Raw genomic sequence first — 57,671 nt, 5'->3', positions numbered from 1 at the left:
AGGACTGAACATCTATAACCATATTAAAAAGAAAATCTAACGGAATAAAAAATAACGGAATAAAAGAAGGAGGCCGGGAACCTTATGGATTCCCGGCAAAAGTATGAAAAAGAAAAAGTTTTATTTGCAATTACTCTTTGCTCTGTACAGGTAATAATATAACCGGAAAATGTGAGAAATATGTGGTGAGAATTTGAAAAAAATGTGAAATGGATGGAAATTTAAAATGAACAGGCAGGAAAAGAGAAAATATAGCAGGAACAATAATTCTTAAAAAAATGGGAGAAAGCATTAGACTATGAATATACAAATATTCGGAACAAAGAAAAACTTTGACAGCAAGAAAGCAGAACGCTATTTCAAAGAACGGGGAATTAAATATCAGTTTATAGATATGAAAGAAAAAGGCTTAAGTAAAGGAGAATTCCAATCTGTCTGCCAGGCAATTGGCGGTTATGATAAACTGATAGATACTGACTGCAAGGATAAAGACCTGCTGGCATTGATCACTTATATCGCAGAGGAAGACAAGGCAGAGAAAATTCTCGAAAACCAGAGCATCATCAAAGTCCCTGTGGTAAGAAACGGAAAACAGGCGACAGTAGGATATCAGCCGGAGATCTGGAAGAGCTGGAAGTGATAGTTATAGCCTTTTACAAGCTTTCAGATTTTACAATATTATATCGAAGAAAATAGCTGTTTGACATATTTATATGTGTTATAATATAAAATTATTATAGAAGTTACTTTATATTATATTGTCGTGCGACAGATATAATGAACTGATTTATAAAAATGGAAATATTGAGGTGATGGAAATGCCATTAACAAAGATTGCAGCAGAGAATTTTACAGTATTTGAAGATATAAAGATTCCTTTTTGTGAAGGATTAAATGTATTAGTTGGTGAAAATGGTGTGGGAAAGACTCATATTATGAAATTAGCCTATGCAGCATGTCAGGCTTCTAAACATGATGTGTCTTTTTCGCAGAAAACAACAATGTTATTTCGTCCTGATCAGTCTGGAATTGGACGTCTGGTAAACAGAGGAAAGAGTGGAAGCAATAAAGCCATGGTTTCTGTGGAATCTGATACTGCCAAAATAGGAATGACATTTTCAACCAAGACACGAAAATGGGATGCAGAGATTAATTCAGAAGAGAAATGGGAAAAGCAGATGTCTGATCTCACAAGCGTATTTATTCCGGCAAAAGAGATTTTATCAAATGCCTGGAATCTGGATGCTGCAGTAAAAATGGGAAATGTGGAATTTGATGATACGTATCTGGATATTATTGCGGCTGCCAAAATTGATATTTCCAGAGGAGTGGATTCAACTGTAAGGAAAAAATATCTGGATATTTTACAGAAAATCAGTAATGGGAAAGTAACATTGCATGAGGATCGTTTTTATTTAAAACCTGGTACACAGGCAAAGTTAGAATTTAATTTGGTAGCAGAAGGATTACGTAAAATTGCTCTTTTATGGCAGTTGATAAAAAACGGGACACTGGAGAAGGGATCCGTTTTGTTTTGGGACGAGCCAGAAGCAAATATCAATCCGAAATATATTCCGGTGCTGGCTGAATTGTTGATCATGCTGGAGACAGAAGGTGTACAGATTTTTGTTTCTACACATGACTATTTTTTATCTAAATATATTGAAGTAAAGCGGAGACAGGACAGTAAACTGCAGTACATTTCCTTATATAAAAATGAAAACAACAAAGTATTATGTGAGATAGCACCGGAATTTGAATTGTTGGAACATAATGCAATTATGGATACATTCCGTCAGTTGTATCGAGAAGAAATCGGGGTGGCATTAAAGTGAGCGTTATACCAGAATCAGGAATGAATTTTGGAAAATATGATGAAAAAGATTTATTTCATATTGAGACATCTGAAATTTATAAAAAACTTGGAGATGGAATCCCAACAGTGGAGTTTATCCTGAAATATAATGGAAATAATATAGTGTTTCTGGAAGCAAAGAAAAGTTGTCCAAATGTGGCGAATAGATATGAATCGAAGGAAAAAGAACTGAAATTCGAAGAATATTATGGTTCAATAACTGAGAAGTTTATATCATCTTTGCAGATATATCTGGCGGCAATTATGAACAGATATCAGGATACGTCAGAGATAGGAGACAATCTTCGATCGGTAAGCAATATGAAAGATGTAAAATTAAAATTTATTCTGGTTGTAAAAAACGCAGAAGATATTACGTGGCTAGCCGGGCCATTGGCAGAATTAAGAGCCAGATTGCTTAAGGTCAGAAAAATATGGGGTGTTGAGGTGGTTGTTTTAAATGAAGAACTTGCTGGAGAATATAATCTAACGTGTTAGAGTGTTTTTCTGGTTGCATGAAATAAGAACTATATGCTAGGAGATGATAAAATGGCAAAGATCAGAATCATAAAGAAAAATAATGACTGCAGCATGGAATACGAAGTAGGTGATATTTGTGAGGTCACAGGTACCTGGTATGGCGGCGTCCACATCAATGGCCGTTCCGGAATCCCGGTTTCCCTTGATAAAGAAGAATATATGGAACTCAACACAGAACCGGAAGAACCTGACAGTGCGGAAAATGAAAACACTTTGGAAACACCGGAACACGATATTCATGCAGGCGACATTGTACAGCATTTCAAAAGAGAATGGGTATCCCCGGATACTTCCGAATATCTCTATAAAGTCCTTGCAGTAGCCCATCACACAGAAAACGGTGAAAAACTGATGATCTACCAGGCTCTCTACGCACCTTTCAAAATCTGCGCCAGACCCTATGATATGTTTATGAGTGAAGTGGACAGAGACAAATATCCGGATATTAAACAGAAGTACAGATTTGAAAAATATACTGAAAAATAGATGATTGATATTTTATGGAATTGCTATAGTAAAACAGGCACTTTTGCCTGTACAAAAACACTTTGTCGTTGTATAGTAATAACAAATAATAACAGCATACGTTTCCAGAGATTTTATAGCATTATCTGAAAAAATGTGCAGAAAGAACGAAAGGGAAGGAAATATGCAGAAGGTATTAGTAGTTGTAGACATGCAGAATGACTTCATCGACGGAGCTCTTGGAACAAAAGAGGCAGTTGCCATTGTACCTGGTGTAAAAGAGAAAATCGAAAATTTTGATGGAGTTGTTCTTTTTACCAGAGACACCCATGAGACTTACTATCTTGACACCCAGGAAGGACAGAAGCTTCCTGTACCGCACTGTATCCGTGACACTGAAGGCTGGCAGATCAGAAGCGAATTAGATGCACTCAGAAAAACAGAACCCATTGATAAAGAAACCTTTGGTTCCACAGATCTTGCAGGAGAACTGGTGGCAATGAATGAGGATAATGAAATCAAAAGTATCACATTTGTAGGTTTATGCACAGACATCTGTGTTATTTCCAATGCACTTCTGGCAAAAGCATCTCTCCCGGAAGTTCCGATCATCGTAGACGCTAAATGTTGCGCAGGCGTAACACCGGAAAGCCATGAGAATGCACTGAAAGCAATGGAAGCATGTCAGATCCAGATTGACAGATAAACTGCGGAGCAGTTATTCAGTTATGAGCAAGTAGCAAAGCAGATATTTTATCCGCTTGACAATTCAGATATGAGGAGTGACAAAATAATGAAAACAATTACACGAGATGAGGCATTCGCATTATTAAAGAAATACAACAAGGATCCCTTCCATATTCAGCATGCCCTGACTGTAGAAGCAGTAATGAAATGGTATGCCAGTGAACTTGGCTATGGCGAAGATGCAGAATACTGGGGAATTGTAGGACTCCTCCATGACATTGACTTTGAGTTATATCCGGAAGAACACTGCCTGAAAGCTCCGGAAATGCTCCGCAAAGCAGGCGTAGGCGAAGACGTGATCCATTCAGTTGTATCCCACGGCTACGGCATCACAGTAGGATGTGGCGCAACCATTGATGTAGCACCGGAACACGAAATGGAAAAAGTACTCTTTGCGGCGGACGAACTTACAGGACTTATCTGGGCAGCAGCACTTATGAGACCATCCAAAAGCACAAAAGACATGGAACTCAAATCCCTCAAGAAGAAATATAAAAGCAAAGGCTTCGCAGCAGGATGCTCCAGAGAAGTCATCGAGCGAGGAGCCGAACAACTCGGCTGGGAACTGCAGAAGCTGCTCACTATGACACTGCAGGCAATGGCAGACTGCGAGGATGAGATTAAGTCGGAGATGGATGCGGAAGAGTAATGGAATGTCTGATTTATTGACTTATTACCAGAAATGAATGATGGAATCAGAGAACCAGACTGTATGTAGGGGAAGAAACCTATGTGCAGTCTGGCTTTCTTTTTTACTTATATGGAAGTTGATGAAAGAGAAAAGATATCAAAAAAGAAATATGCAACAGTTTTTGCGTATTATAGATAAGTGAATATAACAAAAAATGTCTGACGAAAATTGTTGCTGTTTATGTCAAAAAAATGTATAATATGTCACAAAGAAGTTAGATTTATCAGAAAAATTAAGGCATAAGAAACAAAACAGGTATTTTGCAGATAAAACAGGAGTGAAATCAGTGCTGGATGGCATTTGGTGAGTGAATATATGGCAGATATAGATAAAACATTAAAATATTACAACGAAAATGCGCAGTCTTTTGCCTCTGGGACTGTTTCGGTAAAGTTTACAAAAGTGCAAGATAAATTTCTGGAGAAACTTAACCCAGATGCGTATATTCTTGACTTTGGCTGCGGTGCAGGTAGAGATACAAAGTACTTTCTGAGTCGTGGATATCAGGTAGATGCAGTTGATGGTTCAGAACAATTGTGTCGGATTGCAAGTGAATATACGGAAATTAAAGTCAGGCAGATGTTGTTTCAGGAATTGGATGAAAAAGAAAAATATGATGGCATATGGGCTTGTGCATCTATTCTCCATTTGCCGAAAAAACAACTGCGTGAAGTTTTGAAAAATATGTATGCAGCATTGAAATCGAAAGGATGGATTTATACCTCTTTTAAATACGGAGAATTTGAAGGTGAACGAAACGGAAGATATTTTACCGATTTTACGACATATACATTTAAAGATTTCATACATGACATGCATGGCCTTAAAATAGAAGAACATTGGATCACAGGAGATGTCCGACCGGGAAGAGGTGAGGAAAAATGGCTGAATTTACTTCTGCAGAAAAAGTAAACATCGGGTATGAAAACGAATATTCCACAGATGCAATGACCGGCGGACCGGATAAAAGAAGACAGCTATATTATCAGCTGATACAGAGCATGAAAAAAGCAGAAAGCGTTGATATCATTGTCTCTTTTCTTATGGAATCCGGAGTGAGAATGTTGCTGAAAGAACTGGAACATACTTTAAAACGTGGAGCCAAAATCCGAATCCTGACAGGAAACTACCTTGGAATTACACAGCCATCAGCACTATATCTGATCAAAAGAAAACTTGGTGACAGAGTTGATCTTAGATTTTATTGTGAAAAAGGACGGTCTTTTCATCCCAAGTCTTACATTTTCCATTATACAGATTACAGTGAACTTTACATCGGCTCTTCCAATATTTCCAGGAGTGCGCTGACCTCAGGAATAGAATGGAATTATCGGTTCAGCAGTCAGAAGGACCCGGAAAACTACAAAGAGTTCTTTCGTACATTTGAAGATTTATTTGTGAATCATTCCATTATCATTGATGATAAAGAATTAAAACGTTACTCCCAGAACTGGCATCGTCCGGCGGTGGCAAAAGACCTTGACAGATATGACTTTACGGAGTCGGAAACAAATGATACGAAAATAAAACCTTTATATGAACCAAGAGGAGCACAGATCGAGGCATTGTGCGCATTGGAAGATACAAGAGCAGAAGGAGCACAGAAAGCACTCATTCAGGCTGCAACGGGCATCGGGAAAACATTTCTGGCTGCTTTTGATTCAAAAAAATATGAGAAAGTGTTGTTTGTTGCACATAGGGAAGAGATTCTGAAACAGGCAGCAGTTTCTTTTCAGAATGTAAGGAATTCCAAAGACTATGGATTTTTTATGGGAGCTGAGAAGTGCACAGATAAACCGCTTATATTTGCCTCGGTAGCAAGCCTTGGAAAACCGGAATATTTAAATGAAAAATATTTCGCTCCAGATTACTTCAATTACGTGGTGATTGATGAATTTCATCATGCAGTCAATGACCAATATCGAAGAATTGTAGAATATTTCAGACCGCAGTTTCTCCTTGGACTGACGGCAACGCCTGAGAGAATGGACGGCAAAAATATATATGAAATCTGCGATTATAATGTGCCGTATGAGATTTCACTGAAAGATGGAATCAATAAGGGAATGCTGGTTCCGTTTCATTACTATGGAATTTATGATGAGACTGACTACACAAAGCTACATATAGTTAAGGGAAAATATGCAGAAGAAGAACTGAACAGAACTTATATCGGGAATGCTTACAGGCATGAGTTGATTTACAAATATTACTGCAAATATGGCTCTAGTCAGGCATTAGGATTCTGCTGTTCCAGAAAACATGCAGAAGAAATGGCAAAAGAATTCGGTAAAAGAGGAATTCCGTCGGCAGCAGTTTATAGTAATGCAGATGGAGAGTTTTCCATGGACAGAGCAGAAGCGATTGAGAAACTGAAAAATGGAGAAATCAAAGTTATCTTTTCAGTGGATATGTTCAACGAAGGTGTAGATATTCCATCAGTCGATATGGTAATGTTCCTGCGTCCGACAGAATCTCCGGTTGTCTTTCTGCAGCAGCTTGGAAGGGGATTGCGCAGAAGTAAGGGAAAAGAATATCTCAATGTTCTGGACTTTATCGGCAATTATGAAAAAGCGGGAAGAGTCAGGTATTTGCTGATAGGGAAAAATAAAACAGGAAAAGAAACATATTATCCGGCAGATAAGGCAGATTATCCAGATGAATGCTTCGTTGATTTTGATATGAGATTGATTGATCTGTTTGCAGAAATGGACAAGAAACAACTGACAATCAAAGAACAAATCAGAAACGAGTATTTCCGGATCAAAGAATTGCTTGGCAAACAACCAACCAGAATGGATTTGTTTACTTATATGGATGATGATGTGTATCAGATGGCGGTCACACATTCGAATGAGAATCCGTTTAAAAAGTATTTGAATTATCTGGAAGAATTGGATGAACTCACAGATGAGCAGAAAAAATTCAGCCAGGGAATGGGAAAAGATTTTATAAATCTGCTGGAAAACACCAACATGAGCAAGGTGTATAAAATGCCGGTACTGATGGCTTTTTATAACCATGGGAATGTGAGAATGGAAGTGTCAGAGGTGGAACTTCTGGCAAGCTGGAAAAAATTCTTCTCTACAGGAACAAACTGGAAGGATTTGGAGAAAGAGATTACATATGAGGAATATCGCAAGATTTCGGATAAGAACCATATCCAAAAGATAATGAAAATGCCGGTACGCTTTCTGTTAAAATCTGGGGAAGAATTCTTTGTGAAAAAGGATGGCGCGGCGTTGGCATTGAGGGATGAAATGGAAGAAATTGTGAAGGAGCCGGTGCTGGCGGAACAAATGAAGGATGTTATTGAGTATAGGGCGATGGACTATTATCGGAGACGGTATAAAGAGCAGATAAAAGCACTTTTATAGTGATGGAGAAGATGCGTATGGAATCAGAAAATTATGTGTATAAAAAAGAAATAGACTGGTCTACATTGATGGAAGGCTTTACATTGCCGTTAGATAATCAGGTGATTTTTCTCCGAAATATGGAGAATTTTTTACAGCGTGGACAATCTAAAATCATTCATTTTTTTATGAATGGAAAAACGTATGATGCGAAAATCGTTAATATGAATAACTCAGTAGAAAAGAGAAAGAAGGATGCCTATCAGATCAGATATCCAAGAAATGGTGAGCTGTCACAGGCACTTCAGCAATACTTTTTCAAAAGCATGAGTTACATAAAGATGATTCGTGAAAACAGAGATCCAAAAGACAGAAGTTATATAAAAATGCCAGATGGACTAAAGGAATATCTTGCTATTTATACCACAGAATATGAAGATACTTTTCTTCTGGAGCCAATAGCACAGGATGATTTTCAGGTTATGAAAAAGGCAATTCAAGGAATGCGAGAGCGGACTGTGGAGAATGAAATAGAATATGAGATGGAAGATAAAAGCAGTGGAATAGAAAAGAAGTTACAGATTGTTAAGATTCGTAAACTGAACAGAAAAATTGGAGAAAATTTGAAGCTGTTGTACGGATACCGATGCCAGATATGCGGGCAGGTGATTGGAGAAAAATATGGTTCACATATCGCAGAGGCACATCACATTGATTATTTTGTTAATAGTTTGAATAATGATGCGAATAACCAGATGATTGTATGCCCGAATCATCATAGTGTTATACATGATGCGAATCCGGTGTTTGATCGGAGGAGGATGGTGTATAGGTTTGATAATGGGGTGGAAGAAAGGATTAGCTTAAATAAGCATTTATTTATATATGTGAAATAGTACATACAAATATAGAAAAATTGTTGCGGTCTAATATGGAGATTGTTATAATGGAAGACAGAGCGTAGAAAAACGTGGATGGATATTCACATATAGAACATGAAGAGGTAACATTAATCCGTATGGGAAAAAGAGGTGATATACAAAATTGATAAAGGTGGAAAATGTATTTACAGTGACGATATTGATATGTTGTGAGAACTTGATATAAACATGACTAATGATTCTGAATTATAAATATTTGTATTATCAGAATCTGGATTACTTGGAATGGAAAAGAATTAGAGTGAAATAGATAATTCCAACAAAGGTTTTATAAACAAAAGATAAAATGAAGGAGAGTTATGATGGAAATAATTGCACAGGCAGTCAGAGTGATTGATTATGAAAACAACAGTGTTCAAAGAAGAAATGTGAATATGATGCCAAAGTTTAAAGATTATATTGAACAATTGATTGTTCATGTGAGCAACAATGTTTCCATCAGGGAATATCATACACAGTCAACAAGAACCGAAGTTATTGCGGGAATTCTTGAGATTGCAGGAAATCTGGAAACTCCAGATGCGATTGAAGAAAAGATAGATTCAATTGCAGAAAGACTTGTCAGAAATGAACGGGAAGCTCAGGCTCGGATTGGGCATATGAACATCAGTGTACAGAAGGGAAGTTTGATTTTTGCATTGTTTGAGGATAATGGAAACAGAAAGTGTATTCTTGCTAAAATTGAGCATACAGGTTTCTTTGATGAAAGGGACTACAGTGAAAGATTTGGATTCTCAAAAGATACAAAGAAAATCTGGAAAACATGCATGTTTGATTTGAATAATCTGAATGCAGATCAGTTTCAGGCAAAAATATATTCGAATACGGTTGCAAAATATTGGTGGTTCGATTTCCTAGAGTTGGTGGAATGTCAGAATGACAGGGTAAATACGTACAAAACATATGATTCTGTTGAAAAGTGTTTAAACAGAAAATTGAAGAAAACAGCGCCTTATGATAATAGAGTTATCCAAAATGCCATGTACGCATATATGAACAATGCAAATCGGGAGATGTTCGATTATGATAATATGATTGAAAAAATATTTACGGGTTATATGCCTAATGATATGACAGGCGAGCAAAAACGAGAATTACATGAAAGACTAAATAGACTTCCAGAAGAAAAAGGATTTGACAGACAATTTCAGGCAATACCAGACGCCATAAAGAAAAAAGCAATAAGAACTTATAAAATAAATACAGGAATTATGTTAAAAATCTCAGATATAGGAAATGAAAATGATATCAGTGCATATGAAGATGCGTATGGAAAAAAATATCTTAAAATAAGGTTAAGCGATGACCGCACTTTTCAGACATTTGCACGCAATAATGAAGACAATAGAGAGGAGTAGTTTCTTATGTTGGAAAGAATCCGAAATCAAATTACAGAGCTGAGAAAGGAAGAAGAACGGAGATATACATATGAGGCAGAGTTCAGTTTCAGCAAAGAACTTCCGGTACAATATTCAGAATGGATGAATACGATTTGGGATATTTCTAATAGAGACAAAATAAAAATTTATCTAGTTTCAGAGGGGGGAGAATCCTTTGATTTAAAAGAAAATGTAGAGGAAGAGTATGCAGAATTTCTTAAAGGTCTTGAAAGTGATGAAACAGTTGAGGTTAGCCTTACAATAGACAAAAAAATAGTAAATGGATATTTATCTGTATACTGCTTTGAAAAATTTGCTGAAGATATTAGTTCATTACCAATAGACAAAGTTTTAACAGCATTTTCGAATTTTATGAAAAAAGCTGGTCGGAGTATAACCTTTGAATTATTTGACAGTAGAGATATGTTTTATACAAAAACAATGTTCTTTCTGACGGCAGGAAGCAGACCACTGGATTTGGACTTTGATAGAACAAACAGATTACTGGAATGCAGAGAAAATGCATATTTTTATAATCAGGACAATTATGAATTACTTCCAGATGATTTTAAAATAGAAATTGGATACGAAGGAAACCCGCTCAAAGACTTATTCCTGAAAATGGAAACAATTTTGTCTGCTTGTTTACTGGCTTCAAACTCATTCATACAGGATGGTAAACTGAAACTTCAGATAATGGGGCAGCGTTCAATGGAATATCATGATACTCTTGAAAATATACAGGGAAATAATAATCTTTATAAAATCTACAATTGGATTTATTCAGGCGGCAGTATTGTTGATAAAGTGATTATAGCTAGGAATATTATATGTCTCCATTGTAAATATGAATCTTTGTTAAATATCAGTGATGGAGTAATGGCATCCATTCAAACGAATTACAATCTTTATTTGAGAGATAATGTAACTCAATATTTGGAATTAAAAAATAAAGTTGCAGAATTTATTACGGATATTGTATCGAGAACTGGAGAATATGCAACGGAGATGTTAGATAAGTTCAAGACAAATCTTTTGGCTATTTTGGGATTCCTGTTTTCTGTAATACTTGCGAACATCGTATCTGATCAGCCTTTGGACAATATTTTTACAAAAGACATCACAATTCTTTCAGAAATTGTTTTGATAGCCTCTTTTGGTTATCTTTTTATTAGCTATCAACAGTCAAAATATGAACTACAAAAAGTATATAGTAGTTATGACAAGCTAAAAGATTCTTACCGAGAAATACTAACAGAAGATGATATAAGAGAGTGTTTTCAGAATGATGACATAAAAACAGAAATGAAACGAACGATTGATAGATCTGTGCGAATATATCTCATAATTTGGGGTGGTATTTTGCTTTCGCTTCTGATATTGGTAGAATATATGAGTAGTGAACCTTTTATATGGCCTATTTTAAAATCTTTATTCCAAATAACAAAAAAATAGTGTGATCATACCGGTATATACCCAAAAGAAACTAAGTAGGAGTATACTGAGGGTCTGACCGTGCGTTCAGCAAAGGGTATATAGTCCGGTGGGTGGTCCCATCAAATAAGCTGTTAACCACAGCATTTGAAGCGAGTCTTGAGTCTGTTACGGTAACGTGAAGGCTAAGCGTAGACAGCAAGATAGCAGGGATAGCTATGGAGCACCGAAATCCCAAAGTATCAGAGGGTCGACACCGTGGTCAGGGTGGAAGACAATATATGCACTTATCGTTATGGTGAGATTTTGCATGCCTCTGCGGTGTTGTTGAAACTATTCATGTCAGACAGGGACTATATGTCAACTGGAGAGGACCTGCATTTTCTTTTCAGAGTGTGTAAATGAAAAGTATGTCCGCCAACCAAAAGAAAAAAGACAAACGAAATGCAGGTAGTCGGAGGCCCGAACAGTACCGGTGAAGGTATGAACAAAAATAAATACTGGAGGGAAGTCGAGAGAGAACTGTGCCTCGCAGTTCTGGCCTGCGAAACTATATCAAAGAGGAAACATTAGCTATACACAGAGATAGGGGAACTAATGGAAACGAAATTGGCGAGAATATCACAATTATCAAAAGAAAACCCAGACATGGTCTTTACATCACTGGGGCATTTTATCAATAAGGAGATCGCTTGAATTGTTGGAAGAATTCTTTCATAAATATATTAATATTAGAAGTTGTCAGTTATTAAGGATTAATCCTGAAACGAAGAAGTGGAATTGCTCTATGGCAACAAGGGCGAATCGCAGGGAAACTAGGTATTTGCCGATTTGCTGCCTCATCTGCTCAGGATAATAGAAAATGCCGGAATGCTGATCATTGATGAATTTGGCAATAGTCTTCATAATAAATTGGCTGAAAAAATTATTGAATTCTTTATGGAGAATGTTGCTTTACGCTAAAATGGTTTCATGCTATCATTATTTTAGTTAAAAATTTTGATGGCATGAAGCTATTTTTGATTGGAGGCATGGAAGATTTGAACTTTAATTATTGCTATAAAATTATTTATGAATCAGGGGAAACTTATGACAGACGAAGAAATGAGCTGTCAGTAGAAATTTCAAAAGAAGACTATAAGAAAATTATAACAGGAGTATTACAGGAAAGATCGATTGATCAGATTGAATAACTGCGCGTCGCATTCTCGTTACTTCCAGTGATGAGTTAGACGCGCAAATTTTTTTGCAAAACAACAGAACAAATGTTTACATAAACCGATACATATGGTATAATATTTATATGGAAAAAGATATATTTAATATAGATAAAAACAAACTTTCATATGGTAGGGGATATGTCTATTCCTTGCAGTATCATCTTGTCTGGTGTACAAAATACAGAAAAAAGGTTTTAAAAAACGGAATCGATACAGAATGCGAAGAAATGTTACAGAATCTTGCAGAAGAATATAAATTTCAGATCCTGGCAATGGAGGTGATGCCGGATCATATCCATCTGCTTGTGGACTGTAAACCTCAGTTTTATATTTCAGATATGATCAAGATCATGAAAGGAAATCTTGCACGCCAGATGTTTCTTGCGCATCCGGAGTTAAAAAAGGAACTGTGGGGTGGGCATCTGTGGAATCCGTCTTACTGTGCCATAACGGTCAGTGACAGGAGCAGAGACCAGGTGCTTGCCTACATCGAAGGACAAAAGGAAAAAGAAAAGAAAAAAGCCTGACAGAAGAAATGATTTGTTGGAGGAAAAGAGATGCAGACCGTATCCAGCTATGGCGTAGAATTACGAAAACAGAATATCCCAGTCCGCCAGACACTGGAAATCTACCGGTCTGTGGTCAGTTACCTGACAGAAATATATGAGCAGGTGTGGGAAGAACTGGCAGAGATACCGGATGCCAAAAGGCGGTTTAATGCTGCAGAGCATCTGGTGCATACTACAAAAAAGAATCCTGCACGCTTTGATTTTGATCTTCGCTTTCCGAAGATGCCGTCCTACCTGAGGCGAGCCGCAATCCAGCATGCATTGGGAAGTGTATCTTCTTACGAAATACGGATGGAACTGTGGGAAAAGTCAGGAGAAAAAGCAGGGAAACCCAGACTGGCGTATGAGAATCATGCCATGCCTGTTTTTTATCGTGATGTCATGTACAGAGAGGAAAAAGAAGGAAAAGACGAAGCATATCTGAAACTGTATGATGGTCATGACTGGAAATGGTTTTGTGTGCGTTTAAATCACACAGATATGGAATATCTGCGCAAGAACTGGTCGGGGAAAAAGGCATCAGCCCCGACACTGGAGAAAAGGCACCATAAATATTTCCTGCGTTTTTCTTATACGGAAGAAGTGACACTTACGAAAACACCGGTAAAAGAACAGATCATCTGTAGTGTGGACTTGGGAATCAATACCGATGCGGTCTGTACCATTATGCGGGCAGACGGAACTGTCCTGGGGAGAAAATTTATCAATCATCCCAGTGAAAAAGACCGGATGTACCGCACACTGGGCCGGATCCGAAGATTCCAGAGGGAACACGGCTCTGCGCAGTCACGGGGAAGATGGGCATATACGAAACGCCTGAACATAGAGCTGGGAAGAAAAATTGCAGGTGCGATCGTAAAAAATGCAGAAAAGAACCATGCAGATGTGATCGTATTCGAGTATCTGGAAATGCAGGGAAAGATATCCGGAAAGAAAAAACAGAAACTGCATCTGTGGAGAAAACGGGATATCCAGAAACGCTGTGAGCATCAGGCACACAGAAAAGGAATGCGGGTATCCAGAGTCTGCGCATGGAATACGAGCAGGCTTGCATACGATGGCTCCGGAAGTGTGTCCCGTGACCCGAAAAATCACAGTCTTTGTGTATTCCAGACAGGAAAAAGATATAACTGTGACCTGTCGGCATCGTATAATATCGGAGCAAGATATTTTATCAGAGAACTTTTAAAATCCCTTCCGGTAACGGAAAGGTCTTTGCTGGAGGCAAAAGTCCCTCCGGTAAAGCGTAGAACCTCATGTGTTTATGCAGATCTGAAAGAACTTCATTTACAAATGGAAATCTTAAAGGCAGCATAAATGCAGGCAGATATACAGTGGACTACCTGCAATGTGGGAACCTGCCATATCTGGCATGGAAAAATGCGCATAACTGCGCTGACCTAAGTTACAGGCGTATCCGCCGATATTTAGTCTGACGCCTAAAGCGTCTGGAAGCACGCGACTTCAGTCGTGTGAGGATAAAGTTTTTAATTCACGGGATTTCGGATGTAATTGATAAAATGACGGAAAATGTTGAATTTGCGGATCGTTTTATGAATAAAAATGGTTCATTAAGAAAAACACCATTAAAGAAAAAAAGAGCTATTTCAAAACTTGAATTTTTTATTCCAGAATATGAGTATCGGCGATTAAAAAAGATGAAGGATCCAATAGAGACATTGGAACGCCCAGTGGAACATATGACTGTTTATCGGAATGATGGTTCCAGTGTGACTTTGACAGCGGAGAATGGACGTGTGAGTATTGTTGACTCCAGGGAGAAGAATGTAAGGCATATTATTGAGGCAGATTATTTTGTTTCGAAAATTTTGTAATAATTTATTATAAATACCATTGATGGTGTCCGTATGTATGCCAACGGATATTTAAAGATATTTGATGTGGATAGTAAACTATTAGACGAAAGAAAAAAATGAAAGGACATAAAAAAATATATGATTAGTTTTTATAAGAGTATTGTTGACCAGGACAGGGCTTCGATTGTTATATGCAACCTTAAGCATGAGATTATCTACATGAATCCGGCAGCTGTTAACAGCTATGCGAAGCGAGGCGGTGATAAACTTATTGGAAGAAGCCTGTTAGATTGTCATAATCAGGAATCCAGGGATAAAATACAGAAGGTAGTGGACTGGTTTGCGGCAGATGAGAGCCATAACCTTGTCTATACTTTCCATAATGAGAAGCAAAATAAAGATGTTTATATGGTGGCACTCAGAGAAGAGGGAAGACTGATAGGATATTATGAAAAACATGAATATCGAAACGCAGAAACTATGAAACAATATGATTTGTGGTGATGTTATGGCACAGGACGAATGGTGCAGGCAGTTATTCAAGAATGAGGAAATACGACAGAAACTCACCCGTGTGGTAAGAAGAAAAAATGGAATGAGGTAAGTAACAATATGGAATCAAAACAGAAAAGAACAGCTCTTGTCACTGGCGGAAGTTCCGGAATCGGACGATGTACTGCAGTAGCCTTGAGTAAGGCTGGCTATATAGTCTATGAGTTCAGTCGCCGGGATGTTCCGGTAGAAGGCGTGAAGCATATGTGCGTAGATGTGACAGATGAGGCTTCCGTGCAGGAAGCCGTTGGGCAGATCCTTTTGGAAAGAGGAAGTATCGAGATTCTTGTAAACTGCGCAGGTTTTGGTATTTCCGGGGCGGTGGAATTTACAGAGTTAAAACAGGCGAAAGCACAATTTGATGTAAATTTTTTCGGAACTGTCAATGTAAGCAGAGCTGTTCTTCCTTCTATGCGCAGACAGCACAGAGGGCATATTGTCAATATCAGTTCTGTGGCAGCGGTGGCACACATTCCGTTTCAGGCGTTTTATTCAGCCAGTAAAGCAGCAGTGTCTTCTTATTCCTGCGCGCTTGATAATGAAGTAAGTCCTTATGGTGTCAGGGTAACAGCAGTAGAACTTGGAGATATTCATACCGGTTTTACCCAGGCCAGACAAAAGATAGTTTTGGGTGATGATGAATACGGTGGCCGTATTTCACACGGTGTCAGTCAGATGGAGAAAGATGAACTAAGTGGGATGTCGCCGGAGATTATTGGTACATATATTGCGCGAATTGCACAGAAAAAGAACTGCGCACCAATTTGTGTGGCGGGTGTGAAGTATAAGATTCTGAGATTCTTATGTAAAATTCTGCCGTGTACATTACGGGGAAAGATTGTTGGTTCTATTTACGCAAAATAATTGAGATTATTTTATAGAATTCCGATATAGCCCGGGTGTCTGGATATATAACAGTTTTTTTCAGCTTTACGTTAAAATAGTTTCATGCTATCATTATTTTATTAAAAATTTTGATAACGTGAAGCTGTTTTTTGATTGTGGGGTGTAAGGAATGGGTAGATTTGTAAATCCTGATAACAGTGCATTTCAGGTGGCACTGAATTCTCCGATATATGTGGATAAAACCGGATTGTTGGAATATACAAACAGCGTACTTAATACAACAGAAGCTTATATCTGTAACTGCAGACCACGCAGGTTTGGAAAATCATATGCTGCAAATATGCTGGCCGCTTATTATAGTAAAGGCTGTAATTCCGAAGAAATGTTTTCAGGGCTGGATATAAGCAGGGAATCCGATTTTAAGACGCATCTTAATAAGTATGATGTGATTCATCTTGATATTCAGTGGTTTCTGGCAAATTGTGATAATGTGGATAATGTTGTAGCGTTTATTACGAAATCCGTACAGGCTGAATTGAGAGAGATTTACCCTGGTGTTCTGCCTGAAGAAGAGATAAGTTTGTCGGAAAGTCTTTCGCGTATTAAAAATATTGTTGGACAGAAATTTATTATAATTATTGATGAGTGGGATGTTCTGATCAGAGATGAAGCGGCAAATAAAAAAGTACAGGAAAAGTACATTAATTTTTTGCGGGCGATGTTCAAGGGAACGGAACCGACAAAATATATTCAGTTGGTGTATCTTACAGGTATTTTGCCGATAAAGAAAGAAAAAACGCAGTCTGCATTAAATAATTTTGATGAGTTTACAATGCTTGATGCAGGAGTGATGGCGCCATATATTGGATTTACAGAAGCTGAAGTGAAGGATCTTTGCGAAAGATATCACAGAGATTTTGAGAAAGTAAAATATTGGTATGATGGTTATTTGCTGGAGGACTATCAGGTATATAATCCTAAAGCAGTAGTAAGTGTTTGTGTGCGGGGCAGGTTTAGAAGTTACTGGTCTGAGACTGCTTCTTATGAAGCAATTGTTCCTTTTATCAATATGAATTATGATGGTTTGAAAAACGCTATAATTGAAATACTTTCCGGTGCTTCGATTAAAGTGAATACAGCTGCTTTCAAAAATGATACGGTGAATATACAAAGCAAAGATGATGTACTTACGTATTTGATCCATCTTGGTTATTTGGGATATAACCAGAATAGAAGAACTGCATTTGTTCCAAATGAAGAAATCCGGCAGGAATTGACAATGGCGGTTGAAAGCAGAAAATGGAATGAGATGATTACTTTTCAGCAGGAATCAGAACATTTACTGGAGGCTACGCTGGACATGGATGAAGAAGCAGTTGAAGAGGGAATTGAGAAAATCCATACAGAGTATGTTTCGAATATTCAGTATAATAATGAGAATTCTTTGAGCAGTGTACTTGCAATTGCATATCTGAGTTCAATGGAATATTATTTTAAACCAGTTCGTGAACTGCCGACAGGACGTGGGTTTGCAGACTTTGTATTTATTCCAAAACCAGAATACGTTTCCAGTTATCCGGCGCTTGTCGTAGAACTTAAATGGAATAAGAATGTCAAGACAGCATTACAGCAGATTAAGGAAAAACAATATCCGGATTCAGTTCTGGATTATACCGGAGATATTTTGCTGGTTGAGATAAACTATGACAAGAAGACAAAAGAACATCAGTGTCTGATTGAAAAGTATGAGAAATTATAAAAGTATTGATAAAACGGAAACCATTTTCTATTGAGAGGTGACAGATAATATGGAACTAAAGGAGAAAACTCCACATACGATATTAAATGAAATAATTGAAGCGGCAAAAGAATGCGGACAGGTTATGCTTCAGGCGGACAGGGCGAATTTTGGCATTAAGGATAAGGCAGGAAAAGCAAATTTTGTTACGAAGTATGATTGCAAAATTCAGGAAATGCTAGAAAAAAAGTTGTCTGAGATTCTTCCGGAAGCGGAGTTTTGGGGGGAAGAAGAGGATTGCCAGATTAACAGAAATGCAGAATATATTTTTGTGGTGGATCCGATTGATGGAACTACCAATTTTATTAAAGATTATCATATGAGCTGTGTATCTATTGGATTGATTCGAAATGGAAAGAGATATATGGGAGTCGTGCATAATCCGTATCTTAATGAAACTTTCTATGCGATTTCCGGTGAGGGTGCATATATGAATGGAAATGCGATTCATGTATCGAAGGATGATCTGGCAAACAGCATTGTTTTGTTTGGTTCATCACCGTATAATACGGAGCTTGCGAAGGCATCCTTTGAATTAGCTTACGAATATTTTCAAAAATGCCTTGATATCCGACGAAGCGGATCTGCAGCACTTGATTTATGTGCCATAGCATCAGGAAGAGCGGAAATTTATTTCGAGCTTATTTTATCTCCATGGGATTTTGCGGCAGGTGCACTTATTGTTGAAGAAGCAGGCGGAATTGTGACGACTGTTGAAGGAGAAGAACTTCCATGCTTGGAAAAGAGTTCGATTCTTGCAAGAAATAAGTAGTAGTTCTGAAATCTGGAGGTGCACGGTGAAAAAGTTAACAACAGGGAAAATATGGCAGTTTGCAGCCGGACAGTTTGGATGGGCGATGTTGTCCGGGATTATTTCTAACTGATTTCCTTTACATTTATTGCCGGAACTGCAGTGGCGTATCTGGCACCTACGATATGGGGGCTGTTCATTCCGGCATCGGTGCAGGGACTGATCCTGACAGTCGTGGCGGCCCTTCCTATGGCGATTTTCGGAATTCTTCCGCAGGCTGTTGTGGCAGATATTTCGCAGAGCGACTCGATTACATCAGGAAGCAATCGTGAAGGAATGTTTTATGCGGCGAGAACATTTGCGTTTAAACTTGGGCAGAGTATTTCTATGCTGATATTTACAGCAGTCTCGACGATAGGGGCAGCAGAGGGAACTGGTTATAGAGTTGCTGCTTTTGGGGCAGCAGTATTCTGTTGTATAGGCGGAATTATACTGGTATTTTATAATGAGAAAAAGATTAATGGGATTATTAACAGGCACCAGTAAAGATTATAATACAGGTATGTATCGAATGGTGAAAAGCAGATAGCAATAGAATTATGAAAAAGTAACAGGAGTATATACAATGGAAATAATACATGAGAATGAATATGTGTATAAAATGAATGATGAAATAGAGCCATATCTTGCAACGCACCGTCAGGAGGGATACATTCCTGGTGCAGAGGATCATCTGCACCGAAAAGATATGGGGATAGTGGGGAAAATTCATGTACAGCGTTACCTGGCAGAGAAGCCGAAAGGCGTTATTATAATCAGTCATGGCTTTACAGAAGCAGCGCCGAAATATGATGAGATGATTTATTATTTTCTGAAGGCTGGATATCATGTGTATATGCCGGAACATATGGGACATGGACAAAGTTATCGTCTGACAGCAGATTCATCTCTTGTACATATAGATACCTGGAAGCGATATGTGAGAGATTTTTTGAAAATATGCCATGTAATTAAAAAAACATATCCTGAACTGCCGTTAGTTCTTTTTGCGCATTCTATGGGTGGGGCGATTGGCACAATTGCAGCTGCATGGGAGCCGCAACTGTTTCAGAAGATTATATTGAATTCTCCTATGCTCCGCCCGCTTACCGGAAATGTTCCCTGGCCATTGGTGATTGCTATTGCACAGACGAAGTGCCTTTTGGGAAAAGAGGGAGACTATGTAGCTGGTCAGAAGCCTTATGATGGTGGTGAGACTTTCGAAACCAGTGGATGTACTTCCAGACCAAGATTCGAAAAATATAATGAGATGCGTAAAGAGAATAAAAAATTCCAGGTTAGTGCAGCTTCTTATGGGTGGCTTCTGGCGTCTGTAAAAATGAGTTGGTACATAAAATATTGTGGATGGAAGAAACTGACAGCACCTGTGTTGCTATTTCAGGCAGAAAGAGATGATTTTGTATCTGTAAACGCATTGAGAAAATTTGCAGAGAAAATCAATCACAGAGGAATTACTTCCTGCGAATATGTTTACCTGCCGGGAACCAGACATGAGACCTACCGCAGCGATGACAGGACGATGGAAATGTATTTAGATAAGATTATGAAGTTTATGGATTCAGGCATGGTATCTGACAGTTGTACGTGATTCGTATCTTAATGAAATTTTCTATGCGATTCATGTATCGGAGGATAATCAAATAATGGAAATGGTTTTCTGTTATCAGCATCTCTACTAAGAGAACTGATAACAGGAAACCATTTTTATTATTTGGCTGAGTTTTTATTTAACAGCCGGAAACAGATTACAAAAAAGATAATTCCATATACAGTTGTGATAGGTGTCGCCATTCCAACATAAGTCAGAGATGTTTCCGGTAATCTCGACATAATGATAGATACCGGAATTCGGATGCAGAATGCGGAAGTGATTCCCTGGATCATAACAGGAATACTTTTTCCACAGCCATTAAAATATCCGATACTGCTGAAAAGTACACAAGTCAGTATACAGTCGGCAGAGAAACCTTTCAGGTAAGCGGCGCTCTGCGCGATTACCTCGGAATCATTGGTAAAGAAAGAGGATAATACTCCGCCTCCGAAGAATCCTACCATAAAGATGATGATTCCAACGGAACATCCGGTAATAATTGCAGTGTAAAAACCCTTCCATGCCCGGCTTTTCTTTCCGGCACCGATATTCTGCGCAACAAATGCTGATACACTCTGCATGATAGAGGACGGAACCAGCATAATAAAGGAAACGATTTTCTGTGCAATTCCATATCCGGCAGATGGCATCAGACCCATCTGATTGATAACAGAATTTACGACAAGAAATGAAATCTGAACCGTTGTCTCCTGAAGTGCAATCGGCACACCTACGTTCAATATTTTCCCTAACTCTTCCTTATAAATCCGACATTGTTCTCTGGAAAATTCTATAGGCATATCCTGCTTTCTTAATACAACGACAGAACAGACGACAGAGACAAACTGTGCAAATACAGTGGCAATGGCGGCACCTGCAACATCCATGTGAAATACTCCAACCAGAAGCAAATCTCCCAGAATATTTATGACACAGGCAATTCCTACGAATAGAAGTGGAAGGTTTGCATTTCCCACACCTCGCAGCACACCGCTGATTACATTGTATGCAATGATAATAACGATACCGGCAGAACAGATTCTGATATAAAGAATTGTTTTGTCAAAGGATTCAGCCGGTGCCTGTAAAAGATGCGCAATTCCTCCGGCGGCAAATTCCAGTACAAATGTCATGATGACAGCAATGATCAGAAAAAGAATGATCGTAGTTCCGACCGCATTTCCTGCTTCTTTTGGTTTTTGTTCTCCGATGTGATGCCCGATTATTACGGTGGAGCCCATTGCAAGACTTGTAATGATAAAAGTAGCCATCTGCATAAAGGAACTTCCTGTTCCTACTGCGGAAATACTCGAGGCATTTCCGAATTTTCCAACAATCAGCAAATCAACTGCGCCATACGCAGCCTGCAGGATCAATGCGCCAAGCACGGGAATGGCAAACCGAAGCAAAGATTGGAACACAGGTCCTTCTGTAAAACTTATTTCTTTTTTCGACATTTTTTCCTCCTGAGAATGTGGATTGAATGCTTCAGATAGTAACGAGTGTACCAACAAATTGTGACGCACATTTTACAGAAAGCATTTTTCAAACACACTCTATTGATTGCTTGTTATCTAAAGCATTTAGATATTATCAGTATAACATAGTTATTGCGCACATTCTACTGTCACGTTGATAACCTTGTAAGTCTTGGAGTTACTGTGTTACTGTTTACTCAGTGCCTTGTAACAATCGTTACTGTTCACTCCGTTCACAGTAACGTAGCCAAAATTCATTCCAGATTGCTAGCGGCAATGGAATTTTGGCTTGCATGTCTCGGGATTTTGGCATATTCATGCCAAAACACCTTGCGGGATAGTGATGTGTGAACAGTAACTAACAATCCTTTTCCATATCAAATAAGCTCCATATTCTGATTGCGAATATCAGTTGAAGTATGTTACTATAAGAAAAAACATAGCTATATCATATGATTTTTGACGAGGTAAATCAGATGGCTGGTGACATAGAAACATGATAAGAAAGGCAAAAAACATGGCATCAGAAAGAACAGAAGAACTATACAGGGTTTTGCTCAGCAAGGGCTATCCGAAGGAACTTTGTGCTGAAATCGCATATAAAAACATGAATACAGATTATACCGCAACCAGAATGCTGGGTTATTTATATCGGTATACAAATCCTAAAATCGAAGATCTGGTAGATGAGATGCTGGCGATTTTAACTGACCGAGCGCAGATAATTGAGAAAAAGGAATCTGAACATGCGCAGGCAGTGATCAGTGAAATGTACCGGAAGGGATTTTAAGTGACGAAGAACTTGGAGATAAGATAACAATGGAGCAATATTATTACAATCATATGAATAAGGCGCAGCAGGCTGCATATCACAGCATTCTTAGCGGTGTGAAAAACCTGGCGGATGAATTTCAGATTCCGGCATTAGAGGGAGAAGAACTTTATAATGTATTTTTTCAGATGCGTCTGGATCATCCGGAGATATTTTGGGTGAGCAGTTATAAATACCGGTATTATAAAGACTCTCCGAATCTGATTTTTATTCCGGAGTATCTTTTTGATAAAAAGAAGATTTGCGAACATCAAAAGGCTATGACTGCCAGAGTTGAGAAGCTGATTCGTCCGGCTCAGAAGCTGTCTGAGTGGGAGAAAGAGAAGTATGTACATGATTTTATCTGTGAAAATATCCGCTATGACAAACTGAAAAAATCATATTCCCATGAAATTATCGGACCGTTGGGGCAAGGCGTTGGTGTTTGTGAGGGAATCGCAAAAGCAGTAAAGGTTTTGTTAGATGCACTGGGAGTCTGGTGTGTGATTGCAATCTGTGGAAATAATCCTGAGAAGGGGATTAAGTATCGCCACACATGGAATATCGTAAAAATAGGAGGTACATATTATCATCTGGATGCGACCTTTGATAATACCCTGGGGAAAGATCGTGAGACTTCTGAAATCCGCTATGATTATTTCAATCTGGATGATTCACAGATTTTCAGGGATCATGAGCCTCTTATTGCGCCGGCGCCTCACTGCGGTGATCATGAGCACTTTTACTATAAGGAGAAGAAGCTTTCTTTTACTAAGAAAGAGGATGTGTATAAACGTTCTTTGCAGGCGGCGAAGAAAGGCAGGGTACTTATTTTTCACTGGAGAGGCGGTTATCTGACAAAGGAAGTACTGAAGGAATTGCTGGAGCTTATCCGGAAAGCAGGAGATGAGAAAGACAAAACAGCAATGGTCAGCATAAACTGGCCGCAGGCAGTTATTCGTGTTCAGTATACGGATATGCAGGTACAGGAGAGTGTGACAATAGAGGAAGCGAATGAAGAGGAACAGTATGATAAGGCAATAATTTTGTTTGAGGGACTTCCAAGAGATTATGAAGATGCCAGAAATAATTTCAGGGAATAAGGGTGAAATAAATGAATCAAAATTGCATGATTACACGAGAAGCAGCGTTGGAATTCGGTTTATCATTTCAGAATACATATACGGAAAGACCTTTCCGTGATCAGAACTGGCAAGTGGTAAGAGCGAGGGAAAACAAAAAAATTTTTTTATGGATCTATGAACGAAACGGTTATGTTAATCTGAATGTAAAAGCAGATCCGGAGTGGCGTGATTTTTGGCGAAGTGCCTATGAATCTGTACAGGCTGGTTATCATCAGAATAAGGAACATTGGAATACCATTATTCTAAATGGGACGGTACCGGATAAAGATATTAAAAGAATGATATCCGAAAGCTATGATCTCGTAACATACAGCCCGACAAAGAAGATTTATGAGGCAGTGAAGCAAATTCCGAAAGGATGCGTTGCAACTTATGGTCAGGTTGCCGAAATGGCAGGGAATCCGAGAATGTCGAGAGCGGTAGGGAATGCCCTCCATAAGAATCCGGATCCGGAGCATATTCCCTGTTATCGGGTAGTGAATTTCAGAGGAGAACTGTCAGGGGCTTTTGCCTTCGGCGGTAAAGATGTACAGAAAAAGCTACTGGAAGCAGATGGAATTGAGGTTGTCAATGGAACGGTAGATTTAAAAAAATATGGATTGGCGCAAAGAGATGATAAACTGTGGAAAAACAAAAATCTGCAACAGTAATCCTGTCTACTTTTTACTGAAGAAGCAGGGGATTTACTTGATTCAGTTAAATTTTGCAGATCGAAAGTAAATTTTGAGATTCTTTTCAAATCATGATATTATAAATATAAGGAAGAATTTTGTGATATAATAAAGAAAAAACAGGAAGGTATCAAAAAATTATGAAAAAGGATTCAAGAATGACAGAGGGAAGTATCTCCAGAAAGATCATCCTTTTTGCCATTCCACTATTTCTCGGAAATCTGTTTCAGCAGTTGTATAATACAGCAGATTCCCTGATCGTAGGCAATTTTCTTGGAAGTAATGCGTTGGCTGCAGTTAGTTCTTCCGGAAATCTGATTTTTTTGATGGTGGGATTTATCAATGGAATTGCCATGGGAGCCGGAGTTGTTGTTGCCAGATATTACGGGGCAAAAATAAAGGACTGCCTGCAGAAAGCAATCCATACAACCGTAGCGTTTGGACTTGTGGCTGGTGTAGTGCTGACGGTTATGGGAATGTTTCTGGCTCCTAAAATTCTGGTACTGATGGGAACACCTGCTGATGTGCTGCCGGAGTCCATCGTGTATTTCCGAACATATTTTGCAGGATCCATAGGGGTTGTCATGTATAATATTTTTGTTGGAATCCTGCAGTCTGTCGGAGATAGTCGCCACCCCCTGATTTATCTGATCATCTCCTCATGCATCAATGTTGTACTGGATATTTTTTTTATTGCAGGTCTTGGTATGGGCGTTGGTTCAGCTGCACTGGCAACAGCTATTTCTCAGTTTGTCAGTGCCATTCTTTGTATGTTCCACCTGATGCGTGTGGAAGAAGAATATCGGTTAGAGTTAAGAATGATCCGTTTTGACAGGCATATGCTAAAACAGATTATTCAGAATGGCGTGCCGTCCGGGTTCCAGAACTCAGTGATTGCTATTGCAAATGTTTTTGTACAGTCAAATATCAATGCATTTGGGAAAATGGCAATGGCAGGCTGTGGTTCCTATTCAAAAGTAGAGGGATTTGCTTTTTTACCAGTGACATGTTTTACAATGGCCCTGACAACTTTTGTCAGCCAGAATCTTGGTGCCAGACAGTATGAACGGGCGAAAAAAGGTGCAAGATTTGGAATCATTTGTTCGGTGATCATTGCAGAGCTGATCGGCATTATCATATATGCGGCGGCACCGGTACTGATCGCTGCTTTTAACAGAGATCCAAGTGTAATACATTATGGTGTGATGCAGGCGAGAATAATTGCGTTGTTTTATTGTCTGCTGGCATTTTCGCATTGTATTGCAGCAGTACTACGTGGATCCGGCCATGCGGCAGTCCCTATGGTAGTCATGCTTTGTGACTGGTGTCTGTTTCGTGTGAGCTATATCACGGTAGCAGTCCGTCTTATTTCAGATATCCGGGTGATATTCTGGGCATATCCCCTGACCTGGAGCATCAGCTCTGTGATTTTCCTGTATCTGTTTTTGAGGGGAAAATGGGTATACGGATTTGAGAAATAGATAGAATCGGAAACAGCAGCTATATACAAGGCTGCTGTTTTTTGCCCGATGATTTAAAAAATATCTTGACAGAAGTATTGATTTTGTTATAGTATTAGATTCAATAAAGGGGAGTAACCTACGTTTGAAAATCTGCGTTTGCAGTGTCGTCAGTACGGTGGAGACATCCGGCACTGCAAGGAAATGGTGAGACTTTTATTGCATTTTTTGTTATGCAATAAGGGTTTCTTTTTTTATATCATTTTATTAAAAAATCCTTCATTGCATAAAAATTAAAAGCTGTTGAATGTTTGCAAAAAGGAGGCAAAAGCAATGAGGGAAATCTATCAGCAAACGGTAGAAGAAGTTCTGGATCACGTGGAAAGCAGGGAATCAGGGCTTGCCAGTGAACAGGTTAAAAGATCCAGAGAGAAGTGTGGATGGAATGAGCTTGCAGAAGGAAAGAAAAAAAGTATTTTACAGATTTTCTTTGAGCAGTATAAGGATTTTCGGTGCTGATCTTAATTGCATCGGCAGTGATATCCGGTATGCTTGGAGATGTGGAAAGCGCAGCGGTTATCGTGATCGTTATTACGATTAATGCGATTTTGGGAACCGTACAGACAGTAAAGGCTGAGCAGTCTCTGCAGAGTTTAAAGAAGCTTTCCGGACCGGAAGCAAAAGTATTGCGCAATGGTGTGGCTGTACAGCTCCCGGCAAGAGAGCTGGTTGTGGGAGATGTGATACTGCTGGAAGCAGGAGATATGATTCCGGCAGATGGAAGACTGATTGAAAATGCAAGCCTTAAGGTCGATGAAAGTGCCCTTACAGGTGAAAGTCTTGCGGTTGAAAAGAGTATGGACACTATTCTGGCAGAAGCACCCCTTGGTGATCGGACAAACATGCTGTTTTCCGGCAGTTTTGTCACATATGGGCGTGGTAAAGCAGTTGTAACAGATGTAGGTATGCAGACAGAGGTTGGAAAGATTGCGGGACTTCTGAAATCCACTTCTGAAAAACAAACGCCACTTCAGGCGAATCTGGATGACTTTGGAAAAAAGCTTTCCATCCTGATTCTGATATTTTGCGGAATTCTGTTTGCAATCAATGTATTCCGTGGTGAGAAAATCAGCAGTGCATTTATGTTTGCAGTAGCGCTTGCAGTTGCAGCAATTCCGGAAGCGTTAAGTTCTATTGTGACAATCGTTCTTTCTTTTGGAACACAGAAGATGGCAAAGGAGCACGCAATCATTCGTAAGCTTCAGACTGTGGAAGGTCTTGGAAGTGTATCTGTTATCTGTTCGGATAAAACAGGAACGCTCACACAGAACAAAATGACAGTGGAAGATTACTATATAGATGAAAAAAGGATTACAGCAGATGCAATTGATGTGGCAGATCCGGCACAGAGATGTCTTTTGGATTACAGCATTTTATGTAATGATTCAACAAATGAAAATGGAGTGGAGATCGGAGATCCAACGGAAACAGCATTGATCAATCTTGGCAGCCGATACGGAATAGAGGCTGCAGGCGTAAGAAATCTTTATCCAAGAGAAGGGGAGCTTCCCTTTGACAGTGATCGTAAGATGATGTCAACTCTTCACAAGATTGATGGTGAGAACCGGATGATCGTAAAAGGGGCTGTTGACCGGCTTCTGGAACTGACAGAGAAAATCTGGACGAAAGACGGAGTTCGGGAAATTACAGAAGCAGATAAAGAAAAAATAAAACGTCAGAATCAGGAATTTTCAATGGAAGGGTTGCGGGTACTGGCATTTACCTGTCGTGAAATTCCGGAGAATCATGTATTGACTACAGAAGATGAGAATCATCTGGTATTTCTTGGACTGATCGCTATGATGGATCCACCCAGGGAAGAATCAAAGGCTGCAGTTGCAGAATGTATAAAAGCGGGAATCAGACCGGTCATGATAACGGGAGATCATAAGATCACAGCAGCGGCAATTGCAAAGAGAATTGGAATCTTACATGATCTGTCGGAGGCATGCGAGGGTGCTGATATTGAAAATATGAGTGATGAGCAGCTGAGGGAATTTGTTCCGAATATTTCTGTGTATGCAAGAGTGTCACCTGAGCACAAGATCCGTATTGTCCGTGCATGGCAGGAAAAAGGGATGATCGTGGCAATGACCGGAGACGGTGTGAATGATGCTCCGGCATTGAAGCAGGCAGACATTGGTGTTGCAATGGGAGTGACCGGAACAGAGGTTGCAAAGGATGCCGCAGCAATGGTGCTTACAGATGATAATTTTGCAACAATTGTAAAAGCAGTGGAAAATGGGCGAAATTTATATCAGAATATCAAGTATGCGATTCAGTTTCTCCTGTCAGGAAACTTTGGCGCGATTCTGGCAGTTCTTTGTGCATCGCTTGCAGGACTTCCGGTTCCCTTTGCACCGGTGCATCTGCTGTTTATCAATCTTTTGACAGACAGCCTTCCGGCAATTGCACTGGGTGTGGAACCTCATAGCAGTGAGGTGATGAATGAGAAACCAAGATCTGCAGACGAGTCAATACTGACAAAGGATTTTCTTGGTAAGATCGGGCTGGAAGGTTTTGTGATCGGTGTGATGACAATGATCGGATTTTTGACAGGATATCACCAGAATGGTGCATTGCTCGGAAGTACTTACGCCTTCGGAACACTTTGTCTGGCACGTTTGTTCCATGGATTCAACTGCAAATCAGATCATCCGGTTATCTTTACAAAACGTTTCTTTAATAATAAATGGCTTCAGGGAGCATTTGCACTTGGAGCAGTACTTATTACAGCAGTACTGACAGTTCCGGGGCTTCATCTTCTGTTTAAAGTGGAGACATTGAATCTGATGCAGCTTGGATGTGTATATCTGTATGCGTTTGCCAGCCTTCCGATTATTCAGCTACTTAAATGGATACGCATGAAATTAAGAAAAGGAGAGGAAAGATAGTGGACTTTTCATCGGGTGTGCAGCGGGAAGTTTTTTGGTTTTTATGGTAAGGGTGAAAATATATAATTTTACTGAAGTTTTGGAAACAGCAGCTATATACAAGGCTGCTGTTTTTGAGTATAATGATAAAAAAGGTAATACAATTGATGGAGAATAATTCAAATGATAGTTAACAAGTGTTCGGAAAATTTACTTACAAAATCAAAAAAATTATATGAAAATTACAGGGACAACTGTACAGTTGTACAGAGAATGCTGGAAAAATATAAAAAGATATATCCCAATATTTCTGATTATTCTATTATGCATTTTATAGATATTGCAGAATTTTGCGATTTAATAATGGACAGAAAGAAACTGGAAGGCTTGAATGAAGATGAGTGTTACTGTCTTTTGCTGGCAGCCCTGTTTGCGCATACCGGATTTGGTTTAAATCAGGAAATCATGAACAGATATATAAACAGACTGGGAATTCAAAAGCAGACTCAATCGCTTACATTCCTGCAGATCATGAGCAAATATCATGTTTTGTTCAGTGCGTGTCTGATAGAAGAATATGGAGATATATTTTAATTTCCGTCAGAGAAACATAAACATGCCATAACCAGTATGCTGTATTTTATTGGCGGAAACAGCGATGATATAAATCAGCTGGAAGAAATTTTGGTATTAGACAATAAAAATACTGTCAGATTGAAGGATCTGGCAGCAGTTCTTGTGGTTGGAAATCAGCTTGCAGAATTGAAAAATATAAATCCTGATCTGGATTATGAGGATTTTGATAAATATAATTCTGAAGAGATTGTTGGATTTGTTGAAAGAAATGTCGTAAGAAGCATTTCCGTTAAAGGTGGTAAACTTGTGATAGAAGCAGGTGGATCAGATTCAGCATATGCACTGATTGAAAGAAAAGTCAATATAATTATCAATAATTTTAATAAGATTCTCAGAAGTCTCACTCATGAGTCGGGTGACAATACCAGTCTTTTTTGCATTGATTCGATAGAGCTCAAGTGTGTTCTGTCTGCTGAAAATTCAGAGAAAATCTATCTTAATAAAGAAATTGAAGAATCATGGACAGAAGAGGATATTGAACTTTTTCATAAACTTTCTTTTGAAGAAAGAGTATTTTATGCGGATTATCTGTCTACAGAGTTTGAGATCACCAAATCTCTTATGGACTTTGCAAAAATAAATAAAGCAGTACTTGCGGGATTAGAGTATAGAGTAAAATCACCGAAGTCCTTATATAATAAGCTTTATCAGAGAATAGAGAAGTCTTTTTTTGATTCAATAGCGGATGTTATTCGTTATACAGTGATACTGGAACCGAAAGAATATGTTGAACAGATACGATCTGTGACAGATGCCCTGTATGAGAAGAACTGGAAGATATATTCATTGAAAAATTATTGGGTCAATGACAGCTTTCCGTATAATGGCGTAAATGCAAAGTTTAAAAACTCACGCAACTATCGTATTGAAATCCAGTTCCATACTCAGGAAAGCTTTGATGTGAAGATGAGTGAAGAAGATCACAAATTGTATGAACAAAGAAGAGTTTTGGAGCCTGGCTGCGAGGAGTATAACAGAATATTACAGTTACAGCTGAAATTGTATTCAGATATGGAATATCCTGAAAACATTGCGGATTTAGAAAAAATTTAACCGAATCAAGTAAGTCCTCTGCTTCAATTGCAAATATCCGCCTGACCCTACAGCATCAAATGTTACAGCAGGAGGTACCGGATAATTCCGGGTCATTTGATGCATGACGATTAAAACCTGACAACAGCAGATTGTTGTTCTCCATATTAGTATATGTTCTGCATAGAAGCCTGTGAATGGTTGTAAGGGAGAAGATTTATGAAAATAGTGAAAAAGAAACAATCCAACAGTTATATTCTTGAATATAATGTGGGATTATGTTGCATTCTGTGAACTCTTGTGAGATTTCAGTGGGGAATAGCTTGTAATTATAATGAAAACAAGGTATACTAGTATAAAAGACAGCAGTCGGGAGAACCATTTTCCCGTCTCGTAAGGAGGATAAAATGGCAAAAAACTATGATGGCATGGCAGTTGGGGCATTTGAACTGGATAACCTGGTAGCTTGCTTTGTCGCTCTCGATGCAGCATCCAAGGCTGCAAACGTAACGATTCAAAGCGTCGAACGAAACCGACTGAAAAGCGGAGCATGTGTAAAAATACGCGGCAGTGTTTCTGATGTGAATGCAGCAATGGAAGTGGCCTTAGAGACAGCCAAACCCCTTGGCAAGATTGTTTCTCACACAGTGATCGCATCACCTTCCGCAGATACTGAAGTGGCACTTAAGATGACCATTAACAAATAGAACATGTCAGGAGGAAATGAGAAGATGTCATATGGAGCATTAGGATTAGTAGAGGTTGTGGGAAGCTGTAATGCAGTAGTTGTCCTTGACCAGATGCTGAAAACATCAGATGTGGAATTCCGTACCTGGCATACCAAGTGCGGAGGTCACGCAACTATATTCTTAAGTGGCGATATAGCAGCAGTAAAGGCAGCAGTAGATGCTGTAAAGGGAAACCCGCCCTGTGAAATTATAGCAGCAGCTGTAATCTCAGCACCGTCTGAAGAAACATCAAGACTGGTGAAAGAAGAGGAAGAAAAACACCATAAATAATAGCTAAGAGGACTTTCTGTAAATCAGCAAATGAAATGCAGAAAGTCTTTTTGGAATATGTATAAAGATTCTGCAGTAAAGAAGTGTCAGGGTATTGAAAATGATGTGAAGGTAGTATTAAATCAAGAAGGCAGGTATTTCGGAAGATGGATTATAAGAGTGTAAAAATATCAGAAGATGCAAAAATTGCAAGGCAGTCAGTGGTTATTGGAGATGTAACTATCGGGCGTGACAGTTGTGTTCTTCATTATGCTGTGATACGTGGCGATGATGCTCCGATCATGATCGGTGAGGAATCTAATGTTCAGGAAAACTGTACGATTCATGTAAGCCGTAATATGCCGGTACATATTGGGAATAATGTGACAGTTGGACATAATGCAGTGCTTCATGGATGTATGATCGGTGACCGTACATTGATCGGAATGGGAGCGGTTGTTCTTGATGGTGCCAGAATAGGTAAGGATTGTATCATAGGAGCAGGAAGTCTTGTGACAAAGAATACAGTGATACCGGACGGTTCTCTGGTGATGGGAAGTCCTGCAAAGATTAAACGAAACCTTACATGGGAAGAAAAGCTGGGAAATCTTGAAAACAGTAAAGAGTATGTTTCTGTGTCTGCCGAAATGCAGAAGCAGGGTGTATTGTAAAAATCAGACAATAAAAATATCCCCGGAACTTTATGTAAAAACAGTGGAGTTCCGGGGATGTTTATGTATATCAGACAGTAATCTTAAACCAGTCTTTTTCTTCAAAATCTACTACTGTGCAGTCATTTGCATAAGTGCATTCCGGAAGAATGATCATGGCATGGAGTACTTCATTGTTTAAAGGAAGAGGACATAAATGCCAGATAGCAGCATTGATCTTCACCATAGTTCCTTTTGGAACTATGAATGCTCTGGTAAGTTCCGGAACAGGTGCGCCTGCAGAAGCCGGTGCTACATGTATGATCATGTCATCATCCAGTGCAACAATTCCTTCCCAGGTAGTTGTGTGATATTCAGCAGCTTTAACGATGCGTTCATCTTTATGTACTGCAATAGGCGAAAAACCAATGGATCCCATACAGGTACCGGAAATACGGTCTGGATAAAATTTATGTATTTCACCATGTAATGGATAGCCTTCTGGCTCTGTCATGCTGAAAAATGTACCAAATGGTGCAAAATCTGCAGCATTGATTTTTGTTGCTTTTAGTTCTCTCATGATATAATACCCCCTTATATAGTATTTTATGAAAAGTTTTGATTATTTTTTGTGTGTGACTGGTGGAAGATCACAGTGATAAGCGATACCCAGTGGGGTTACCAGCAGAGGATGTACCGGACGATAAACAGGTAGCCCAAGCTTTTTTTCAAATACGCCTGTGAAATCTTCAAAACTTGCGGAACCGCCTACAACATATACAGCGGGTACCTGGTAGCCTGTGAGAAATTTCTGAGTGATCGTGGCCATTTTTTCTACAGTTGCTTTGATTACAGGGAAAATTTCAGCTTCTTTTGAACGATCTGTTTTTAAAATTTCAGCTTCTTCGTATGGGATGTTATAGTGCCCTGCTACAGTCATGGTCATGTGACTGCCGCCGGTAGCTTCATCGTCTGTGTAGATTACTTTGCCGTCTTTGAGAATACTGATTCCTGTAGTGCCTCCACCTACATCCACTACAGCGCCGTCTGAAATCTTAAGTACAGCAGCTGCAGCGGTGGGTTCGTCTACGATATTGGAAACCTCAAAACCTGCACCCTCCAGCACATATTGAATACTTTTTGAACTTCCTTCGGAAACTCCGGGTGGGATTGCAGCTGCAGCGTAAGGAAGCTCAGTTTTCAGTTTTTTTTCAAGTTCAGCCTTCAGCCGTGTAACAAGCTGAACAGATTCATAATAATTGACGATCACGCCGTCTCTGATAGCCTGGGAGGGAGCGGATATGCCAGCAATCGGACGGTTGGTAGTGTCTACAACTGCCAGAACTGTATTAGCTGTACCCAAATCCACACCTACCTTCAGGCGGCCTTTGAATTTTTTGCATTCACCGGTTTGAACAAGATCGGCGAAATTTGATAAAGTTCTGTTTTTCAATTCCATATCTGTATACTCCTGATATTTTATTTTATAGATGAGATCGTTTGACATTGTTACTGCTCATTCCGTTCTCAGCAACATGTTTTTCGATTTTTGCTGTTTCAGAAAAAACAACAAAAAATTGCAAACAGATATTATATATTATAGAATAATCAGTATGGAAAAGCAACAAAATATGCCGTCAGGTTATGAAAAGAATAGAAAAATTATTGGTAAATATCAAAGTTTTCATTAAATATTTTTTCATTGTGTGATAAAATATTTAATGAACTTAAATACTTCTTGAATTCTTAAATAAGGAAAGGATGCTATACAGGAATCCGCATAGTGGCAGTGTTTTTCTGGATTACAATCTGGCAGTTTGCAAGTATGTATCTGGGACAGGAGATCCTTCTGGCATCTCCTGTTTCTGTTGTCCGAAAGCTTTTTGAACTGAGTTTTACCGGGAATTTCTGGCAGTCTGTTGGATTTAGTTTTGTGCGTATTGTGACAGGATTTCTTTTGGCTATGTTTTTGGGAATCTTTCTGGCAGTGTTGGCATATTGGTCAAAAACAGTGGAAATTCTGATAGCACCTGTAATTGCGGTGGTCAAATCTACACCTGTGGCGTCTTTTATCATTTTGTGCCTGATATGGATACCGTCCAGAAATCTGTCAGTTTTTATTTCTTTTCTTATGGTTCTGCCTGTGATATATACGAATATCCTTGAGGGAATACGGCAGACTGACAGTAAGATACTGGAAATGGCAAAAGTATTTCAGGTGAATCCCGGAAGAAAGATCAGATATATTTATGTATCGCAGGTACTGCCTTATTTTCTCTCTGCATGCAGGCTTTCACTTGGGATGTGCTGGAAAGCAGGAGTGGCAGCAGAGGTTATCGGAGTACCCTCAGGTTCTATTGGTGAGAAACTGTATAATGCAAAAATATATCTGAATACTCCTGATCTTTTTGCATGGACGATTGTGATTATTGTGATAAGTTTTGTATTTGAAAAGTGTTTTCTTGGAAGTGTAAGCAGAGTAGTTTATATGATAGAACATAAATAACGGAGATTTTGATTTATGGTAATTTTCTTAAATGCGTTATTTGTGAGGTTTGTTACAGGTGGAGAAAAGATATGGATATAAAGGTAGATCATGTCAGTAAAGCATACGGAGAGCAGCAGATACTGAGAGATTTGTGTTGCGTTTTTCCAGAAGGGAAAACCACTTGTATAAGAGGAAGATCCGGATGTGGAAAAACTACACTGATACGGCTTCTTCTGGGGCTGGATATTCCGGATAAGGGAAAAATAGAAGGGATAAGTGACAGGAAGATCAGTGCAGTATTTCAGGAAGATCGCCTGTGCGAAAATCTGAGTGCTGCTTCCAATATAAGACTGGTATGCACAGAAACAATTGATTATATTTTAAAAAAGACCGAGGGAAAGACATTGATCTTTGTTACCCATGAAGAACAGGAAGCAGTTTGGCTAAAGGCCGACAAAACATTAAAATTTATGAAGGATTATCTGATAAAATAATCCGGAAAGTGATGGGATAAAATAATGCAGACTTATACATATGTTTCAAAGGGAAAATTTGAATTAATGGAAAAACCAAAACCAGTACTTATGCATGAACGAGATGCAGTTGTAAAGGTAACGCTTGCAAGTATCTGCTCAAGTGATCTGCACATTAAACACGGAAGTGTTCCCCGTGCAGTTCCTGGTATAACTGTGGGACATGAGATGGTAGGTATTGTTGAATCAGTTGGAAGTGCTGTAACTCATGTAAAACCAGGGGATCGTGTGACTGTAAATGTAGAAACCTTTTGTGGTGAATGTTTTTTCTGTAAAAAAGGTTATGTAAATAACTGTACAGATGAGAATGGCGGATGGGCTCTTGGCTGTCGTATAGATGGTGGTCAGGCAGAATATGTAAGAGTTCCGTTTGCTGACCAGGGACTGAACAAAATTCCGGAAGGAGTTACTGACAGACAGGCTTTGCTGGTAGGAGATGTTCTTGCCACTGGCTATTGGGCTGCACGTATTTCTGAGATCACAGAGGAGGATATTGTGCTGATTATTGGAGCTGGTCCTACAGGGATTTGCACTTTGCTAAGTGTTATGCTGAAAAATCCAAAGTGTATTATTATGTGTGAAAAAGATGAAAACAGAATTCATTTTATTAATGAACATTATCCGGAGGTTCTTACTGTCTCGCCGGAGGAATGCTTTGATTTTGTCCAGGACCATAGTGATCACGGTGGAGCTGATGTAGTTCTTGAGGTTGCGGGAGCGGAATCTACATTTCGTCTGGCATGGGAATGTGCAAGACCAAATGCAACTGTGACAGTGGTTGCACTTTATGATAAGGCTCAGGTACTGCCACTTCCGGATATGTATGGAAAAAATCTCACATTCAAAACAGGTGGAGTGGATGGATGTGATTGTGAGGAAACCCTGAAACTGATCGCAGAAGGTAAGATTAATACAGAACCACTTATCACACATACCTATCCGCTTAGCAGAATCGAAGAAGCATATGAACTTTTTGAAAATAAGAGAGATGGTGTGATCAAAGTAGCGGTAGAGTGTTAGAGCGTGTTTCGAAAACGATGTACTAGCAGGATTGCTGTAGATGAAATGAGCAGGTCTGTGAAAAAAATATCTGGAGCAGTTTCTTTTTTGAAAAAAGGAATTAAGTAATGAGGAGATGACGAAGTCTTGAATAAAGCATATGAACAGGAAATAGAAATGTGGAATCAGGTTTTTAAAGAATGTACACCTGTAGATTTAAGAAAGTTAGATTTGAAAGTGGAAACCATGTTTGATGAAGCTTTAAAACTATTTGCGGAAAAAACAACAAATGTCCTGGATTTTGGATGCGGAACCGGAGATATTTCTACACATAAGGTTCTGGGGATTGATGCCTCAAAAGTGGGTATTCAATTTGCAAATGAAACAGCAAAACTCAGTGAGTATAAAACTGCCACGTTCTTAGAAGGCGGAGAACATATGATAAGTTTCCGGCAGTTCGCTTTTTTCCTGTGTTTCTGCTATACTTTTGTCAGGAAAGAGAGGACGGCTTATGAACATTGATTTAAGAGAAGAACTTAGAAAACGTGATGAACTTCTTGACGGTTATCTCAAGCAGATTGAGATCCAGGAAGAGTTTATCCAGAAGCAGAAAGAAATGATCGAATTTCTGGAAGACCATATTTCAAAGATCACAGATATTATCAGCGGCGTCTGACAGATAAAACTATGCCGGGGGAAAAAGTATGCCTGATGCTTATGACCGTATTACACTCCTGTGCCGCCTGAAAGCTGCACAGACCAGAAATAAAGAACTGGAATCCGGAGAAAGATATGTCCGGCTGAAAGAGCTTCATCAGAAGGAATGCAGGTAATATGGATCCAGGATCCTGGAACTGCAGAAAGAAGCGGCGGATGCCCATAAGGAAACGATACGTGTCCGTAATTACTGGTTCCAGGTACTGGAAGATATGCTTCTGGAGTTTGAAAAAATGCAGAAGAAAACGAAACAGGAGCTCCAGGAGATGGAAAAGCGCGCCCTGAAAGCAGAAAAACAGAGGGATGATGCACTGGATAAGGTAAAAGAACTCCAGCACCAGTTTTATGAAACAGCAGTCAGGCTGGAAGAAGAACAGGGAAAAAATCTGAAACTCCGTGCACAGATAAACCGTGATTATGAAAATTCTTCTATCCCTTCTTCCAAAACACTCCGGAAGAAAAAGATCACGAACAGCAGGGAAAAGACCGGAAGGAAACCCGGAGGCCAGCCAGGCCATAAGGGACACTGCCGCAAAAAACAGGAGCCGACCCGGCCGGCAATCCTTCTCCCGCCTCCGGAAATAGTCCTGGAAGACAATTCTTTTAAAAAGACATCAAAAACGATCATAAAACAACGGGTAGGCATCCGCATGCTCCTGGATGTAACAGAATATCATGCAGATGTTTATTATAGCAGTCAGACGGGAGAACGCGTTCATGCTCCATTTCCGGCCGGAGTCATTGATGATGTGAATTATGACGGCAGCATCCGGGCATTTCTGTTTCTTCTTAACAATGACTGCTGTACATCGATCGATAAGAGCAGACAGTTTCTGTCAGGCCTGACCGGTGGAAAACTGAATATCTCAAAAGGAATGGTGAGCAGACTCAGCAGGGAGTTTGCCTTAAAAACGGAAGCTGAGCGCAGGGCTGCTTATGCAGATATGCTGCTTTCCCCTGTCATGCATACAGACTGTACAAATGGCAGGGAAAACGGAAAGGGCTGCCAGATATATGTCTGCGCAACGCCGGACGGAAAAGCCCTGTATTTTGCCCGTGAGAAAAAAGGGCATGAAGGGGTAAAGGACACGGTCACTGAAGATTACCAGGGGATCCTTGTACACGATCATGACCGGACCTTTTATAATTATGGAACGGATCATCAGGAATGCCTTGCCCATGTGCTGCGCTATCTGAAAGGTAGCATGGATAATGAGCCGGACCGTACCTGGAATAAAGATATGCATTCACTGGTACAGGAAATGATCCATTTCCGGAATGGATTACAGCCGTCTGAGGAACTGGATCCCTGTAAGGTCTCTGAATTCGAAGAAAGATACCGTAAGATACTGGAGACCGCCCGGAAGGAATATGAAAATGTTCCGGCAAACGATTACTATAGAGACGGGTATAATTTATTTCTGAGAATAGAGAAATATATGCAGAACCATCTGCTGTTCCTGCATGATCTCCGGGTACCTGCCACTAATAATGAAGCAGAAAGGCTTCTAAGGAATTATAAGCGGAAACAGGCGCAGGCCGTGACATTCAGAAGTTTCGAGAGCATCGATTACCTCTGCCAATGCATGAGCATGCTTGTTTTGATGCGCTTAGAAGAACCAGAAAATATATTTGACAGAGTGTCCAGGATATTTGGATAAAGAAAACCGATGGCTTTAACTGTTTTTCAGTTTACACCATCGGTTTTCTTAAGTCCAGTTAGCCCTTGAACAGTAACACAATCTTTTTTCCATATCAAATAAGCTCCATGTTCTGATTGCGAATATCAGTTGAAGCATGTTACTATAAGAAAAAACATAGCTATATCATATGATTTTTGACGAGGTAAATCAGATGGCTGGTGACACAGAAACATGATAAGAAAGGTAAAAAACATGGCATCAGAAAGAACAGAAGAACTATACAGGGTTTTGCTCAGCAAGGGCTATCCGAAGGAGCTTTGTGCTGAGATTGCATATAAAAATATGAATACAGATTATACCGCAACCAGAATGCTGGGTTATTTATATCGGTATACAAATCCTAAAATCGAAGATCTGGTAGATGAGATGCTGGCGATTTTAAGTGATCGGGCGCAGATAATAGAGAAAAAGGAATCTGAACATGCGCAGGCAGTGATCAGTGAAATGTACCGGAAGGGATTATAAGTGACGAAGAACTTGGAGATACGATAACAATGGAGCAATATTATTACAACCATATGAATAAGGCGCAGCAGGCTGCATATCACAGCATTCTTAGCGGTGTGAAAAACCTGGCGGATGAATTTCAGATTCCGGCATTAGAGGGAGAAGAACTTTATAATGTATTTTTTCAGATGCGTCTGGATCATCCGGAGATATTTTGGGTGAGCAGTTATAAATACCGGTATTATAAAGACTCTCCGAATCTGATTTTTATTCCGGAGTATCTTTTTGATAAAAAGAAGATTTGCGAACATCAAAAGGCTATGACTGCCAGAGTTGAGAAGCTGATTCGTCCGGCTCAGAAGCTGTCTGAGTGGGAGAAAGAGAAGTATGTACATGATTTTATCTGTGAAAATATCCGCTATGACAAACTGAAAAAATCATATTCCCATGAAATTATCGGACCGTTGGGGCAAGGAGTTGGTGTTTGTGAGGGAATTGCAAAAGCAGTAAAGGTTTTGTTAGATGCACTGGGAGTCTGGTGTGTGATTGCAATCTGTGGAAATAATCCTGAGAAGGGAATTAAGTATCGCCACACATGGAATATTGTAAAAATAGGAGGTACATATTATCATCTGGATGCGACCTTTGATAATACCCTGGGAAAAGATCGTGAAACTTCTGAAATCCGCTATGATTATTTCAATCTGGATGATTCACAGATTTTCAGGGATCATGAGCCTCTTATTGCGCCGGCGCCTCACTGCGGTGATCATGAGCACTTTTACTATAAGGAGAAGAAGCTTTCTTTTACTAAGAAAGAGGATGTGTATAAACGTTCTTTGCAGGCGGCGAAGAAAGGCAGGGTACTTATTTTTCACTGGAGAGGCGGTTATCTGACAAAGGAAGTATTGAAGGAATTGCTGGAGCTTATCCGGAAAGCAGGAGATGAGAAAGACAAAACAGCAATGGTCAGCATAAACTGGCCGCAGGCAGTTATTCGTGTTCAGTATACGGATATGCAGGTACAGGAGAGTGTGACAATAGAGGAAGCGAATGAAGGGGAAAAATAGATGTAATAAACAGCTTAACTTTTTCCGTGTGAGGATAGAGCTTTTTAAAAGAATGTGATCAGAGTGAGAAAACAGCCGAGATGTGGGACAGGGAATTAAAAGAAATCAGGAAGCAGGAACAGTATAGGAAAGCTATATCATGTATGGAAGAGGAACAGTATGATAAGGCAATAATTTTGTTTGAGGGACTTCCAAGAGATTATGAAGATGTCAGAAATAATTTCAGGGAATAAGGGTGAAATAAATGAATCAAAATTGCATGATTACACGAGAAGCAGCGTTGGAATTCGGTTTATCATTTCAGAATACATATACGGAAAGACCTTTCCGTGATCAGAACTGGCAAGTGGTAAGAGCGAGGGAAAACAAAAAAATTTTTTTATGGATCTATGAACGAAACGGTTATGTTAATCTGAATGTAAAAGCAGATCCGGAGTGGCGTGATTTTTGGCGAAGTGCCTATGAATCTGTACAGGCTGGTTATCATCAGAATAAGGAACATTGGAATACCATTATTCTAAATGGGACGGTACCGGATAAAGATATTAAAAGAATGATATCCGAAAGCTATGATCTCGTAACATACAGCCCGACAAAGAAGATTTATGAGGCAGTGAAGCAAATTCCGAAAGGATGCGTTGCAACTTATGGTCAGGTTGCCGAAATGGCAGGGAATCCGAGAATGTCGAGAGCGGTAGGGAATGCCCTCCATAAGAATCCGGATCCGGGGCATATTCCCTGTTATCGGGTAGTGAATTTCAGAGGAGAACTGTCAGGGGCTTTTGCCTTCGGCGGTAAAGATGTACAGAAAAAGCTACTGGAAGCAGATGGAATTGAGGTTGTCAATGGAACGGTGGATTTAAAAAAATATGGATTGACGCAAAGAGATGATAAACTGTGAGAAAACAGATACGGATGATTACCTTATTATCATTTGAATGCTGCTTTTGATAACGGCCTGAGAAAGGATTACGGAAATTCTGAAATCCGATATGATCATTTTTATTATAAAAAGAAGAAGCTGTCTTTTACCAGACAGGAATTTTGTAATGCTCATCAGCTGGGGGCGGGCAAATCTTTCCGGATCTGCCTGGCAAAGGACTGTATTATAGGTGCAGGAAGCCTGGTTACCAAGAATACTGTGATACCGGATGGTTCTCTGGTAATGGGCAGTCCGGCCAGGATCAAACGAAATCTCACCTGGGAAGAATATTCTGAAAATATTGTGGCTTTAGAAAAAATCCATAGTAATCCCATAAAATAATGCAGTTAAAACAATTCAGTAGTGATATCATACACCTGCTTTACGATAAACAGATTTCATGTTATGATTATTTCAGCTGAATTTGAGATATTCTATTAATGAAAAGGGCAACTATTCAACAGTTTCTGACTGTGAAAGTATTGAACAGTTATGAAGAAAAATAAAAGGAGGATCAATGTTATGCTTACAACATGGACTCCGGCACATATGCCGGAAAAAGAGGAAATCAAAACCCGTCTGCAGACAGCAAGAAGTCAGCTCTATGATTTTCAGATGAAAATCAAGGAACATAAGATCCCGGTAATCGTACTCTTTGAAGGCTGGGGATCTTCCGGCAAGGGAAGTACGATCGGAAAAGTCATTAAGAATATTGATCCGCGTTTCTTTAAGGTTGCCACTATGTCAGCTCCCACAGCAGAAGAACTGAGATATCCATTTCTGTATCGCTATTTTAAACAGATTCCGGAAGCCGGAAAATTTACATTTCTGGATTCCGGCTGGATGGAGCAGACTTGTAAAGACTGTCTGTCGGGCGAGATTGAAGGCGAAGGTTATACACAGCGGATTGACAGCATCCGCCGTTTTGAGCGGCAGCTTACAGATAATGGTTATCTGGTGCTGAAATTCTTTATGCAGATTGACAGGGATGAACAGAAGCGGCGTGAAAAATTACTTCTGGATCATAAAGACACCAGATGGCGTGTGTCAGACTTTGATAAATGGCAGAATGAACATTACAAAAAATGTGCAAAAATATTTTCTCAGTATCTGTCTGACACGAATGCTTCCTCTGCACCATGGTACATCATAGATGCCAGTGACAGAAAATGGGCGGAACTTCAGGTGCTGGAGACTATGGTAAGCAATATTGAAGTTGCCATGCAGAATCAGGCACATTCCGTTCCGATTTTGCAGAATGTATTTCCTCTGGAGCAGATTCCCCGTCTGTCGGATATTGATCTGAGAGATAAAACAATGGATGACGAGGAGTACAGGGGAGAACTGAAACAGCTCCAGAATAAACTGGGGGAACTCCATAATAAACTGTACAGGAGACGTATTCCTGTGATCATCACGTATGAAGGCTGGGATGCGGCAGGCAAAGGAGGTAACATCAAACGTATTACAGAAGCCCTGGATCCCCGGGGCTATGAAGTACATCCAATTGCAAGTCCGGAACCACATGAGAAGGCCAGACATTATTTATGGCGTTTCTGGACAAGACTTCCGAAAAATGGGCATATCGCTATTTTTGACAGAACCTGGTATGGCAGAGTTATGGTAGAACGTCTGGAGGGATTTTGCGGTGAAAATGACTGGAAACGTGCCTACAACGAAATGAATGAGTTTGAGAAAGAACTTAAAGACTGGGGTGCAGTCATTATTAAATTCTGGGTACAGATCGATAAGGATACACAGCTGGAGCGTTTTCAGGAGAGACAGAATAATCCGGAGAAACAATGGAAGATCACAGATGAGGACTGGAGAAACAGAGAGAAATGGGATGCCTATGAAGTGGCTGTCAATGAGATGCTTCAGAAGACAAACACTTCCTTTGCGCCATGGCATGTACTGGAATCTGTTGACAAGAAATATGCCCGTATCAAAGCACTCAGAATTGTGATCTCTGAAATAGAAAAAGCATTAAAAGAAAATTAAATTTTGCGGGAAATGTGTAAATGAATGATAAGATAACAGTCTGCCTGGGTAAGGGCGGGCAAAGAGAAATGGCAGAATCTTTTGCCAGAAAGAACAATGTTCCGATTATGGACAAACCGGGAGAACATCTGACAGTAATGTTTGACTCCCGGGGCGTATCACTTACCGGTTATGGCCTGACATATCAGGGAGATTTTGAAGGAATGCTGCACAGAGTCACAAACGGAAGACTTTCCCATGAAATGCTGGTACGTGCGGTCAAAACTGAGGGAGAACATCTGAAAGCAATTGATGCCACTGCAGGTATGGGGGAGGATGGTTTCCTTCTTGCAGCATATGGCTATGAGGTGACATTATATGAACAGAATCCGGTGATCGCCGCACTTTTGAAGGATGCGCTCCGGCGTGCCAGAAAGCATCCCGTATTAAAAGACATTGCTTCCAGAATGAAACTGGTAGAGGGTGACAGTGTGTCATGTATGGAGAAACTTATGGATCCGGTAGATGTGATCTATCTTGATCCCATGTTCCCGAAGAGACAGAAATCCGGTCTGATAAATAAAAAACTTCAGCTGATCCAGAAACTTGAACCTCCATGTTCTGAGGAAAAAGATCTTTTTGATGCAGCTATCAAAGCCGGACCTTCCAGAATTATCGTAAAACGTCCTCTTAAGAGCGTCTGTCTTGATGGAAGAGAGCCTTCTTATATATTAAAAGGAAAAGCAATACGATATGACTGCTATGTGATGTAGAAGGTTTATCAGTACATTGCAGCAGCCCTTTATTTTTGAGGGCTGCTACAATGTATTTTTTCCCATTCCCGGATAAATTCCATTTGTTCCTGATCGGAGATTTCCTGGGAGGCAGCGTCATTTCCGGCAGCTACACAGCAGAGCAGGACGAAGGTCTGAAAGAGTAAAAATACCAGTATCAATAATAATGCAGTCATAATTTGTCTCCTTAATATTATGCAGATGGTTACAGTTATTTTATGAAATTGCTATAAGGATATTTTTCGGGATTTCTGTAACAGATTCTGTATATGTCTGTTGTTTTGCATATCAGAAGTATCTGCATATCATGGAAGCTTTATACATTTTATTTACAGAAAAACGGAGATATGACAGGAGAAACTGTCGGACACAAAAATATAATCTTCCGAATAATTTAAAGTAAGACGCAAATGTTCATTGTCTTTGCAGCGACCTGATGAACAGTTGCGGTAAGATTTCATTATCCAGATGATTCGGAGGATTTTTTATGAAGAATTCAGATGATTCCGGATATACAGGAAAGCACGTGGGTGTGTGTGTTCTGGATACCGGGATTTTTCCTCATATAGATTTTACAGGGAGAATACTTGCGTTTCAAGATTTCATCGGACATTGTATCAGACCTTATGATGATAATTCTCATGGAACCCATGTATGTGGGATCATTGGCGGTGACGGAAGGGCTTCGGAAGGACGGATCAGAGGAATTGCCCCCGGGTGTAGCCTGATAGTTCTGAAGGTGCTCGACAGAACGGGAAATGGCAGGAAAGAAGATGTTTTACAGGCTTTTCGCTGGATCCTGGAGAATAAGAGATATTATGGGATACGTGTAGTGAATATCTCGGTGGGAACAACCTGCAGGAGAGCAGAAGATCACAGAGTTCTGATTGCGGGTGTGGAACAACTTTGGGATGCAGGTCTGGTGGTAGTGGCTGCGGCAGGAAATCAGGGACCGAAGGCAGGAAGTGTGACAGCACCGGGAAGCAGCCGGAAGATTATCACAGTAGGCTCCAGCGATCTGCTTACAGGACGGACTGCCATATCCGGCAGGGGACCTACATTTGAGTGTGTTTGTAAACCGGATCTGGTTGCACCCGGGAATCATGTTCTTGCCTGTGCACCGGGGGCAGATAACGGATATGGAGTGAAGAGTGGTACTTCTATGTCTACACCTCTGGTTGCAGGGGCAGCCGCATTGATGCTTGAGAAGAATCCGGAGCTGACTAATGTTCAGATTAAGATGAAATTGAAAGAAAGTGCCAGGGATATGGGATTGCCAAAGAATCAGCAGGGATGGGGAGAACTGGATCTGGAACGCTTTATGGAACTGTGATCAGTAATCTTTTATTTCACAAAATTATTGCTTTAGTGTATAAAAGCATTGACGAACGGTCTGTTTTCGGCTATCATGATAGTTAACTGGATGAGAGCCAAAGAGGAGGATTAACATGAAAAAAATTCAGATGCAGACACCACTTGTGGAGATGGATGGAGATGAGATGACCAGAATTCTCTGGAAAATAATCAAAGATGAACTTCTTCTTCCGTATATTGATTTGAACACTGAGTATTATGACCTTGGTCTGGAATACAGAAATGAAACGGATGATCAGGTAACTGTTGATGCAGCAGAGGCTACAAAGAAGTACGGCGTTGCAGTGAAATGTGCAACTATCACTCCTAATAAGGCAAGAATGGAAGAGTATACCTTAAAGAAAATGTACAAGAGTCCTAACGGAACGATTCGTGCAATTCTCGACGGAACTGTTTTTCGTGCCCCAATCGTAGTGAAGGGTATTGAACCATGTGTTAAGAACTGGAAGAAACCGATCACCATCGCACGTCATGCCTATGGTGATGTGTATAAGAACACAGAGATGTATATTGACGGCCCCGGAGATGCTTATCTGGTATTTGAAGGTGCAGACGGACAGCAGAGAAAAGAGCTGATCCATCATTATGAGGGACCGGGTGTGCTTCAGGGTATGCACAATCTGGATGATTCTATCACAAGTTTTGCAAGATGCTGTTTTAATTATGCACTGGATACAAAACAGAATCTGTGGCTTGGTGGCAAGGATACGATCTCCAAGATTTATGACGGACGTTTTAAGGAAATCTTTGCAACTATTTATGAAGATGAGTTTAAGGAGAAATTCGAGGCAGCAGGCATTGAATATTTCTACAGCCTGATCGATGATATCGTAGCTCGTGTCATGAAGGCTGAAGGCGGATTTATCTGGGCCTGCAAGAACTATGATGGAGATGTTATGAGCGATATGGTTTCTTCAGCATTTGGTTCTCTGGCTATGATGACATCTGTACTGGTATCTCCACAGGGATATTACGAATATGAAGCTGCTCATGGAACTGTACAGAGACATTATTATCGCTATCTGAAAGGTGAGGAGACATCTACTAACTCTGTAGCAACTATTTTTGCATGGACCGGAGCTCTGAGAAAAAGAGGTGAGCTGGACGGCAATAAAGAATTGATGGAATTTGCTGATAAACTGGAGAAGGCGACTCTGGAGACGATTGAAAGCGGTAAGATGACAAAAGACCTTGCGCTGATCACTTCTCTTGAGGATGTGACAGTACTGAACAGCAAAGATTTCATCCTTGCCATCAGAGAGAGACTGGATGAAATTTTATAATGTCAGAAATTATCCGGTAATGTTTCTATAACATTATAAAGTTCTCCGGGCAGGATCACACTGCAGCGGAGAAACCTGTAAAAAGTTATAAACTGCGAAAATGGGAAGAACCTGCATTATGCAAGTTCTTCCCATTTTTCATATAATCCTTCTAATTCTTCGGTAATGGCGGCTTTCTCTTTGCTGAGTTTCGCACATTCTGCCACATTTGTGCAGACATCCGGGAGAATCATGGTTTCGTCGATCTCTTTATCTCTGGTCTCAAGTTCTTCAATGCGGGCTTCTACTTTTTTTAGTTCATTCTCTCGTTTTCGCTGGCGGGCCTGTTCTTCTTTCTGCTGCTGCCAGGAAAGCTTGTTATCAGAAGCCTGCTTTGCTTCTGTCACAGCCTGAGCGGCAGCCGGAGCATATTTTTCCGTCAGCTCTTCTTTTTTCTCCAGATAATAGTCGTAATCTCCGATATAATTTACAATTGCCTGATTGGTCAGATCCAGGATCCGGGTAGCTGTCTGGTTGATGAAGTAACGGTCGTGGGAAACATAGAATACTGTTCCTGTGTAACTGTTCAATGCCTCTTCAAGAATCTCTTTTGAAGCGATATCCAGATGGTTGGTGGGCTCATCGAGGATCAGAAAGTTTGCTTCGGACAGCATCAGCTTGGCGAGGGAAACACGACCTCTTTCTCCGCCGGACAGAGCGGAGATCAGTTTGAATACATCATCCCCTGTGAAAAGGAATGCTGCCAGCATATTTCGAATTTCTGTTTCCGTAAGTGTGGGATAAGCATCTGAGATTTCCTCAAAAATAGTTTTCTCCATATGAAGAACATGGTGTTCCTGGTCATAGTAGCCAATCTGTACCTTGGAACCAAGAGTAAATCTGCCGCTGTCTGCATCGATCAGCCCATTGATGATCTTTAACATGGTGGTTTTGCCTGTGCCGTTATTGCCAATCAGGGCTACACGTTCTCCACGTTTGATCTCAAAGGAGATGTCACTGAAAAGTGTCTGTCCGGGAAAAGATTTGGAAAGACTTTCCACAGTAAGGACATCATTTCCGCTGACAAATCTTGGTTCCAGGGAAATGCGCATCTGATTCTGAATCTCCTGTGGTTTATCAATGCGCTGGACTTTATCCAGCATTTTCTCGCGGCTTTCCGCACGTTTGATGGATTTCTCGCGGTTAAAGGATTTCAGCTTGGCAATGACTGCTTCTTGATGTTTGATATCCCGCTGCTGGTTCAGGTAGGCTTTGTACTGGGCGTCACGCAGCTGGGCTTTTTTCAGGGCATAGGCAGAATAGTTGCCACTGTACATACGCATATTTCCTGCTTCGATTTCCACAACTTTTGTTACGACTTTGTCAAGAAAGTAACGGTCGTGGGATACGATAAATACAGCACCCGGGTAATTCAGAAGATAGGTTTCCAGCCAGGAAATACTCTCCATATCCAGATGGTTGGTAGGCTCATCCAGAAGAAGAATGTCAGGGCTGGCAAGAAGCAGTTTACCCAGAGCTACGCGGGTTTTCTGGCCGCCTGAAAGAGTTTCTATCTGGCGTTCGAAATCTTCTTCTGTGAAACCAAGACCTTTTAATACACCCATGATCTCACTTTTGTAAGCGTAACCATTTTCCAGTTCAAACTGGTGACTCAGTCTTGTGTAAGTATTCATCAGGCTGTCCAGAGCATCTCCGGTGGTGGTTTTCATTTCCTGTTCCAGAGAGCGCAGACGGTTCTCCATATCAATAATGTGCTGTTTGGTGGAAATCAGTTCTTCGTAAATGGTATGATGGCCATGAATGTCCTGATACTGGGCAAGGTAGCCGATATTTTTATCTTTGGCAAGTACCACGTTTCCTGAATCCGGGGAGAGCTCATGCATAATGATTCGCAGCAGAGTCGTCTTGCCTGCACCGTTATTGCCGATGAGAGCTGCCTTTTCGCGGTCTTCTATATGGAAACTGGCATCCTTGAGAATGATTTTTTCGCCAAAGGATTTACAGATATTCTGACATGATAAAATCATAGGAATTCCTCCGTTTGTAATTTGTCCGCGTACTATTATAATCGAAAATGCCTGTTTTTGAAAGCATTTTAAGAGATTTTGTCCAGGGAAAAGAAAGCACCGGATGGATGCATGGAAGAAAATATGATATTCCGGGGAATTTTTCAGAATGAAATTGATAAAAAAATACAGAAATATTTGGTCAAAAAGTACAAATTTAATTTGACAATAAAATAACATCTGGGTATAATTGACATAGATAAGCTAAGGAGGGAAAATTTGTGGAAGCTAAGGAAATTTCGAAAGCGGTAATCAAGCGTCTGCCGCGGTACTACCGCTACCTCGGTGAATTGATGGAGGAGAATGTAGAGCGTATATCTTCAAATGATCTTAGCAAGAAGATGCATGTGACGGCTTCCCAGATTCGTCAGGACTTAAATAATTTCGGTGGTTTTGGTCAGCAGGGTTACGGCTATAATGTACGCTATTTGTATACAGAAATCGGTAAGATCCTTGGGCTGGATACTGTACATCCGATGATTATTCTGGGTGCCGGTAATCTGGGACAGGCATTGGCCAATTATGTGGATTTTGAAAAGCGCGGATTTAAGCTGGTTGGTATTTTTGACGTCAATCCTGTACTTGAGGGGATTGCAGTTCGTGGAATTGAGATTCAGATGTTGAGCGATCTTCCTTTGTTTCTGAAGGAGAATGAGGTTGAGATCGCGATCCTGACTCTTCCTAAAAACAAAGCCAAAGAGATGGCAAAGATTTTGATTGATAATGGAATTAAGGCAATCTGGAATTTTGCACATATTGATCTGGATGCCCCGGAGGATGTAATGGTAGAGAACGTACATCTTTCAGAGAGTCTTATGACTTTGTCCTATAACCTGAGTGAGTACAGAAAGGAACATGAAGGTATGTAAGGGATAACTGTGAAACACAAGGCTGTGGTCATCTGATCACAGCTTTTCTCTTGTATGTAAATGTGTTATTGTAAACAGGAGGTGAACAGATGAGAGAGATTGTAACTGCTGTTGAGATGAAAGAACTGGATCATAATACGATTCAGAAAGCCGGGATATCGTCTCCGGTACTTATGGAGAGGGCGGCATTAAAGACGGTTGAGGAGATTGTACAGAGATTAAAGAATAAAGAAAAAGAGAAAATCCTTGTGGTCTGCGGAACCGGCAACAATGGCGGAGACGGATTGGCGATTGCCAGACTGCTTCAGTTGAGAGGAGTCAGAACCTGGTATTATATTGCGGGTAAGGAAGAGAAAATGACTGCTGAAACTGCCGGACAGCTTAAAACAGCAGAATATTATCAGGTGCCCCGGGTGCATAACCTGGATCTGGATGAATATACTACTATAGTAGATGCCATCTTTGGGGTTGGACTGAGCAGACCTGTAGAGGGAAAATATGCAGAGCTTATCAGTACAATGAACCGGGCATCTGCGTATAAAGTAGCTGTGGATATTCCATCCGGGATTGACTCAGATACCGGATTTGAGAAGGGGATTGCATTCCGGGCAGATCTTACGGTTACCTTTGCTTTTCGCAAAAGAGGGCTGTGTTTTTATCCCGGACGCATGTATGGCGGTGAGATCGTTGTTACGGATATCGGAATCTATTCCATACCCGGAAAGAAAATCTGTATGCATCATCTGGAACGTGAAGATTTGAAAATGCTTCCGGAGAGAGTTCCCTATGGAAATAAAGGAACCTTCGGTAAGGTTCTTCTTATAGCTGGCAGCGAAGGAATGTGCGGAGCTGCATATCTGAGTGCAGCAGCTGCTCTGAAAAGCTCTGCGGGAATGGTGAGAATTCAGACCGTGGAGGCCAACAGGATTCCGTTGCAGACACTGTTGCCGGAAGCCATGATCACCTGTGATTTTGATGAGAAAAAAAACCAGGCAATGCTTGACTGGTGTGATGTGCTTGTGATAGGACCGGGTCTTGGAACCGGAGCGCAGAGCAGGGAAAGAGCTCAGTGGTTCCTGGCGAAGGCAGCTGAGTGTAAAAAAACAGTAATTCTGGATGCAGATGGCCTGAATCTTCTGTCAGTCCATGACAACTGGAAGTGTTTTATCGGGGAACATGTGATCCTGACACCTCATATTGGTGAGATGAGTCGTCTGTGCGGAAAAGAAATCGGTAAGATCCAGGATTGTCTGGCACAGACTGCAGCTGATTATGCAAAGGAGTCTGGAGCGGTTTGCGTTCTGAAGGATGCCTGTACTGTGGTGGCAGATGCTTTTGGAGATATGTATTTGAACATTTCGGGTAATGCAGGAATGGCTACAGCGGGAAGTGGAGATGTGTTAAGCGGTGTGCTTGCTGGTATACAGTGTATGTATCTGGCAGCAGAAAAGAAATTTTCTCCTGTTATGCTGGCTGCACTTGGTGTATATGTGCATGGGCTGGCAGGTGATCTGGCTGCTGAAACAGTAGGGCAGCGAGGGATGACCGCAGGAGATATCATCTGTTTTCTGCCGGAAATACTAAGATAGAATATTCATTTTGAGGCAGTAAATCTGTGAAACAATTTGCAGATATTAACATGAAAAAATAACAGAGGAAAATTATTATGAAGAAATATAGCAGAGTAAAAGCAGTCATTTCACTGGATGCAGTAGAACATAATTTCCGGGAAATGAGAAAAAATATTGCAGAAGAGACAAAGATGATCGCAGTCATAAAGGCTGACGCTTATGGACATGGCGCGGTGCCGGTTGCACATCTCATTGAGGATTATGATTATATCTGGGGATTTGCGGCTGCAACTGCGGAAGAAGCGATTCATCTGCGAGAAGCCGGGATTACAAAACCAATCCTGATCCTTGGAATTGTTTTTGATGAATATTTTCCGGAACTTGTCCGTTATGAGATCCGTCCTGCAGTGTGCGAATATGAGGAGGCAAGGAAACTTTCAGACGAAGCGGTTCTGCAGAAAAAAACTGTACATATTCATATTGCTCTGGACACAGGAATGACCAGGATCGGTTTTGCGGATGCACAGGAAAATGTAGAGGAAATTAAAAAAATTTCAGAACTTCCAAATCTTGAGATTGAGGGTATGTTTACTCATTTTGCAAGAGCAGATGAGTATGACAGAAGTCCGGCTATGGTACAATTGGAGCGGTATCTGGATTTTTCAAGGCGCGTAGAAGAGGCAGGAGTAGAAATTCCTCTACATCATTGTTCTAACAGTGCGGGCATCATACGTATGCCGGAAGCAAATCTGAATATTGTCCGCGCCGGAATCACAATTTATGGAATTTATCCTTCTTCTGAGGTGGAGAGAGATATTGTAAAGCTTGAGCCGGTTATGGAACTTAAGAGTCATGTGACTTATGTGAAGGACGTTCCTGCCGGAGCAGCGATCAGCTACGGCGGTACTTATGTGGCTGACAGGAAGCTTCGTGTGGCAACTGTTCCGGTGGGCTATGCAGACGGCTATTCCAGGCAGCTTTCCAATAAAGGCTGGGTTCTGATACATGGACAAAAGGCTCCGATCCTTGGCAGAGTCTGTATGGACCAGTTTATGGTAGATGTGACTGAGATTGGTGATGTGAAGAAGGGCGATGAGGTAACACTGATCGGCAGAGACGGGGATGAGTTTATCGGTATTGAGGAGATTGGTGATCTCTGTGGCAGATTTTCCTATGAGTTTGCCTGTGATATCAGCCCGCGTGTGCCGAGAGTCTATATTAAAAACGGGAAAGAAATATAATGTTACTGTTTGCTGAATAGAGACGAAGTGAGCGATAACTGATTTTTATATACCACGCATGTATACACAAGAAAAAGGTGGAAATACTTTATCTTAACCGGACAGGAAATATCCGGCTGATAACAAGGTTTCTTCTTATGGCAATGTTGTAAATTGAAACCGGAAAGAATCGGAGTGTGAATTGTGTGGTAATTAAAAGAGGGGATATATTTTATGCTGATCTTCGCCCTGTAGTGGGGAGTGAACAGGGTGGAATCCGGCCGGTTCTGATCATTCAGAATAACGTAGGTAACCGGCACAGCCCTACAGTGATCTGTGCTGCTATTACATCAAAAATGAACAAGGCTAAGCTTCCTACACATATTGAGATCAATGCGGAACTCTATGGGATTGAAAAAGATTCTGTGATTTTGCTGGAACAGCTTCGTACTATAGATAAAAGAAGATTAAAAGATAAAGTCTGTCATCTGGATGATGCGATGCTGGATAAGGTGAATCATGCACTTGAGATCAGCCTGGAGCTTACGTTCTGATTTTACTTTTTAAGGGATATATCATCTGATCCGGTATTGCGATTTTTTGGCTTGCATGTCTCGGATAGTAGTGCGTGAACAATAAATGAACAGTAATTTTTGGTATCTCTGTCCGGTCAGTATCTTGACGATTAATGGAGAAAGTGATATATTTTACCAGTAATTACGCATATTCAATAAGGAGGAGACTGAATAATATAATGGAAGATGGCAGTAGTATGCCCCTCTGGGGCTTATTTGTTTTACTGTTACTGTTGTGGTTGAATGGAATCTTTTACGGGTTTGCCGCAGCGCTGAGAAACATAAGTGAGAATGATACACAGAAGAAAGCAGAGGAAGGCGATAAAAAAGCACAGATGCTGATGACTCTGATCGACAAACCGGCGCAGTTTGTCAATGCAATTCCGCTGATCGTAATGGCATGTGGTATTTGTTTTGGTACTTTTCTGGTCCCATATGCTGTGGATGCATTTTATCCATACATAAAGCATGTGCCTGCACTGATCCTGGTAATGGCATTGTGCGTGATTTTTCTTGCTGCAATCGGTATTCTGGCTTTTCGGCGGGTTGGTACTTATCATCCTGAAGCTTATGCATATAAGTATCTGAACCTGGTACATTTCTGGCTGAATCTGTTAAAGCCTTTTACTGTATCTGTCACCTGGATCGCCAGACTGGCAGCAGTGCCTTTTGGTGTGGAGATAAACCGTACAGAAAAGTCTGTCACAGAAGAGGAAATCATTTCCATTGTAGATGAAGCTCATGAACAGGGCGTCATCCAGGAGAATGAGGCGGAAATGATCCAGAATATCATATCTTTTAATGAGACAGAAGCCCATGATATCATGACTCACAGAAAGAATGTGGTGGCCTTTGACGAGGAGATATTGCTCAAGAACATGATTGACACTATGCTGGAAGAGGGGAATTCCCGTTATCCGGTATATGAGGAGAATATTGACAATATCAAAGGAATTGTCCATTATAAAGATGCGCTTAAGTTTATGACACAGAATCCCTGGGCGAAGTTCAAACCGTTGAAGGAACTGCCCGGAATTATCCGCCAGGCATCCCTGATTCCTGAAACAAGGGGGATTGGAGATCTTTTTCATACTATGCAGGCCAGAAAGATCCATATGGCAATTGTTGTGGATGAATATGGCCAGACAGCCGGGATCGTTACCATGGAGGATATTCTGGAGGAGATTGTCGGAGATATTCTGGATGAATATGATGAGGATGAAATTACGATCCGCGCACAGAAAGATAACAGTCTGATCATTGACGGGCTTGCTTATCTGGAGGATGTGGAAGAAGAGTTGGATGCAGATTTTGGGGATACAGAGTTTGAAACACTGAACGGTTATCTGACCAATATTCTGGGACATATTCCTACAGATAAGGATGTTGATACAAGCATAAAAGCGATTGGATACTGCTTTACGATCTTGTCTATTGGTAATAAAACCATTGGCAAGGTTAAGGTGGAGCGGGATAATAATGTTGCTGTATAAACAGCAGCAGATAAAAATAATTAACAAAAGGAGAAAGAAAGATGTCAGGACATTCAAAATTTGCAAACATTAAGCATAAGAAAGAGAAAAACGATGCAAAAAAAGGTAAGATTTTTACAGTAATCGGACGTGAGCTGGTTATGGCTGTCAAAGCAGGCGGTCCGGATCCGAATAATAACAGCAAACTTCGTGATGTAATTGCCAAAGCGAAAGCAAACAACATGCCAAACGATACAATCGAACGTGGTATCAAAAAAGCAGCAGGTGCTGATTCCGCAGACAACTACGAGAAAGCTGTATATGAAGGATATGGTCCGAACGGTGTTGCTATCATTGTTGAGACTCTGACAGACAACAAGAACCGTACAGCAGGTAATGTACGTAATGCATTTACAAAGGGTAACGGAAGCATCGGAACTCAGGGATGTGTATCCTATATGTTTGATCAGAAAGGTCAGATCATTATTGACAAAGAAGAGTGTGAGATGGATGCAGACGAGATTATGATGCTTGCTCTGGATGCCGGTGCTGAGGACTTCAGCGAGGAAGAGGACAGTTATGAGATTCTTACTGCTCCGGATGATTTCAGTGCAGTTCGCGAAGCTCTGGAAAAAGCAGGTCTGCCTATTGCAGAAGCACAGGTTGCCATGATTCCTCAGACTTATGTGGAGCTTACAGATGAGCAGGCACTCAAGGATCTTCAGAGAACTCTGGATCTTCTGGATGATGACGATGATGTCACAGATTACTGGACAAACTGGGATGAGCAGTAAAATACCGCAGGTATATTGAGACTGCCTGTTTTGGGTTATTGCTGTCGGACATGTATAGTTTATAAAAGAAACACACATAATACCTCCATAGAGAAAATGGAGGTATTTTTATGTCTGAAAACAGATATGGAGAAAAAAGAGAAGAGTCTGAAACAGGGATGAAGCTGCAAAACTGTGAGACACAGGAGTCAGAAAATAAAATTCAGGAAAGTACCAATGAGCAGATCAAAGATATGGGACAGGTGGTTTTAAACAGCAATTCCCGAAAACACAAGGTAGAGCTTCTGACCATCATTGGTGAGGTGGAAGGTCATGAGTCTGCACCCTCCCATTCCAAAACTACGAAATATGAGCATGTACTTCCAAAGCTTGCCATCATTGAGGATGATGAAGAAATAGAAGGCTTGCTGATCCTTTTAAACACAGTGGGAGGAGATGTGGAGGCTGGGCTTGCCATTGCAGAGATGATTGCCTCATTAAGTATACCAACAGTGTCACTGGTTCTGGGCGGCGGACATTCTATCGGAGTTCCGATGGCCGTATCTGCGGACTATTCTTTCGCAGTACCAAGTGCTACGATGGTGATCCATCCGGTACGTTCCAATGGTATGTTTATCGGAGTGGCTCAGACTTACCGGAATATGGAGAAAATTCAGGACCGTATCACTACATTTATTTCCGAACACTCCAGAGCATCTCAGAAACGTCTGGAAGAGCTGATGCTTGATACTTCTCAGCTGGTAAAAGATGTAGGAACCATGCTGGAAGGAAAAGAGGCAGTAAAAGAAGGGCTGATCGATGAGGTTGGCGGTATTAAGGAAGCGTTGGCAAAATTATATGAAATGATAGAAAAAGAGTGTTGAAAGTGAAAAAAATCTTATATATGCTACAAATCAACCCTTGCCATATGTCAGATTTTGGCGTATTATTAATAGAGGTTTATTATTTGCGAGGAGGAAAACCATGTATAAGATTTTAAAAGCTGAAACACTGGCAGCTAAGATCCATCTTATGGTTGTACACGCACCGCGTGTTGCAAGCCATTGTCAGCCAGGACAATTTATTATCGTTAAGTTAGATGAGAAGGGTGAGAGAATCCCTCTTACTATCTGTGATTATGATCGTGAAGAAGGTACGGTCACAATCGTATTCCAGGAGATTGGTGTATCTACCATCAAGATGGCAGAATTAAAAGCAGGAGATGCATTCCGCGATTTCGTAGGACCTCTTGGATGTCCTTCTGAATTTGTTGAGGAAGATATCGAAGAATTAAAGAAAAAGAAAATGGTATTTGTTGCCGGCGGTGTTGGTACAGCCCCTGTTTACCCACAGGTAAAATGGCTCCATGAACATGGAATCACAGCAGATGTTATTCTTGGTGCAAAAACTAAGGATATGGTTATCCTTGAGAAAGAACTGGGAGAAGTTTCCAATCTTTATGTTACTACAGATGACGGTTCCTATGGCCGTGCAGGTATGGTTACCAAGACTCTTGAGGATCTGGTAACAAACGAAGGCAAACATTACGATGTCTGTGTAGCGATCGGACCGATGATCATGATGAAATTTGTCTGTCTTCTTACCAAGAAGCTTGGCATTCATACAATTGTCAGCATGAACCCGATCATGGTTGACGGAACAGGTATGTGTGGCGCATGCCGTCTTCAGGTTGGCGATGAGATTAAGTTTGCATGTGTAGACGGACCGGAATTCGACGGACATCTCGTTGATTTCGACCAGGCTATGAAGAGAAGCCAGATGTATAAGACTGAAGAGGGACGTGCATTACTGAAACTTCAGGAAGGTGATACCCATCATGGCGGATGTGGACATTGTGGAGGTGACAAGTAATGGCAGATGCAAAGATGTTAAAGAAAGTTCCTGTAAGAGAACAGGATCCAAAGGTGCGTGCAACAAACTTTGAAGAAGTTTGTCTTGGATACAATCAGGAAGAAGCAATGGAAGAAGCACAGAGATGCTTAGGCTGTAAGAAACCGAAATGTGTGGAAGGCTGTCCTGTATCCATTAATATTCCTGGATTTATTGAAGAGATTAAAGAGGGAAAGATCGAAGAGGCATACAAAGTGATCGGATTATCCTCCGCACTTCCGGCTATCTGTGGACGTGTATGTCCTCAGGAATCCCAGTGTGAGGGTAAATGTATCCGCGGAGTCAAAGGTGAAGCTGTTTCTATCGGTAAACTGGAGAGATTTGTTGCTGACTATGCTCTGGAACATGATATCAAACCTGTTGGAGCAGAAGTTAAGAACGGACATAAAGTTGCAGTGATCGGTTCCGGTCCTTCCGGACTTACCTGTGCAGGTGATCTTGCAAAAGCTGGTTATGATGTAACTGTATTTGAAGCTCT

General features: G+C 40.4%; 59 protein-coding genes and 2 pseudogenes (2 of these 61 running past the window's edge). 57 read left to right on the top strand and 4 right to left on the bottom strand.

Annotated elements, in window-relative coordinates; all coding sequences use genetic code 11:
- From ACESZG_RS01950 to ACESZG_RS01845, 22 genes and pseudogenes are all read left to right on the top strand, one after another.
- Nucleotides 1-40 carry the final stretch of a PIN domain-containing protein gene (locus ACESZG_RS01950; protein WP_008704004.1) on the top strand. The gene continues 725 nt to the left of window position 1, outside the view, so only the last 40 of its 765 coding nucleotides appear in the window; the start codon falls outside the window, past its left edge; its stop codon occupies nucleotides 38-40.
- 258 nt (nucleotides 41-298) lie between these two features.
- On the top strand, nucleotides 299-640 hold the full coding sequence (locus ACESZG_RS01945; protein ID WP_008704002.1) for an arsenate reductase family protein: 342 nt from the start codon (nucleotides 299-301) through the stop codon (nucleotides 638-640).
- 178 nt (nucleotides 641-818) lie between these two features.
- Entirely contained in the window at nucleotides 819-1,835 is a 1,017-nt protein-coding gene (locus tag ACESZG_RS01940) for an ATP/GTP-binding protein (RefSeq protein WP_020994060.1), read from the top strand.
- Nucleotides 1,832-2,353: a hypothetical protein gene (locus ACESZG_RS01935; protein ID WP_008703999.1), complete on the top strand. Its 522-nt coding sequence runs from the start codon at nucleotides 1,832-1,834 to the stop codon at nucleotides 2,351-2,353. Before ACESZG_RS01940 ends, ACESZG_RS01935 begins: the two co-directional genes overlap by 4 nt.
- 51 nt (nucleotides 2,354-2,404) lie before the next feature.
- Entirely contained in the window at nucleotides 2,405-2,881 is a 477-nt protein-coding gene (locus tag ACESZG_RS01930; RefSeq protein WP_008703998.1) for a DUF1653 domain-containing protein, read from the top strand.
- 163 nt (nucleotides 2,882-3,044) lie between these two features.
- Nucleotides 3,045-3,566 (top strand): cysteine hydrolase family protein, encoded by a 522-nt coding sequence (locus ACESZG_RS01925; protein ID WP_008703997.1) that lies wholly within the window; start codon nucleotides 3,045-3,047, stop codon nucleotides 3,564-3,566.
- Between the two features lie 87 nt (nucleotides 3,567-3,653).
- Nucleotides 3,654-4,256: an HDIG domain-containing metalloprotein gene (locus ACESZG_RS01920; protein ID WP_008703996.1), complete on the top strand. Its 603-nt coding sequence runs from the start codon at nucleotides 3,654-3,656 to the stop codon at nucleotides 4,254-4,256.
- Between the two features lie 357 nt (nucleotides 4,257-4,613).
- Nucleotides 4,614-5,210, top strand: a complete 597-nt coding sequence (locus ACESZG_RS01915; RefSeq protein ID WP_008703995.1) for a bifunctional 2-polyprenyl-6-hydroxyphenol methylase/3-demethylubiquinol 3-O-methyltransferase UbiG — start codon at nucleotides 4,614-4,616, stop codon at nucleotides 5,208-5,210.
- Entirely contained in the window at nucleotides 5,180-7,675 is a 2,496-nt protein-coding gene (locus ACESZG_RS01910) for a DEAD/DEAH box helicase family protein (RefSeq protein ID WP_008703994.1), read from the top strand. The genes ACESZG_RS01915 and ACESZG_RS01910 overlap by 31 nt, the downstream gene beginning before the upstream one ends.
- A gap of 17 nt (nucleotides 7,676-7,692) precedes the next feature.
- Nucleotides 7,693-8,550 carry an HNH endonuclease gene (locus tag ACESZG_RS01905; protein WP_008703993.1) on the top strand — a complete coding sequence of 286 codons (858 nt, stop codon included), beginning with the start codon at nucleotides 7,693-7,695 and terminating at the stop codon, nucleotides 8,548-8,550.
- 374 nt (nucleotides 8,551-8,924) lie between these two features.
- Nucleotides 8,925-9,953, top strand: a complete 1,029-nt coding sequence (locus ACESZG_RS01900) for a nucleoid-associated protein (RefSeq protein ID WP_161233162.1) — start codon at nucleotides 8,925-8,927, stop codon at nucleotides 9,951-9,953.
- 6 nt (nucleotides 9,954-9,959) lie between these two features.
- Complete coding sequence (locus ACESZG_RS01895; RefSeq protein WP_008703989.1) at nucleotides 9,960-11,429, top strand: hypothetical protein; 1,470 nt, start codon at nucleotides 9,960-9,962, stop codon at nucleotides 11,427-11,429.
- Nucleotides 11,430-12,448: 1,019 nt separating this feature from the next.
- On the top strand, nucleotides 12,449-12,601 hold the full coding sequence (locus ACESZG_RS01890; protein ID WP_155513398.1) for a hypothetical protein: 153 nt from the start codon (nucleotides 12,449-12,451) through the stop codon (nucleotides 12,599-12,601).
- Between the two features lie 110 nt (nucleotides 12,602-12,711).
- Nucleotides 12,712-13,155: an IS200/IS605 family transposase gene (gene tnpA / locus ACESZG_RS01885; RefSeq protein ID WP_020994059.1), complete on the top strand. Its 444-nt coding sequence runs from the start codon at nucleotides 12,712-12,714 to the stop codon at nucleotides 13,153-13,155.
- Between the two features lie 30 nt (nucleotides 13,156-13,185).
- A complete protein-coding gene (locus tag ACESZG_RS01880; protein ID WP_020994058.1) occupies nucleotides 13,186-14,514 on the top strand; it encodes an IS200/IS605 family accessory protein TnpB-related protein in 1,329 nt (442 codons plus the stop codon).
- Nucleotides 14,515-14,669: 155 nt separating this feature from the next.
- Nucleotides 14,670-15,032: a hypothetical protein gene (locus ACESZG_RS01875; protein WP_147419049.1), complete on the top strand. Its 363-nt coding sequence runs from the start codon at nucleotides 14,670-14,672 to the stop codon at nucleotides 15,030-15,032.
- 120 nt (nucleotides 15,033-15,152) lie between these two features.
- The gene (locus tag ACESZG_RS01870; RefSeq protein WP_008703984.1) at nucleotides 15,153-15,518 is read left to right on the top strand and encodes a PAS domain-containing protein; all 366 of its coding nucleotides are present in this window, start codon (nucleotides 15,153-15,155) and stop codon (nucleotides 15,516-15,518) included.
- 108 nt (nucleotides 15,519-15,626) lie between these two features.
- Nucleotides 15,627-16,430, top strand: a complete 804-nt coding sequence (locus ACESZG_RS01865; RefSeq protein WP_368211342.1) for an SDR family NAD(P)-dependent oxidoreductase — start codon at nucleotides 15,627-15,629, stop codon at nucleotides 16,428-16,430.
- A 151-nt stretch (nucleotides 16,431-16,581) separates the two neighbouring features.
- Nucleotides 16,582-18,171 carry an AAA family ATPase gene (locus tag ACESZG_RS01860; protein ID WP_008703981.1) on the top strand — a complete coding sequence of 530 codons (1,590 nt, stop codon included), beginning with the start codon at nucleotides 16,582-16,584 and terminating at the stop codon, nucleotides 18,169-18,171.
- 49 nt (nucleotides 18,172-18,220) lie between these two features.
- Nucleotides 18,221-18,982, top strand: coding sequence for an inositol monophosphatase family protein (locus ACESZG_RS01855; protein ID WP_020994056.1), 762 nt, complete (start codon nucleotides 18,221-18,223; stop codon nucleotides 18,980-18,982).
- A 171-nt stretch (nucleotides 18,983-19,153) separates the two neighbouring features.
- Nucleotides 19,154-19,507 (top strand): annotated as a pseudogene (locus ACESZG_RS01850) (sodium:solute symporter); the annotation flags it as partial.
- Nucleotides 19,508-19,586: 79 nt separating this feature from the next.
- On the top strand, nucleotides 19,587-20,609 hold the full coding sequence (locus ACESZG_RS01845; protein ID WP_373217433.1) for an alpha/beta hydrolase: 1,023 nt from the start codon (nucleotides 19,587-19,589) through the stop codon (nucleotides 20,607-20,609).
- A 119-nt stretch (nucleotides 20,610-20,728) separates the two neighbouring features.
- Here the strand turns inward: ACESZG_RS01845 and ACESZG_RS01840 are convergent, their stop codons facing one another.
- Nucleotides 20,729-22,069: an MATE family efflux transporter gene (locus ACESZG_RS01840; protein ID WP_022380953.1), complete on the bottom strand. Its 1,341-nt coding sequence runs from the start codon at nucleotides 22,067-22,069 to the stop codon at nucleotides 20,729-20,731.
- A 26-nt stretch (nucleotides 22,070-22,095) separates the two neighbouring features.
- Between ACESZG_RS01840 and ACESZG_RS01835 the strand changes: the two genes are divergently transcribed.
- The 11 genes and pseudogenes from ACESZG_RS01835 to ACESZG_RS01785 all read left to right on the top strand — a co-directional run bounded on the left by ACESZG_RS01835 (nucleotide 22,096) and on the right by ACESZG_RS01785 (nucleotide 32,447).
- Nucleotides 22,096-22,248 (top strand): DUF6783 domain-containing protein, encoded by a 153-nt coding sequence (locus ACESZG_RS01835; protein ID WP_349826270.1) that lies wholly within the window; start codon nucleotides 22,096-22,098, stop codon nucleotides 22,246-22,248.
- A gap of 359 nt (nucleotides 22,249-22,607) precedes the next feature.
- Nucleotides 22,608-22,880, top strand: coding sequence for a hypothetical protein (locus ACESZG_RS01830; RefSeq protein ID WP_373217431.1), 273 nt, complete (start codon nucleotides 22,608-22,610; stop codon nucleotides 22,878-22,880).
- 29 nt (nucleotides 22,881-22,909) lie between these two features.
- Nucleotides 22,910-24,004: a transglutaminase domain-containing protein gene (locus tag ACESZG_RS01825; protein ID WP_227226362.1), complete on the top strand. Its 1,095-nt coding sequence runs from the start codon at nucleotides 22,910-22,912 to the stop codon at nucleotides 24,002-24,004.
- A 26-nt stretch (nucleotides 24,005-24,030) separates the two neighbouring features.
- Nucleotides 24,031-24,696: a methylated-DNA--[protein]-cysteine S-methyltransferase gene (locus ACESZG_RS01820; protein WP_055052599.1), complete on the top strand. Its 666-nt coding sequence runs from the start codon at nucleotides 24,031-24,033 to the stop codon at nucleotides 24,694-24,696.
- Nucleotides 24,697-24,857: 161 nt separating this feature from the next.
- Nucleotides 24,858-26,198: an MATE family efflux transporter gene (locus ACESZG_RS01815; protein ID WP_055052437.1), complete on the top strand. Its 1,341-nt coding sequence runs from the start codon at nucleotides 24,858-24,860 to the stop codon at nucleotides 26,196-26,198.
- A gap of 312 nt (nucleotides 26,199-26,510) precedes the next feature.
- Nucleotides 26,511-29,131: pseudogene (locus ACESZG_RS01810) on the top strand (cation-translocating P-type ATPase).
- 162 nt (nucleotides 29,132-29,293) lie between these two features.
- Entirely contained in the window at nucleotides 29,294-29,704 is a 411-nt protein-coding gene (locus ACESZG_RS01805) for a hypothetical protein (RefSeq protein WP_373217429.1), read from the top strand.
- Nucleotides 29,705-29,794: 90 nt separating this feature from the next.
- The gene (locus tag ACESZG_RS01800; protein WP_373217427.1) at nucleotides 29,795-30,799 is read left to right on the top strand and encodes a hypothetical protein; all 1,005 of its coding nucleotides are present in this window, start codon (nucleotides 29,795-29,797) and stop codon (nucleotides 30,797-30,799) included.
- Nucleotides 30,800-31,185: 386 nt separating this feature from the next.
- Nucleotides 31,186-31,485, top strand: a complete 300-nt coding sequence (locus ACESZG_RS01795) for a BMC domain-containing protein (RefSeq protein WP_008703970.1) — start codon at nucleotides 31,186-31,188, stop codon at nucleotides 31,483-31,485.
- A gap of 24 nt (nucleotides 31,486-31,509) precedes the next feature.
- Entirely contained in the window at nucleotides 31,510-31,797 is a 288-nt protein-coding gene (locus ACESZG_RS01790; RefSeq protein ID WP_008703969.1) for a BMC domain-containing protein, read from the top strand.
- A gap of 146 nt (nucleotides 31,798-31,943) precedes the next feature.
- On the top strand, nucleotides 31,944-32,447 hold the full coding sequence (locus ACESZG_RS01785) for a gamma carbonic anhydrase family protein (RefSeq protein WP_368226171.1): 504 nt from the start codon (nucleotides 31,944-31,946) through the stop codon (nucleotides 32,445-32,447).
- A 70-nt stretch (nucleotides 32,448-32,517) separates the two neighbouring features.
- Here ACESZG_RS01785 and ACESZG_RS01780 read toward each other — a convergent pair whose 3' ends face one another.
- On the bottom strand, nucleotides 32,518-33,006 hold the full coding sequence (locus ACESZG_RS01780; RefSeq protein ID WP_368184036.1) for an ureidoglycolate lyase: 489 nt from the start codon (nucleotides 33,004-33,006) through the stop codon (nucleotides 32,518-32,520).
- A gap of 42 nt (nucleotides 33,007-33,048) precedes the next feature.
- On the bottom strand, nucleotides 33,049-33,885 hold the full coding sequence (gene eutJ, locus ACESZG_RS01775) for an ethanolamine utilization protein EutJ (RefSeq protein ID WP_347459939.1): 837 nt from the start codon (nucleotides 33,883-33,885) through the stop codon (nucleotides 33,049-33,051).
- A 366-nt stretch (nucleotides 33,886-34,251) separates the two neighbouring features.
- Here eutJ and ACESZG_RS01770 point away from each other — a divergent pair, with 366 nt between their 5' ends.
- The 15 genes from ACESZG_RS01770 to ACESZG_RS01700 all read left to right on the top strand — a co-directional run bounded on the left by ACESZG_RS01770 (nucleotide 34,252) and on the right by ACESZG_RS01700 (nucleotide 46,736).
- Nucleotides 34,252-34,932 carry an ABC transporter permease gene (locus tag ACESZG_RS01770; protein WP_373217488.1) on the top strand — a complete coding sequence of 227 codons (681 nt, stop codon included), beginning with the start codon at nucleotides 34,252-34,254 and terminating at the stop codon, nucleotides 34,930-34,932.
- Nucleotides 34,933-35,003: 71 nt separating this feature from the next.
- The gene (locus ACESZG_RS01765; RefSeq protein ID WP_118408858.1) at nucleotides 35,004-35,408 is read left to right on the top strand and encodes an ATP-binding cassette domain-containing protein; all 405 of its coding nucleotides are present in this window, start codon (nucleotides 35,004-35,006) and stop codon (nucleotides 35,406-35,408) included.
- A 24-nt stretch (nucleotides 35,409-35,432) separates the two neighbouring features.
- A complete protein-coding gene (locus ACESZG_RS01760) occupies nucleotides 35,433-36,467 on the top strand; it encodes an alcohol dehydrogenase (RefSeq protein WP_368219513.1) in 1,035 nt (344 codons plus the stop codon).
- A 126-nt stretch (nucleotides 36,468-36,593) separates the two neighbouring features.
- Nucleotides 36,594-36,968, top strand: coding sequence for a class I SAM-dependent methyltransferase (locus ACESZG_RS01755; protein ID WP_008703958.1), 375 nt, complete (start codon nucleotides 36,594-36,596; stop codon nucleotides 36,966-36,968).
- Nucleotides 36,958-37,122 carry a hypothetical protein gene (locus ACESZG_RS01750; RefSeq protein WP_008703957.1) on the top strand — a complete coding sequence of 55 codons (165 nt, stop codon included), beginning with the start codon at nucleotides 36,958-36,960 and terminating at the stop codon, nucleotides 37,120-37,122. The genes ACESZG_RS01755 and ACESZG_RS01750 overlap by 11 nt, the downstream gene beginning before the upstream one ends.
- A gap of 28 nt (nucleotides 37,123-37,150) precedes the next feature.
- Nucleotides 37,151-37,279: a hypothetical protein gene (locus ACESZG_RS01745; protein ID WP_020994050.1), complete on the top strand. Its 129-nt coding sequence runs from the start codon at nucleotides 37,151-37,153 to the stop codon at nucleotides 37,277-37,279.
- 117 nt (nucleotides 37,280-37,396) lie between these two features.
- The gene (locus ACESZG_RS01740; RefSeq protein WP_120062723.1) at nucleotides 37,397-38,824 is read left to right on the top strand and encodes a transposase; all 1,428 of its coding nucleotides are present in this window, start codon (nucleotides 37,397-37,399) and stop codon (nucleotides 38,822-38,824) included.
- A gap of 234 nt (nucleotides 38,825-39,058) precedes the next feature.
- Nucleotides 39,059-39,331, top strand: a complete 273-nt coding sequence (locus ACESZG_RS01735) for a hypothetical protein (RefSeq protein WP_008703953.1) — start codon at nucleotides 39,059-39,061, stop codon at nucleotides 39,329-39,331.
- A 29-nt stretch (nucleotides 39,332-39,360) separates the two neighbouring features.
- Nucleotides 39,361-40,383, top strand: coding sequence for a transglutaminase domain-containing protein (locus ACESZG_RS01730; protein WP_020994048.1), 1,023 nt, complete (start codon nucleotides 39,361-39,363; stop codon nucleotides 40,381-40,383).
- A 259-nt stretch (nucleotides 40,384-40,642) separates the two neighbouring features.
- Complete coding sequence (locus ACESZG_RS01725; protein WP_025577079.1) at nucleotides 40,643-41,284, top strand: methylated-DNA--[protein]-cysteine S-methyltransferase; 642 nt, start codon at nucleotides 40,643-40,645, stop codon at nucleotides 41,282-41,284.
- 33 nt (nucleotides 41,285-41,317) lie between these two features.
- Nucleotides 41,318-41,647, top strand: coding sequence for a hypothetical protein (locus ACESZG_RS01720; RefSeq protein ID WP_008703942.1), 330 nt, complete (start codon nucleotides 41,318-41,320; stop codon nucleotides 41,645-41,647).
- A gap of 180 nt (nucleotides 41,648-41,827) precedes the next feature.
- Nucleotides 41,828-43,306 carry a polyphosphate:AMP phosphotransferase gene (gene pap / locus ACESZG_RS01715; RefSeq protein WP_373217422.1) on the top strand — a complete coding sequence of 493 codons (1,479 nt, stop codon included), beginning with the start codon at nucleotides 41,828-41,830 and terminating at the stop codon, nucleotides 43,304-43,306.
- 20 nt (nucleotides 43,307-43,326) lie between these two features.
- The gene (locus tag ACESZG_RS01710; protein ID WP_008703940.1) at nucleotides 43,327-44,058 is read left to right on the top strand and encodes a class I SAM-dependent methyltransferase; all 732 of its coding nucleotides are present in this window, start codon (nucleotides 43,327-43,329) and stop codon (nucleotides 44,056-44,058) included.
- 508 nt (nucleotides 44,059-44,566) lie between these two features.
- Nucleotides 44,567-45,412, top strand: coding sequence for a S8 family peptidase (locus ACESZG_RS01705; protein ID WP_195284634.1), 846 nt, complete (start codon nucleotides 44,567-44,569; stop codon nucleotides 45,410-45,412).
- Nucleotides 45,413-45,527: 115 nt separating this feature from the next.
- Entirely contained in the window at nucleotides 45,528-46,736 is a 1,209-nt protein-coding gene (locus ACESZG_RS01700; protein ID WP_008703938.1) for an NADP-dependent isocitrate dehydrogenase, read from the top strand.
- 116 nt (nucleotides 46,737-46,852) lie between these two features.
- Here ACESZG_RS01700 and ACESZG_RS01695 read toward each other — a convergent pair whose 3' ends face one another.
- Nucleotides 46,853-48,763, bottom strand: coding sequence for an ABC-F family ATP-binding cassette domain-containing protein (locus ACESZG_RS01695; RefSeq protein WP_062807835.1), 1,911 nt, complete (start codon nucleotides 48,761-48,763; stop codon nucleotides 46,853-46,855).
- A gap of 260 nt (nucleotides 48,764-49,023) precedes the next feature.
- On the opposite strand from ACESZG_RS01695, the gene ACESZG_RS01690 reads away from it, so the two are divergent.
- The 9 genes from ACESZG_RS01690 to gltA form a co-directional block, all read left to right on the top strand.
- A complete protein-coding gene (locus ACESZG_RS01690; RefSeq protein WP_022380002.1) occupies nucleotides 49,024-49,671 on the top strand; it encodes a redox-sensing transcriptional repressor Rex in 648 nt (215 codons plus the stop codon).
- Between the two features lie 89 nt (nucleotides 49,672-49,760).
- On the top strand, nucleotides 49,761-51,260 hold the full coding sequence (locus ACESZG_RS01685; RefSeq protein WP_022380001.1) for a bifunctional ADP-dependent NAD(P)H-hydrate dehydratase/NAD(P)H-hydrate epimerase: 1,500 nt from the start codon (nucleotides 49,761-49,763) through the stop codon (nucleotides 51,258-51,260).
- 77 nt (nucleotides 51,261-51,337) lie between these two features.
- The gene (alr, locus tag ACESZG_RS01680) at nucleotides 51,338-52,483 is read left to right on the top strand and encodes an alanine racemase (RefSeq protein WP_373217419.1); all 1,146 of its coding nucleotides are present in this window, start codon (nucleotides 51,338-51,340) and stop codon (nucleotides 52,481-52,483) included.
- A gap of 185 nt (nucleotides 52,484-52,668) precedes the next feature.
- Entirely contained in the window at nucleotides 52,669-53,016 is a 348-nt protein-coding gene (locus ACESZG_RS01675) for a type II toxin-antitoxin system PemK/MazF family toxin (RefSeq protein WP_020994045.1), read from the top strand.
- 200 nt (nucleotides 53,017-53,216) lie between these two features.
- Nucleotides 53,217-54,530 (top strand): hemolysin family protein, encoded by a 1,314-nt coding sequence (locus ACESZG_RS01670; RefSeq protein ID WP_070100651.1) that lies wholly within the window; start codon nucleotides 53,217-53,219, stop codon nucleotides 54,528-54,530.
- A gap of 41 nt (nucleotides 54,531-54,571) precedes the next feature.
- Entirely contained in the window at nucleotides 54,572-55,303 is a 732-nt protein-coding gene (locus ACESZG_RS01665) for a YebC/PmpR family DNA-binding transcriptional regulator (RefSeq protein WP_008703925.1), read from the top strand.
- 110 nt (nucleotides 55,304-55,413) lie between these two features.
- Complete coding sequence (locus tag ACESZG_RS01660; protein WP_118669962.1) at nucleotides 55,414-56,166, top strand: ClpP family protease; 753 nt, start codon at nucleotides 55,414-55,416, stop codon at nucleotides 56,164-56,166.
- Nucleotides 56,167-56,266: 100 nt separating this feature from the next.
- On the top strand, nucleotides 56,267-57,154 hold the full coding sequence (locus ACESZG_RS01655; protein ID WP_055052424.1) for a sulfide/dihydroorotate dehydrogenase-like FAD/NAD-binding protein: 888 nt from the start codon (nucleotides 56,267-56,269) through the stop codon (nucleotides 57,152-57,154).
- A protein-coding gene (gltA, locus tag ACESZG_RS01650; RefSeq protein WP_022379996.1) for an NADPH-dependent glutamate synthase crosses the window boundary here: on the top strand, nucleotides 57,154-57,671 show its 5' portion. Its footprint extends 877 nt past the window's final position; the window shows 518 of its 1,395 coding nt (coding positions 1-518); it begins with the start codon at nucleotides 57,154-57,156; the stop codon falls past the right edge of the window. Before ACESZG_RS01655 ends, gltA begins: the two co-directional genes overlap by 1 nt.

Origin of the sequence: Blautia sp. Marseille-P2398 (genome assembly GCF_964240315.1) — a bacterium.
Lineage (GTDB): Bacteria > Bacillota > Clostridia > Lachnospirales > Lachnospiraceae > Blautia_A > Blautia_A wexlerae.
Note: the sequence above shows the minus strand (reverse complement) of the source record. Positions and strands in the feature narration are given on the sequence as shown.

Excerpts from the sequence above, each read along its gene's own strand:
- ACESZG_RS01945 (WP_008704002.1), top strand. The coding sequence starts at position 299 with ATGAATATACAAATATTCGGAACAAAGAAAAACTTTGACAGCAAGAAA.
- ACESZG_RS01940 (WP_020994060.1), top strand. The coding sequence starts at position 819 with ATGCCATTAACAAAGATTGCAGCAGAGAATTTTACAGTATTTGAAGAT.
- ACESZG_RS01930 (WP_008703998.1), top strand. The coding sequence starts at position 2,405 with ATGGCAAAGATCAGAATCATAAAGAAAAATAATGACTGCAGCATGGAA.
- ACESZG_RS01925 (WP_008703997.1), top strand. The coding sequence starts at position 3,045 with ATGCAGAAGGTATTAGTAGTTGTAGACATGCAGAATGACTTCATCGAC.
- ACESZG_RS01920 (WP_008703996.1), top strand. The coding sequence starts at position 3,654 with ATGAAAACAATTACACGAGATGAGGCATTCGCATTATTAAAGAAATAC.
- ACESZG_RS01915 (WP_008703995.1), top strand. The coding sequence starts at position 4,614 with ATGGCAGATATAGATAAAACATTAAAATATTACAACGAAAATGCGCAG.
- ACESZG_RS01910 (WP_008703994.1), top strand. The coding sequence starts at position 5,180 with ATGGCTGAATTTACTTCTGCAGAAAAAGTAAACATCGGGTATGAAAAC.
- ACESZG_RS01905 (WP_008703993.1), top strand. The coding sequence starts at position 7,693 with ATGGAATCAGAAAATTATGTGTATAAAAAAGAAATAGACTGGTCTACA.
- ACESZG_RS01895 (WP_008703989.1), top strand. The coding sequence starts at position 9,960 with ATGTTGGAAAGAATCCGAAATCAAATTACAGAGCTGAGAAAGGAAGAA.
- tnpA (WP_020994059.1), top strand. The coding sequence starts at position 12,712 with ATGGAAAAAGATATATTTAATATAGATAAAAACAAACTTTCATATGGT.
- ACESZG_RS01880 (WP_020994058.1), top strand. The coding sequence starts at position 13,186 with ATGCAGACCGTATCCAGCTATGGCGTAGAATTACGAAAACAGAATATC.
- ACESZG_RS01870 (WP_008703984.1), top strand. The coding sequence starts at position 15,153 with ATGATTAGTTTTTATAAGAGTATTGTTGACCAGGACAGGGCTTCGATT.
- ACESZG_RS01865 (WP_368211342.1), top strand. The coding sequence starts at position 15,627 with ATGGAATCAAAACAGAAAAGAACAGCTCTTGTCACTGGCGGAAGTTCC.
- ACESZG_RS01860 (WP_008703981.1), top strand. The coding sequence starts at position 16,582 with ATGGGTAGATTTGTAAATCCTGATAACAGTGCATTTCAGGTGGCACTG.
- ACESZG_RS01855 (WP_020994056.1), top strand. The coding sequence starts at position 18,221 with ATGGAACTAAAGGAGAAAACTCCACATACGATATTAAATGAAATAATT.
- ACESZG_RS01845 (WP_373217433.1), top strand. The coding sequence starts at position 19,587 with ATGGAAATAATACATGAGAATGAATATGTGTATAAAATGAATGATGAA.
- ACESZG_RS01840 (WP_022380953.1), bottom strand. The coding sequence starts at position 22,069 with ATGTCGAAAAAAGAAATAAGTTTTACAGAAGGACCTGTGTTCCAATCT.
- ACESZG_RS01835 (WP_349826270.1), top strand. The coding sequence starts at position 22,096 with ATGCTTCAGATAGTAACGAGTGTACCAACAAATTGTGACGCACATTTT.
- ACESZG_RS01830 (WP_373217431.1), top strand. The coding sequence starts at position 22,608 with ATGGCATCAGAAAGAACAGAAGAACTATACAGGGTTTTGCTCAGCAAG.
- ACESZG_RS01825 (WP_227226362.1), top strand. The coding sequence starts at position 22,910 with ATGGAGCAATATTATTACAATCATATGAATAAGGCGCAGCAGGCTGCA.
- ACESZG_RS01820 (WP_055052599.1), top strand. The coding sequence starts at position 24,031 with ATGATTACACGAGAAGCAGCGTTGGAATTCGGTTTATCATTTCAGAAT.
- ACESZG_RS01815 (WP_055052437.1), top strand. The coding sequence starts at position 24,858 with ATGAAAAAGGATTCAAGAATGACAGAGGGAAGTATCTCCAGAAAGATC.
- ACESZG_RS01805 (WP_373217429.1), top strand. The coding sequence starts at position 29,294 with ATGATAGTTAACAAGTGTTCGGAAAATTTACTTACAAAATCAAAAAAA.
- ACESZG_RS01795 (WP_008703970.1), top strand. The coding sequence starts at position 31,186 with ATGGCAAAAAACTATGATGGCATGGCAGTTGGGGCATTTGAACTGGAT.
- ACESZG_RS01790 (WP_008703969.1), top strand. The coding sequence starts at position 31,510 with ATGTCATATGGAGCATTAGGATTAGTAGAGGTTGTGGGAAGCTGTAAT.
- ACESZG_RS01785 (WP_368226171.1), top strand. The coding sequence starts at position 31,944 with ATGGATTATAAGAGTGTAAAAATATCAGAAGATGCAAAAATTGCAAGG.
- ACESZG_RS01780 (WP_368184036.1), bottom strand. The coding sequence starts at position 33,006 with ATGAGAGAACTAAAAGCAACAAAAATCAATGCTGCAGATTTTGCACCA.
- eutJ (WP_347459939.1), bottom strand. The coding sequence starts at position 33,885 with ATGGAATTGAAAAACAGAACTTTATCAAATTTCGCCGATCTTGTTCAA.
- ACESZG_RS01770 (WP_373217488.1), top strand. The coding sequence starts at position 34,252 with ATGTATCTGGGACAGGAGATCCTTCTGGCATCTCCTGTTTCTGTTGTC.
- ACESZG_RS01765 (WP_118408858.1), top strand. The coding sequence starts at position 35,004 with ATGGATATAAAGGTAGATCATGTCAGTAAAGCATACGGAGAGCAGCAG.
- ACESZG_RS01760 (WP_368219513.1), top strand. The coding sequence starts at position 35,433 with ATGCAGACTTATACATATGTTTCAAAGGGAAAATTTGAATTAATGGAA.
- ACESZG_RS01750 (WP_008703957.1), top strand. The coding sequence starts at position 36,958 with ATGAACATTGATTTAAGAGAAGAACTTAGAAAACGTGATGAACTTCTT.
- ACESZG_RS01745 (WP_020994050.1), top strand. The coding sequence starts at position 37,151 with ATGCCTGATGCTTATGACCGTATTACACTCCTGTGCCGCCTGAAAGCT.
- ACESZG_RS01740 (WP_120062723.1), top strand. The coding sequence starts at position 37,397 with ATGCAGAAGAAAACGAAACAGGAGCTCCAGGAGATGGAAAAGCGCGCC.
- ACESZG_RS01735 (WP_008703953.1), top strand. The coding sequence starts at position 39,059 with ATGGCATCAGAAAGAACAGAAGAACTATACAGGGTTTTGCTCAGCAAG.
- ACESZG_RS01730 (WP_020994048.1), top strand. The coding sequence starts at position 39,361 with ATGGAGCAATATTATTACAACCATATGAATAAGGCGCAGCAGGCTGCA.
- ACESZG_RS01725 (WP_025577079.1), top strand. The coding sequence starts at position 40,643 with ATGATTACACGAGAAGCAGCGTTGGAATTCGGTTTATCATTTCAGAAT.
- pap (WP_373217422.1), top strand. The coding sequence starts at position 41,828 with ATGCTTACAACATGGACTCCGGCACATATGCCGGAAAAAGAGGAAATC.
- ACESZG_RS01710 (WP_008703940.1), top strand. The coding sequence starts at position 43,327 with ATGAATGATAAGATAACAGTCTGCCTGGGTAAGGGCGGGCAAAGAGAA.
- ACESZG_RS01705 (WP_195284634.1), top strand. The coding sequence starts at position 44,567 with ATGAAGAATTCAGATGATTCCGGATATACAGGAAAGCACGTGGGTGTG.
- ACESZG_RS01700 (WP_008703938.1), top strand. The coding sequence starts at position 45,528 with ATGAAAAAAATTCAGATGCAGACACCACTTGTGGAGATGGATGGAGAT.
- ACESZG_RS01695 (WP_062807835.1), bottom strand. The coding sequence starts at position 48,763 with ATGATTTTATCATGTCAGAATATCTGTAAATCCTTTGGCGAAAAAATC.
- ACESZG_RS01685 (WP_022380001.1), top strand. The coding sequence starts at position 49,761 with ATGAGAGAGATTGTAACTGCTGTTGAGATGAAAGAACTGGATCATAAT.
- alr (WP_373217419.1), top strand. The coding sequence starts at position 51,338 with ATGAAGAAATATAGCAGAGTAAAAGCAGTCATTTCACTGGATGCAGTA.
- ACESZG_RS01670 (WP_070100651.1), top strand. The coding sequence starts at position 53,217 with ATGGAAGATGGCAGTAGTATGCCCCTCTGGGGCTTATTTGTTTTACTG.
- ACESZG_RS01665 (WP_008703925.1), top strand. The coding sequence starts at position 54,572 with ATGTCAGGACATTCAAAATTTGCAAACATTAAGCATAAGAAAGAGAAA.
- ACESZG_RS01660 (WP_118669962.1), top strand. The coding sequence starts at position 55,414 with ATGTCTGAAAACAGATATGGAGAAAAAAGAGAAGAGTCTGAAACAGGG.
- ACESZG_RS01655 (WP_055052424.1), top strand. The coding sequence starts at position 56,267 with ATGTATAAGATTTTAAAAGCTGAAACACTGGCAGCTAAGATCCATCTT.